Below are 57,671 nucleotides of genomic sequence, written 5' to 3' on the forward strand. Positions count from 1 at the left end.
ATATTTAGTTTTTATTAGTATAAGAAATAAGAAAAATTAGATATCAAATCATTCATTATACAAAGCTAACCAAACAAATAAAATCGAAATAAACTTTCTAACCTATTCCATAATTCTTGTATCTCTTCTTTTAATCCTTTTTCCTCCAATTCTTCTCCCTATATATTTTTTAAAGATCTAAGCAAAACCTCAATGGTTGCCTCAATCTTTCTGGCATAATCATCAGCAGCCCTACAGTCTTCCTCAGCTTTTTGTTTAACTTCTCCTGCTTTTTTCCAAGCGTCAATAGCAACATCCAATTTTTTTCAGCATCAAAAATTCTATTATCCTTATTATCTTCAACGGATACAGAATTCTTAATTTGAGCAAGTTCAGAAATAGCTTGATCCAAAGCCTTATCAGCTCTATTATACTCTTCAATAGATTTAGTCCAAATATCATAAAATTTACCAACCATATCTCCAGCCGCAAAGGACATTTTATAAAGATTTGACAGAGTCTTTTCATTATATCCACACCACCATTGCAATTTTTTAAATTCATTATCAAAATTTTCCAAAGAAGGTATATTAAAACCAATTTCATCTTTTTTCTCATTTTGAACTTCAAAAATTATATCCTCTTGACCTACATTAACATTTTCTTCCTTAATTTCATCAAGTTCAAAATCTTGCTCCAAAACCTTATTACCATCTCTATTGAAGGGAACGCTACCAATATTATCCTCAACAATACCATCATTACTAATCTTACTGATAATATTTCTTAAACTTTCACCATGATTACAACTTGTAATAAATAAAACTAAAAACACTATTGATAATAAACTTACCTTGCGTCCCATAATATACATTTCATTTAATTGATGTATAAGGATCATAATATGTCATTATATTGCAACTTTATAAAATAAAGCATAATTTCAACAAAAATTTAAGAATTACATATTCAATACGGTTACCTTATTACAAGGTAACCGTAAGTAAACATATTAAAACTATACTCAAATTTTATTTTACATTTTATAATCAATACTTCTTAGTAAAAGCAAGTTCAAACGACAAACCAGCATTTTCGTTGAAATTTACTTCAAATTGGGGCTTAAATCCTCCCAAAGATATACCCAATTTTTCTCGAAGTTTCCTATTATAACTAGACGCATATGTAAAGGGACTTATTATCTCAACAATTCGTGTTATAAATAAAGTAATTCCACCTAAAGACACCAAAGATAATGCAAACGTTGGTGTTTCAATACCTTTATATTGAGAAAGAGAATATATACCACCACTAATCAAACCTACACCCAACATATCAAATCCTAAAATCAGTAATCCACCAGTAAAATTTCCTTGCATGAATGAACCTGTACCAAAACCCACAAAAAAATTCAATAAAAAAGGCACTAAAGTATTTTGTTTATGAAGTTCATAAATCAACAACTTGTTATCCATATTACCTTCAGTAGCTACAGTATCAGAAGCAATCTCATCATAACTTTGGGCAAAACTAACAACAATACAAACAAAAAATAACATTAAAATTAATACTTGTTTCATAAACACCACCTTACCTTCCCAAAAAAATGCTCAACATTTTCATAATATCCATATTATAACATATAAAAACTTAATCATTCTCTTACCATGCTACCCATTTTGTTATAAATGTCTTATAACAAAAACTTTATTCATTAAATGATTTATTGCTTACTACTTCTATCCCATTCTTTCTATTTATTCTTCCTCTTTTTCATCATATTCTTTTCTTCTATTCTTTTCATTTCTTCTTCCTATTCTAGTTTTTCTCCTCTATAGAATATCTCTTGCAACAAATCACCAATCTCTTTTCCTCTTTTTTCAACCTCTATAACTGCATCATTACCATTTTTACTATTGATCAGTCTATTAAATACCTTGTAAAATCTTTCTGCTGTCATTTCTTCTTTCGACAAATTATAATTTGTCAGAACAAGAAGAATATGCGATACAGAACCTATCAAGATACTATATTCTCTTACTTTCTGCGTAAGATTTATAACTTCTTCCGTAGTCGAATATTTGTCAAAAATAAGGCGATTTCTCGGCTCCGCAAATTTACCACTTAAGGGAAATAAAGTAGAACATGACATTCTGCCTAACATATTCAATAAATCTCTAATAGCAGGCCGATATCGATTATATAGCCTCAACCTCTCTGATGCATCCATACTACGATAAGCGGACTCAGAAACACTACGAGGGGGATACATTGTATATATTGCAAATGCTACAGCATAAATAAGCGCAGGATGATACCTCATAGAAGCATAAATAATTTCTTCATTGAAACTATATCCCCATTCTCTTACGTCAAATATATTATCAAAGACCAAAAACGGAAAACCTTTTCCTGCATGATTAACAGGTTCATAACGTTTAATATCATGTCTAAATGTATAAAGCTCTTCTCTTGCTTCATAAAATTGTTTTAAAGCTTCCTCTTTCGTTGTTGCTTCTTGTTTTTCTAGATCCTCTAAAAATAAATCGAAATCTATCGGCTCAACAATTATATCATTTTGTTCACCTGAAGGAGGAGGAACATCAGGAGGAGGAGGAACATCAGGAGGAGGAGGAACATCAGGAGGAGGAGGAACATCAGGAGGAGGAGGAACATCAGGAGGAGGAGGAACATCAGGAGGAGTAACGACACCACTAGGAGGATGGACCATTTTATTTGACCTAGCTCCAAATAATTTTTGAGCTAAACTTCCTTCTTCTCTTATTTTTGCATTGTAACCACAACTTATCACAAACACAACAAAAAACATTATACTTACTCTTACCATTAAAATTCTCCTTTTTTATATTCATTATAACTTCTATATTAAATCTATTAGAACTTTTAACTATTATTATTCAGCATATCATCAACATTAAGTACCAATCTTTGTTTCTCTCTTATAACCAAACCTCTATTCATTAAATCCGATAGATAATTCCTTATTCTATAATACGATAAATTCGTATCTCTCTTAATGTCCCTCAAAGACTTTATGGTACGATTATCATATTCTAAATTAGATGCAATAAATTCAAGTGATTCATCAACACTTTTAGACGGTTTTTTATTCCCTCCTACACTCTGAATGCGACTACCTTGTACCTTTTTAACCTTACTTCTTGTAGATAATGGAACAGAGTGTAATAACTTTTGTTTGTAAAACTTATGATAAGCATTCTGTATTATACAAAATACCATTGCTAAAAATATATCTAGACATACAGACAATAATAGTAATGAATAAACAAAAATTATATTAAGATAATCATCACTAGCAATAACAACAGACGTCCCATTCAAAACATTAGCCGCTTTAATGCGATTATTATTTATAGCTGTTATTTCAATCAAATTACTAAGTTTAAAACGCAAATCCCTTAAAGATTGTAAATGCTCATCCCTTTGATTAAACAAAATCTTATTCTCTTTGGTTGCATTCTCAATTTCTCTCATGTAATAATTATAGGACTTGTAACAAAATCTGTAAGTTCATGGATGAGTTTTGAGAGTTTTTTTAGCTTGATGTTTGAAAATACTATTAGGTATACTTAGGTATACTGTTGTAAGTATTAAAAAAAGTCAAGGAGAAAAGGAAGAAGGGATTCGTAAGCTACTCTCTAGTAAAGAGAGAATAATTGAAGGTGAAATATCTAGTATTGATATTAAGATAAAGAATAATAATGATCGTATAGAATTTGCCAAGAATAAACATTTGAGCTTAGATTATACATATAAAACTATGAAGCAAGATTAATACAAATAATTGCTACTCTCTCTAAGAACGCAAACACTGAAGCCCTAGACACACCTTCAACCACACGCTTCCTTAGTAAACATAAGAAAAGCAATAAATAATGTCTATTGTAATAGAATATGTTACTATAATCATAGTACTACAAATAAAGACAAATATTAAATAAAATATACTAATGAACAGAAAAATATGCTAAAAGGGTATACATTAAATATGACAAATCTAAGAGATGCTATTAATGAAATGATACTTTCTCATTCAGGATTTAGAAAGATATTTGCAAAATCAAAAAATGAAAATTCAATAGAATATGAAATAAATGATGACGACAAAATATTGGTTGCTCTTATAACCTTTACAATATCAAATTATTTTAAAGATAAACCAAGAAAATACATCAATGTTGGATTAGATTCAAGAGCAACAGGAAATATAATCTCAGAGATAATAATTAAAACCTTAATTTTAAATAATAACAGTGTAAATTTTTTTGGAATACTCCCAATACCAGAAATCTTAGCCTATACAAAAGAAAATCAAAATTCAAAAGGATTTATATACATTTCTGCCAGTCATAATCCTACAGGATATAATGGCATTAAAATTGGATTAAATGATGGAGGAGTGCTAAATTCAAATGAAACAAATAAAATAATACGTCAGATCAGATCCAACATTGAAAATGAAACTTTAATAAACAATCTAATAACAGGCTTACAAAAGTTTAATACCAATGCTATGCAATTAAAAACATATGAAGCAATTATCACTTCACAGGCTAGACATAAAACACAATCTTATAACTCATATAAGTCATTAATGCAACAAATAATATATTCAGATACACATAATCAAAAAAACATTGACATACTAAAAAAGACTATAAAAAAAGAACCTATAGGAATCATAGGAGAGATGAATGGTAGTTCTCGCATTAATTCAATTGATAGGGAAATGATTGAATCTTTGGGAATAAAATTGGAATTTCATAACACAGAAATTGGTATCTTTAAACATGGAATGACTCCTGAAGGGACATCTTTAAACATGTGCAAACAAATATTAGAACAAAAATTTAAGAATGACAATTCTTTCAAATTAGGATATGTCCCTGATTGTGATGGAGACAGAGGCAATTTGGTCGCAATTTTAAAAAAAGAACAAGCGAGTATCATTACACCACAAAAAATATTTGCACTCTCAGTACTCTCAGAGCTTAGCTATCTTTACCATACGGGAATTAAAGACAATTTAGCTGTCGTAGTTAATGATGCAACCTCACTAAACATTGAAAAAATAGCCTCGTTATTTAACACAAAAGTTTATAGAGTGGAAGTTGGTGAAGCTAACTTAACAGAAATGGCTGACCTTTTACGAAATAAAGGATTAATAGTAAAAATTTTGGGAGAAGGATCAAATGGGGGAAATATTACATACCCTTCAAAAGTAAGAGACCCACTAACAACTCTCTTTAGCATCATAAAATTGCTTAAAATCAAAAATCTTTACAAAATATGGTGTTCAATATCTAATAATTCATATAATGAACACTATACTCTTGAGGACATATTAAAGACAATCAATTTTTATAGCAATGTAGAAGTATCATCAGAAAAAGCCATGCTTAAAATAAAAGCAAAAAATCAAGAAATACTAAAAACCAACTACGAAAAATTATTAGAAAAAGAATTCAACAATAATACCGTATTACAAAAACTACCAATACATAATTATGAAATTATAAATTATGAGGGTATTAAACAAACTCTATCTAGAACAGGTGACTCATCAGGAGGGCTTAAAGTTTTATTTAAAAATAATAAACATGAAATAATTGCTAGTTTATGGTTCCGTGGCTCAAAAACGGAACCAATATTTAGAGTATTAAGTGAGGTCATATCTGAACATAATGATTTACTATATCCTCTCTTAGATTTTCATACAGATTTAATACACTCGGCTAACTCTTTAACCTATATTAACATATTTAATAAATAATGAACTGTACAATATATAAGCTACTCTATTTCAATAGTTTGCAAAGCTTTGTCTCTTAACCACATAATAATTTGAACATTTACTTGGTTTATACACTTATTGCTATATACTTATTGCTCTATGGAGGTAACGATGCAATTAAAAAAACAATGTTTATTTGCACTTATATTGATAAGTTTTATTAGTTGTGATTTACTATTTGACAAAGATATGCAAGAAAAATCTGCTGGTCTACTTGATAAGATCCACTCTACCTTGGGTGTTAGAAATCAAGCTATCAGCAATACTTCTGATAAGCCAAATAAATTAATTAAAAGACCTTTTAAAAAAATTAAAACAAAACGTAAAAAAGGTATGAATAGAGGAAAAGTAAACACCCAAGCATCATCACAAGACAATAGACCCATTTCCGGTGTTTATGACCCTAGCGTCAATGATGTATTAGTTTCAGATCCTATGACCCAAGAAACACTTCCAAAAGAAGAAAGAGAAAATTTACCTATTGTTACTGTCAGCGATAGGGATTTAACTTCTCTTAACAGTCAAGAAGGAGAGTCAAAACCAGAGCTTACAATACCTACAGTTAGTTTAAGTGGTACTACAGGCACTCTTAGTGATTTAAGTAGTGGAGGATACTCAGGTGACTATGAGTACACTTATTACTCAATACCAACAACAATTTCGGGTTATGCTAGTCCTATTACAGAAGAAGTAGAAGATAGCCCTCAATATGAATATTATGATCAATTAGAGAAAGTTGAAAAAAAGATTGATTCTGAACTTGAGACGATCAACAAAATCAAAAAAGACAGAGATCAAGTCGAATTTCAAGCTACTATGAGTACAAGTGGTCATTCTACCTCAGACGAGAGAAAAAATGCTAAAGAAAAGTTGAACCAGTTTAGTAAAGAGAAGCTAGCACAAACACTGCAAACACTTTTCACAGAAGTTGATGATGTTCAAAAAACAATCGAAAATATATTAGAAGACTATTATGAAGTCGAATCACAACTTTCCAAAAATTATGTTATTGAGCTATGCCAAACATTAGCTTGGGCTAAAGGTGAACTACACTATCTTATAAAAACCATTGAGGGCTCAGCTAATACTTTCAAGGCATACAGCATAGGCATAGGACATGGATCTGACTTTTCACAAGTAGAGACGATCTTAAAGAAAGTAAAAGAGTTACTTGGAAAAGCTAAAAATGAGATAAATTTGACCTTTAAAAACTAACTTATATAATATTATTTTTAATTTACAACAAATATAGGCTACATTTATAGTCTATATTTGTTAATTAATATATTAATGTTTTCTAAAACAAATTGCGATACACTTATTTTAAAGGAGATAAAACCAATGAAAAAAAAATGTCTACTAACAATTATCTTATTAAGTCTTGTTAGCTGTGGTTTATCAAGTAAGAATAAAAATAAAAATTCAGAGACTAATTTATTAAATACCCTTGATGATAATCAAAAACAAGCACTTATTACCTTTAAAAATTTACTTCAAGATAAAAAACACCTAAGTATCCTAAAAAAAGAACAGAAAAGTTTTTTAAAAGCTCTAGAAGCAAACCAAAAAAATTCTAATCTGCAAGATAAGCTTAAAAAAATACTAAACTCTGAGTATGATAAAAATCAGTTAAATAAATTATTTGATGAACTTGGAAATATTAAAACTAAACAATTTCTTCAACAATTGTACATAATGTTACAGTCTATTAAAAATGGAACGCTTACAAGCTTTTCATCTAGCAATTTCAACAACTTAAATCAAACTTTGGAACAAAAAAAAGAACAAGCATTAACATATATAAAAGATCAGTTATATGTTGATTATTATCTTTACATCAATGGGATTCAAGATGCAAACTATTTCTTTGAGAGAACAATGTTCTATTTAAACACTTAAGTTCATTATAGAGAGTCTTGAATTACAATAAAGAATTTTTGCAGTTGTTGATAATGTGCAAGATAAAACCCAAAGAAGTAGGTTTTTACAAGTATTAATGAGGAAGATAGTACGTATAGAGTTGAGTTGAAAAGTGTATTTAGTGATTTTGCTCAATTATATGCTTAAGCTTATTGGTGTGGTATTTGCTAATTTTAATCTACTCTATAAGCATATTAGAGATAATTCAGATAGATTCAGAATTAATTAGAGAGAGCAGAAAAATAGGGGTATTGACTGATTCTGAGTTCGTTGTACGTGATGAAAATGGAGTGATGGTAAAAACGTATGATGATCATGATTTTTATAAGCTATTATCTACTATTTTTGGTATTCTTAAAACCAAAACGGTTGCTGGGAACATTGCAGCCTACTTTTAATGCAAAAGTAGGCTGCTGAAGTAGCTGTCGCAAAGGTACAAAAGGGAGTTGAAAAAAACGCATTAAATGAGCGATTTGTGAAAACTAATAATGATTATAGAGAGGCATTAAAATTGGTGTGTGATGATCTTAGGCAGGCATATACTAAGCTTACTAGTAGTCACTTTACTAAGTTAAATATGGATGCAAATATTAATTTTAAGGCAATTGAGTATGATTCGGCGTTGATTACCAAAATATTTGACAAATTTAATTTAACTGCTGAGGAGAAAAGAGCCGTTTATTACTTGAGAGATATAATAATTGATTCCAAGTTTATTGTATTTTATTATGTATGTCCTGAACATAAACACAGTTTAAGAACATATACCAGCAATGATTTTCATTATTTGATGTCTAAAATTATTTTTGGTACTAATAAGTTCAAAATGTTTATTAACAATGTTATAGAAACTCTTAAAGCGCAGGACAAAGCTTTAGTAGCTATAAACATGATAAGTGACATATTTGAGAAAGATAGATTAAGTGCTAATTATTTGAAAGTAGACAATGATTATAAAGAAGAGTTAAAACTTGCATTTTATGATCCTGATAAAGTGTGTGATGAGCTTATTTCAATGAATTATGCAAATAAATTTGAGAAAATTGAGATCGAAGCGCGTGTAAGAGATAAATCTTAAGTGTTAAAAGAAATTCAATATTTTATTTATTATAATATTGCTTAAAGATCCTTCAATTTTAGCAATACTAAAAAGAGGAGATTATTATATAACATAAAACCTCCTCTTCAGAGAATACTACTTCTACCCCATTACCTAAAACAATTGCCAAAAATAGTTAATACATCTTGAAAGTAATATATAGACTTTTTCTATTCAGGAATTAAATCCGCTTAAGTTCTATCAGAATCAATAAATACTCTCCTTTTTTTATGCACAATAAATCCCATTATTTCAGTTTTAAAACCCACTGTTTACACTAACTTTTTGCTTTTTGCTTCTTGCTTTTTGCTTCTTGTTTAATTCTAGCAAACTCTTTTGCAACACTATCATTCAAACGATCAAATACATCACTAGTAAGCTTATTAAATAATTTATCAGGATCCTTTAATACGGGTTTTAACTCCTGATCATATAAATTTTTCTGACTATTAAACTGCTCTTGCAATTTATTTTTCTCAAAATCATTTTCCACCTTAGCAATAGATGCATCAGCTGCATGTAAATCTTTAATAGTACCTTTCATTTTTGCTACAATATTTTTAAGGTTAGCAGCACCAAAAGGAGGAGACACTAATAACTCATAAAGTTCATATTCAGTATACGGATTTACACTGATTCCAGACTCATCATAATATTCACCGGGAACAAATGATAAAGCTAAAAGATATCGAACAACTCTCTTCTCATAAAGATCCAAACCAAAAGTATCATATATTTTAGAGGCAACCTCTGCACTTATCTTAATTTTTTCAAATACGTCTGCTACACTTAGACTGCGTTCAATAAGCTCAGCATATGAAAACGAAGGATCATCGCATGTAACTTTTAATACCTTTTTATACCAATTCTGCTTTAACTCAAGCTCCTTAAAGATCTCTCGTTCAAGGACATCTCCTATCTTACTGACAGCATCCTTAACTGCATCTTGTGCATTTAAAACTGCAATAATGCTTCTAGCAACTGCTTTAGTACCCTGTTTATCAAATCTAGATAATAAACTATAAAACTCATCACTGGTATACGTTTTATAATATTTTTTATACACACCAGGTAGAAAATGCTCAAAATTCATTAATGTATCTTTAAAATAATCTATAGCTCTCTCTTCTTCAGCCGTTAAATCAAAATCTTTTTCCCCAATATATTTAAAATAACCAAATCTACCGTCTTTCTGAAACAAACCACAACTAATTAACAACAACAATAATAATGATAATAATTTAATCTTATATACGTTCATAGCTAACTCCTTTTTTACTTACTTATACATAATCCTTTTATTTTAGACTAAAATAATACCCCGAAAATATTATTCTGGTTTTATACTTTTAGCTTCATTGAAACTAATTGAGCTATTTACTTTTACTTAATTTGAACATAATTGTCTACAAAATCAAGACTCAGATTATCAAATTCATTATCAGTAAGCTTAATACACATCTTCTACAGGATCTGCAAATGCACGTTTTAACTCTGTGCCACAAAACTAAGCATAATCCTTAAGCTTACAACTCAATGTATCTCTCTTATTAAAATCTTAAATCCCATAAATAGCTACCTAATCACATACCTCCACAACTTCTACAATTTCACTTATAACACTTTTAAATAGCTAGGCAACATCAAAATGAAGAAATGTTAATATAACATAAACTTTCTTATCAAAATGATCTAATTCTTTTTCATTAACAGTGAAAAAATTACCATCAAATATTTGATAAGCTAATACTATTATTAGTTCTCTTAACTCTTTATATCTCTTAGACCCTATCTTATAACATATCAACAGATGTTATAACTTTTTCAAATTCCCTAAAAACTTTCATTATAAATTAAAACCTTCAAGTAATTTAGTTAGACAACTTTTTACTAAATCACCAGTTAGAGATGTAGTTGATTCTTCTTTTTTAAAATCGCAACTAATTTAATAACATTAATAAATACTAAAACTAGTTTAATTCTACTTTATTTCATAAATATCCTCCTTGTTTACTTCAAACTAGTATATTTATTATTATATAATAATAAATGTTAAGATCCAACATTCATTCATTACTATAAAGTAATGGGGGTTAAAAATTATTTATAAAAAAGAAATTCCAAAAAAATTTAAAACTTTTTTAAAAAAAACTTGCAAACAGATAATTTTTGAATTAATAATTAATTTACCAAATACTTTAATTTTTCAAAAGGAAGATTGTTTACTCACAATGTTTTATACATTCTTTTAAATATCCCCTTTATCAAGGGGCTTTTTTATATTTATTTCTTAAATAACTGTATTATTATCTTCTTAATTGGACAATTTAATTCAAATGTTAAATCACTCCTCATTTCTGCAAAATAAGCAAATCAAAAAGTTAATGTGTAATTTAGGTAAAACACATTTTAACAAATGTTTACCAAGTACTATCAAATTTATGAAGTATATTTAATTGTAAAAGGAGATATTATATGAGGTATGTAAAAGTAATAAGTACTGTAATACTACTACTTACAATCAATTGTAAAATAGATAATAAAAGACTAAAGGCAGAAAGTGAGACTAAAATAGCACACGAAAACGCAAAATCTGTAGCAAAATCTATTACAGGGCACGTAAGCAAGCTTACAGGATTAACAATAACTGAGATTAAAGCTTTAAGTGAAGAAGAGCTCAACAAGATTGCTGATGAAGCAAAAGCAAAGTCTGAAGATTCTAAGGAAGAAATTAATAATTTTAGAAAAATCAAAAATAAAGCAAAATTAGAAGTAAATGATACCCCAAATTTCGTTAAAGCAATTAAAAATGCTGCTGAAAATATTGAAACGGCATTTAAGGCATTACTAAACGCGGGATACAACGGTCCTGTGGCAAATATAATCAAAAGTAACATAGATAGTGGGGTAAAAATGATATCATTACTGGACAAGTTATTAGAAATAGCTACTAAAGGAATTAATAATACCAGAGAACTCGAAATTAAAAAGGTAATAGAGGAATTTAATACACAAAATTCAGCACTACGGATTTATATTAACAAATCTGGGGTAAACGCTATCATGAGATCATGCATAAAGACTATTATGACAAATATAAGTAGATATTTTTTTAATGGAGTCCATAATGAATTAAGCGATAATTTAGATCAAGCTCCAGGCAAGCTTAAAAAAGCTTTAACATCTCTAAAAGAAGCTGCCAGCTCCATAAGCACTACAGCAGGAATAATTGAACTATGCTTTAATAGTGATTATTAACCAATTTAAATATTATTAATGATATACTGAAAGGGTATCTCTACGGGATTATTTCGGTATATCTATCTACCTTAAGAAGCTTATAAATTCTTGTATAAGAGACTTGAGTATTTTTGGTAATAAATGAATATATAACTGTCAGACTCACTTGAAAATAAAGCCCGCTACTATAGAGAAACAACAAAAGTAAAACCAAATATCCATATAAAAAGTTTTTTTGTCTCCTTTATATTTTCATTTAATGCTTTCCTAGATACATATATTTTATCATCTAGATAAAACCAAATTTAATATTAAAATTCTTCTCCAACTTTTCTTAAGTCTTTATACGTAAGCTCATTACGATGATAAGTTAATTATTTAATCAGATTATTATAATTTATTACACTTTCCCTTTCATCCTTTTGATATTTAAATCAAATAATATATAATTATCAAATGATACGTATTATAATTTAATAACAAAATATTAATTAATATTTTGTTAAATCTTACAAGCAAGGAGATTATTTTGAAAAATAAAGTTTTTATAATGCTTCCTATAATAATTTTTACTCTAACCGCTTGCAAATCAGACCTTAATGAACAAAGAACAAAAGAATTTAATTATAAGACCCAAAAAGACTCTACACAGTCAACACATAAAGATGATACATCATCAATACAACAGATACAACAAAATTGCAAAAAAGAAGTTAACACAAAAGAAAAACATATCTTAATAGACTTTTTAAGAAAACAGGTTCAAAATGTCACTGCTTTAATAGAAAAAGACAAAAAAAATATTCAAAATAACGAGCCTGAGGATCAATTTGGAATGAAAAATGGTATATTTAAAATTGTCATAGGCAATCCAAGCCAGAAAGCCTACAATGATCCTGAAAGTCAAAGTAATAGAAGACAATTTTATTCATCTCTAAATTACGATAAAATAAAAATTAGAAAGCTTGGGATTATCCTTAATCAAATAACATCTGATGACATCAACAGGGGACAATTACACATAGACATCACAAATGCAGGAAGAGCTTACTCTCAATTTTTATTTGAACGGGTAATCGATAAAATAAAAGATATTCAAGATAAACTCTATTCCTTGGGGTTTAAAGATTTAAAAACAATTAAAATCAAATTTGATGAAATTGAAAAACTAAAGTTATTGTGGAAAAACACTGCAGATAATATCATCAATGACTATGATGACAATGCAAATGGAATTAAAACTGATAGCCAAAAATTAATTGAATATATAAGAGAAAAATATGGCAATATATTACAAAAGAAAATTCCTAAAATTGGCATACTAGTTGGTGATATTAACAAAATTTTAAAAACGATAAATTAGTAATTTATATTAAATATTATAATTAATTATAATAAATTAGTTTATAAGCTAAAAATAAGATATTTTTTCTTCTTTTATGGCTTATTTTGACCTCTTTACTTATATGCTATAATATTATTTAATAAATATGAATAATTATAATTAAAATATATTAAAATTTTAAAAATAGGGGCAATATTTTGAAGCATAAAATTTTTATAACATCTCTTATAACAATTTTTACTCTAACTACTTGCAATTCAGATCTTGGGTTATTTCCAAAAACAGGAATAGTAGGTTTACGCGGTTTTCTTGCTAGCTTAGAACCAGAAGCAATAAAAAAAGCCCAAAATAATTTAATAAACGAACTAAGAACAAAAGCTCACAATATTAAACCCATATTAGATTTACACAAAAATGATACCTGGATCGAAGATAGTACTCAATTTGGACTTAAAGGAAATGGTAAGGCGTTTGATAAAATTGACAATAAAATGAATAAACAAAAAATAAGTGACAATATAAACAAGCATATTAGAAGAAATTTTTATTTATCTTTGGAATATAATGAAAGACTAATTAGAGATTTCGGAGCAGTTCTTAATCACATAGCATCAACTACGACTCATAGAAATAATGCTACCCTTATAATGATCATAAATGCAACAATAACATATTCTTTCAATTATTTTGAAATTGCATTCACACTACTCATTCATAAAGAAAAGCAACTTGAATCTTTAAATTTTAATGCTCTACATTTTCTTAAAGATGAATTTGACAAACTTGAAAGGATAAAACAGAATTGGCAAAAAACCGTCAAAAATATTACAAATGATTACATTAATAATAAAAATAACATTAAAACTGACAGAACGAAGATAGTAGCCCACATAATTCGTAACTATAAATTTAACTTTACAACCGCAATTAATAAAATTAAGACAATAAGTAATAATATTGTAAAAATCTTAAGCGAAATTAAATAAAATCAATAAAAAGAAACACCTAAAAAGTATGTGTCAATACACATCACATGCTCTAAATAACAACTTAATTTTCTAACTTTTCTCATTGATATTAAAATTAAATCAATATATAATACTTAGTATTAGTTAATAATAGTTATTAATTAATACTTTTGTAAATTTGTTTAATCTTATTAACAATAAGGAGAATGTTTTGAAACATAAATTTTTTATTATTTTTTTAACAAACTTGATTTTATTCATTGCTTGTGACCCAAAAGGTAAAGAATATCCGCCAACAGACACAAACATAAAAGTAGACCCAACAGCTCCAGTAGACCCAGCAGCTCCAGTAGTAGACCCAGCAGCTCCAGTAGTAGACCCAGCAGCTCCAGTAGTAGACCCAGCAGCTCCAGTAGTAGACCCAGGAGGCGCAGGAGGCACAGACATAGAAGGAGGCACAGGAGGCAAAGCAGAGGCTCAAAAACAGCAAATAGTTGGTGACATACAACAATCACTACAAACAGTAACGCCAATACTAAGAGCACATAATGATAATACTTGGGACGAGGATGCACAAGGATATAACCTCTCTGGTAAAAATCAAATATTTTATGCAATTGACCATGTTGTTACTATTCCCAACGGTTCAGTGATTGTTAAAGGATATGACGACAATGATGCTGATAGCAAAACAGCCAGAAGAGAAGTATACCTAGCACTTGAGTATAATAAAGAATACCTTAACGCTTTTGCTACAATTACTAACAAAGTAGCAAGACACGCTAAAGCAGATCCTACTCTAAGAGAGAAGGTAAGTAAGCCCGTGTTAAGTATGAGAGAGTATGCCAAAGCTTACTACTTACAAGCATTCGATACTATAAACAACAAAAAAGATGAACTTGAAAAGTTATCTCTCGAGAATCTAAACACACTGCACAATAAAATTAATGCAATTAAAGAAGCAAAAACAAATATTATAAACATAGCACATAAAATTAAAGAAGATTACGATGCAAAGATAAAAGTTGGTAGCGGTACACTTCAAAGTGAAGTTAAAAATTATGCTCAGGCTTCTGCAATATACGACTACATAGCAAACAAACTCAAAGAAGGTGAATTTGAAAAAAACCTTAACACAATCAAACAAGAAGCTAATGAAATTATAAATATTTTAAATTTACTTTAATTCACATTAATTAATGTGATATAAAACACATAAATATCATTACAAAATTTACTGTAATATAAGAGAAGAACGTTTGTTCTTCTCTTACTTATGTGTAAATCAAATACATATTGCATCCCAATATCCCAATAGAGATTGTCATTTTGTCCGACTTATTATATCGATATTTTCTTGATATTTAAATCAAATTTATATATAATGCAAGTTAATAACGATTATTAACTTGCACTTTTATAAATTTGTTTAATCTTATTAACAATAAGGAGAATGTTTTGAAATATAAAGTTTTTATTATTTTTTTATCAAGCTTGATTTTATTCTTTGCTTGTAACCAAAATAAAACTGGCAGGACAAAGCCGCCTACGACAAAACCAACAAACCCGCCGAAACCGATGACAGAAGAAGAGCAAAAACAGCAAATAGTTGACGACATAAAAAATTTACTACAAATAGTAACGCCAATACTAAGAGCACATAATGATAATACTTGGGACGAGGATGCACAAGGATATAATCTCTCTGGTCCCGATCAACTATTTGATGTAATTGAACATAATAATTACCAAGGTCAAGCTGCTAAACGATATAACACAAATGATGATGATAGCAAAGTAGTCAGAAGAGAAGTATACCTAGCATTTGAGTATAATAAAGAATACATTAACGCTTTTGCTACACTTTTTAACAAAATAGCAAAAGAGATGAGAAAAACTTTTTATGTAAGGTATGTAAAGAATACCCTAGAGAACATCATGAAGGATATAAGAGAATATGCTCAAGCTTACTACTTACAAGCATTCGATATGATAAACAAAAAAAAAGATGAACTTGAAAAGTTATCTCTTGACAATCTAAACATACTGCATAATGAAATTCAAGAAGCCAAAACAAATATTGTAAATGTAGTACATAAAATCAAAGAAGATTACGATAAAGACATAGAAGTTGGTAACAATATACCTCGCAATAAACTTAGAACTACTGCTAACAGTGTTGAAATACAAATGTACCTAGAAAGCAAAAGCAAACAAGGTGAATTTGAAAAAAACCTTAACACAATCAAAAACACAGCTAGTAAAATTATGAAAATTTTAATTTCACCTTAATTTTAATCGCAAGCGATTAAAATTATAATTAAGCTCCAAAATAAATACCTAATTATCAGGTAATAGGTATCATAAACAATTTCAAAAAGCGGCTATTAAAATCAACTATATATATGAAGACATCAAATCAATCTTAAATAAAAGATAAACATTATTTAGACATAATTACATGTACAAAAATAATAAAGAAACAAAAACATTGATTCTTACCGCATGATAAAAGATTAACTTTTAATAATTTATAGATCTGCATTATATAGGACCTTAACACAGGACACAATTGGGCTTTTTATATTTTTATATATTGATTATTTTATTTGTACAATTTAAAATAAAACTATATCATTTTTTATATCCCTTTTTAAATAAAGCTTAATATCAAAAAATCTAACTATAACAATTACTTACACACAAAATAATTATATATAAACTTACATCTTTAAAAATAATAATATAAATTGTTAAAATTAAGACTATCATAATAAAAAAAATTATTACTTTTAACTATTACCATCTTGATATTTAAATCAAATCCACATATAATATCCACATACAATACAAGTTAATAACAATTATTAACTAATACTTTTATAGATGTGTTTGATCAGATTTTTTAACGTTATTAAAAATAAGGATAATATTTTGCAATATAAAGTTTTTATTATTTTTTTAAAAATATTGATTTTATTTATTGCTTGTAACCAAAAAGGTAAGGAATATCCGATGACAGTTGAAAACCCAAAAAATCCTCCGAGACTGCTGACAAAAGAGGAGCAAAAACAACAAATAGTTGACGACATAAAAAAATTACTAAAAACAGTAACACAAATACTAAAAGTACATAATGATAATAATTGGGACGAGACTGCACAAGGATATAACCTCTCTGGTAAAGATCAACTATTTGATGTAATTTACCATGAATTTGCTGCTAATAAATTTGCTGAATATAACAAAAATGATGATGAGAGCAGAGCAGCCAGAAGAGAAGTATACCTAGCATTTGAGTATAATAAAGACTACATTAACGCTTTTGGTACACTTGTTAACAGACTGGCAGAAAGCGTTAGAGATGGTTCTCCTTATAGTTATTATATAAGTCATGGCCTAGAGGGCATCGTAAATGGTATAAGAGAGTATGCTAAAGCTTACTACTTACAAGCATTCAATAAGATAAACAACAAAAAAGACGAACTTAAAAAGTTATCTCTTAACAAACTAAAAATACTGCTCAATAAAATTAATACAATTAAAGACGCAAAAACAAATATTGTAAATGCAGCACATAAAATCAAAGAAGATTATGATAAAGACATACCAACTGGTCGTATAGGTAGACTTAGAACTTATACTTTCGATCGTAACCTACAAAGATACCTAAACAGAAAACTAGATAAAGTTGCAAAGGACCTTAAAATAATCAAAAAAACAGCTAATACAATCATGAATATTTTAATTTCAACTTAATTTTAATAGCTTGTGATTCAAGTTATAATTGAGACCCCAAATAAGTTATTAATGATAAAAAAATAAAAAGATTAAGATCTTAATAAATAATTTAAATAATTTAACAAGTAAAAATGACAATATTAAGCATATATTTAACTTATTTGATGTGACTACTTACAGATGATAACATAAAATATAAGAATAACAAACTTGCCAGAAGAGAAGTTTACTCAGATTTTGATTTTTATATATTGATTATTTTATTTGTACAATTTAAAATAAAACTATATCATATATTTATATCTTTTTTAAATAAAGTTTAACATCAAAAAATCTAACTATAATAATTACTTACACACAAAATAATTATACATATTTTATATCTTCAAAAATAATAAAAATAATAATATAAATTGTTGATTAATTAAGATTATTATAATAAAAAATTATTATTTTTAACTATTGCCATCTTGATATTTAAATCAAATCAATATACAATATTGATCAATAACAATTATTAACTAATAATTTTATAAGTATAGTTGATAAATTTGTTTAATATTAACAATAAGGAGAATATTTATGAAACATAAAGTTTTTATTATTTTTTTAACAATATTGATTTTATTCATTGCTTGTGGCCCAAATAAACCTGATGATAGGGTAATGCCGAGAAATGAAGACACAGCAAAGACTCAAAAACAGCAAATAATTGACGACATACAAAATTTACTACAAACAGTAACGTCAATACTAAAAGTACATAATGATAATGCTTGGAATGAGACTGCACAAGGATATAACCTCTCTGCTGCTAATCAACTATTTTCTGTAATTCAACATACTCCCCAAGGTCAAGCTGCTAAACTATATAACACAAATGATGCTGATAGCAAAACAGCCAGAAGAGAAATGTACCTAGCATTTGAGTATAATAAAGACTACATTAAAGCTTTTGGTACACTTGCTAACAAAATGGCAGCAAATGCTACAGCAACTCCTGCTATGAAGACTACCCTAGAGGGCATCGTGAATGGTATGAGAGAATATGTTAAAGCTTACTACTTACAAGCATTCGATACGATAAACAACAAAAAAGATGAACTTAAAAAGTTATCTCTTGATAATCTAAACACACTGCATGATAAAATTAATGCAATTCAAGAAGCAAAAACAAATATTGTAAATGCAGCAGATAAAATCAAAGAAGATTACGATAAAGACATAGAAGTTGGCAAAGCTACACCTAAAAATAAACTTAGAACTACTGCTACCGCTACTGAAATAAAAGATTATCTAGAAAGCAAAAGAGGTGAATTTGAAAAGGAAATTAACACAATCAAACAAACAGCTAATGAAATTATAAATATTTTAACTTCACCTTAATTCACATTAGTTAATGTGATATAAAACATATAAATATCATTACAAAATTTACTGTAATATAAGAGAAGAACGTTTGTTCTTCTCTTGCTTATATGTAAATCAAAGAATATTGCATCCCAATAGAGATTATTATAGAGATTGTCATTTTGTCCGACTTATTATCTCGTCATTTCCTTGATATTCAAATCAAATCTATATATAATACAAGTTATTAATCATTACTAACTAAATCTTTTTATAAAGTAGTTTAATCTTATTAAAAATGAGGAGAATATTTTGAAATATAAAGTTTTTATTATCTTTTTAACAATATTGATTTTATTCTTTGCTTGTAACCAAAATAAAACTGGCAGGACAAAGCCGCCTACGACAAAACCAACAAACCCGCCGAAACCGCTAACAGAAGAGGCTCAAAAACAGCAAGAGGCTCAAAAACAGCAAGAGGCTCAAAAACAGCAAGAGGCTCAAAAACAGCAAATAGTTGACGACATAAAAAATTTACTACAAACAGTAACGCCAATACTAAAAACACATAATGATAATACTTGGAACGAGACTGCACAAGGATATAACCTCGCTGGTCAAGATCAAATATTTTCTGCAATTCACCATACTCACCAAAAATACGAATTTAATAAACGATATAACGCAAATAATGATGAGAGTAAAGCAGCCAGAAGAGAAGTATACCTAGCACTTGAGTATAATAAAGAATACATTAACGCTTTTGCTACATCTATTAACAAAACAACAGAACGTGCTAGACAAAGTATTAATGTACATGAGAGCATAGAGGCCATCTTAAATTATATGAGAGAGTATGCCAAAGCTTACTACTTACAAGCATTCAATACTCTAAACAACAAAAAAGATGAACTTGAAAAGTTATCTCTTGCCAATCTAAAAACACTGCTCAATAAAATTAATGCAATTCAAGAAGCAAAAACAAATATTGTAAATATAGCACTTAAACTCAAAGAAAATTTCGATACAAACATAAAAGTTGGTGACGTTAACGTTGACATACAAATCAAAGAAAACGAACAAGATGAATTTGAAAAGGAAATTAACACAATCAAACAAGCAGCTAATGACATTACGAAGATTTTAACTTTACCTTAATTCACATTAATTAATGTGATATAAAACACATAAATATCATTACAAAATTTACTGTAATATAAGAGAAGAACATTTATTCTTCTCTTACTTATATGTACTCTTACTCATGTGTAAATCAAATAATATTGCATCCCAATATCCCAATAGAGATTGTCATAAATATTATCATTTTGAGCCATTTATTATCTCGTCATTTACTTGATATTTAAATCAAATCCACATATAATACTCAATACTAGTTAATAACGAGTATTAACTAAAACTTTTATAAATTTGTTTAATCTTATTAAAAATAAGGAGAATATTTTGAAACATAAATTTTTTATTATTTTTTTATCAATATTGATTTTATTCTTTGCTTGTAACCAAAATAAAACTGGCAGGACAAACCCGCCGAAACCGATGACAGAAGAAGAGGCTCAAAAACAACAAATAGTTGACGACATAAAAAATTTACTACAAACAGTAACGCCAATACTAAGAGTACATAATGATAATAATTGGGACGAGGATCCACAAGGATATAACCTCTTTGGTTCTGATAGATTTCAACTATTTGATGTAATTGACCATACTCCCAAAAAATACGAACCATATAACGCAAATAATGATGTGAGTAAAGCAGCCAGAAGAGAAGTATACCTAGCATTTGAGTATAATAAAGACTACCTTAACGCTTTTGCTACAATTGCTAACAAATTAGAACAATACGCTAGAGGCGATTATCCTACAAATGAGCACGTAAGGAAGCGCGTGTTAAATATAAGAGAGTATGCCAAAGCTTACTACTTACAAGCATTCGATACTATAAACAACAAAAAAGATGAACTTGAAAAGTTATCTCTCGAGAATCTAAACACACTGCACAATAAAATTAATGCAATTCAAGAAGCAAAAACAAATATTGTAAATATAGCACATAAAATTAAAGAAGATTACGATGCAAAGATACAAGTTGGTAGCGGTACACTTCAAAGTGAAGTTAAAACTCAAGAGCACTCTTCTGAAATATACGCATACATAGCAAGCAAAATCAAAGAAGGTGAATTTGAAAAAAACCTTAACACAATCAAACAAGAAGCTAATGAAATTATAAATATTTTAACTTTACCTTAATTCACATTAATTAATGTGATATAAAACACATAAATATCATTACAAAATTTACTGTAATATAAGAGAAGAACATTTATTCTTCTCTTACTCATGTGTAAATCAAATAATATTGCATCCCAATAGAGATTATCATAAATATTATCATTTTATCCGACTTATTATCTCGACATTTCCTTGATATTCAAATCAAATCTATATATAATACTCAATACTAGTTAATAACGATTATTAACTAAAACTTTTTATAAATATAGTTGATAAGTTTGTTTAATATTAACAATAAGGAGAATGTTTTGAAACATAAATTTTTTATTATTTTTTTATCAATATTGATTTTATTCTTTGCTTGTAACCAAAATAAAACTTGTGATGAAACACTGCTGAAACCGCCGACAGGACAAAACACAGAAGAAGAAACAATAAACACAGAAAACAAAGAAGAGGCTCAAAAACAACAAATAGTTGACGACATAAAAAATTTACTACAAACAGTAACGCCAATACTAAGAGTACATAATGATAATGCTTGGGACGAGGATGCACAAGGATATAACCTCTCTGGTCAAGGTCAAATATTTTCTGTAATTAACCATAATACTACTCTTGACAAAGGTATAATGTTTTTTAGAGTATATAACAACAATGATGATGGTAGTAAAATAGCCAGAAGAGAAGTATACCTAGCATTTGAGTATAATAAAGACTACATTAACGCTTTTGCTACACTTGCTAACAAATTAGTAGAACGTACTACAAAATATGATGTAAGTAAGGCCGTAGAGGATATTATGAAAGATATCAGAGAGTATGCTAAAGCTTACTACTTACAAGCATTCGATATGATAAACAAAAAAAAAGATGAACTTAAAAAGTTATCTCTTGATAATCTAAACACACTGCATGACAAAATTAATGAAATTCAAGAAGCAAAAACAAATATTGTAAATATAGTACATAAAATTAAAGAAGATTACGATACAAAGATAAAAGTTGGTAGCGCTACACTTCAAACTATTTCTACTGCTACCGATACTGAAATAATAGATTACCTAAACAGCAAACGAGTTGAATTTGCAAATGACATTAACACAATCAAACAAGAAGCTAATGAAATTACGAATATTTTAACTTCACCTTAATTCACATTAGTTCACATTAGTTAATGTGATATAAAACACATAAATATCATTACAAAATTTACTGTAATATAAGAGAAGAACGTTTGTTCTTCTCTTACTTATGTGTACTCTTACTCATGTGTAAATCAAATAATATTGCATCCCAATAGAGATTATCATAAATATTATCATTTTGAGCCATTTATTATTTCGTCATTTACTTGATATTTAAATCAAATCCACATATAATACTCAATACTAGTTAATAACGAGTATTAACTAAAATTTTTATAAATTTGTTTAATCTTATTAAAAATAAGGAGAATATTTTGAAACATAAATTTTTTATTATTTTTTTATCAATATTGATTTTATTCTTTGCTTGTAACCAAAATAAAACTGGCAGGACAAACCCGCCGAAACCGATGACAGAAGAAGAGGCTCAAAAACAACAAATAGTTGACGACATAAAAAATTTACTACAAACAGTAACGCCAATACTAAGAGTACATAATGATAATAATTGGGAAGAGGATCCACAAGGATATAACCTCTTTGGTTCTGATAGATTTCAACTATTTGATGTAATTGACCATACTCCCAAAAAATACGAACCATATAACGCAAATAATGATGTGAGTAAAGCAGCCAGAAGAGAAGTATACCTAGCATTTGAGTATAATAAAGACTACCTTAACGCTTTTGCTACAATTGCTAACAAATTAGAACAATACGCTAGAGGCGATTATCCTACAAATGAGCACGTAAGGAAGCGCGTGTTAAGTATAAGAGAGTATGCCAAAGCTTACTACTTACAAGCATTCGATACTATAAACAACAAAAAAGATGAACTTGAAAAGTTATCTCTCGAGAATCTAAACACACTGCACAATAAAATTAATGCAATTAAAGAAGCAAAAACAAATATTGTAAATATAGCACATAAAATTAAAGAAGATTACGATGCAAAGATACAAGTTGGTAGCGGTACACTTCAAAGTGAAGTTAAAACTCAAGAGCACTCTTCTGAAATATACGCATACATAGCAAGCAAAATCAAAGAAGGTGAATTTGAAAAAAACCTTAACACAATCAAACAAGAAGCTAATGAAATTATAAATATTTTAACTTTACCTTAATTCACATTAGTTAATGTGATATAAAACACATAAATATCATTACAAAATTTACTGTAATATAAGAGAAGAACATTTGTTCTTCTCTTACTTATGTGTACTCTTACTCATGTGTAAATCAAATAATATTGCATCCCAATATCCCAATAGAGATTATTATAAAGACTGTCATTTTGTCCGACTTATTATCTCGTCATTTCCTTGATATTCAAATCAAATCCACATATAATACAAGTTATTAACTGTTATTCGCTTATACTTAATTATAAATCACGTTAATAACTTAGTTTAATTTTATTAAAAATAAGGAGAATGTTTTGAAATATGTAATTTCTGTTGTTATTTTCACCATTACTTTAATAACCCTTAACTGTAAAATGGATCCTAGTAAGACTGCAAAATTAGAAAAAGTACTACAAGAAGCAGAAGATGCAAAACAAATAGCATTAGAAATGCAAACAACAAGAGCAGATGTAGAATTAGACGCAAAAATAAAAGCAATAGAAGCAGAAGCAGAAATGGAAGCACAAAGAATCACAGAATCTGAAGCAACACTAGTAGAATCAATAAAGGAAATAAAACAAAAAATCGCAATATCATCAAAAACAGAAAGCGAAATTGCAAAACAAGAATTGCAACAAGCACAAAACGAAAAACTAGAAGCAAAAAAACAAATAATAAGAATAACAAATGAAATGAATCAATATTCAAAACAGTTAATAATTGCTAAATTAAAACTTAAAATTGAAAATATCGAAACAATATTAAACATACACACAGACCCCAATTGGCCTGAACCTATTGATCAATTTGGCATATCACATTCATTACAAACATGGAAAGACCTGAAAAGATTTAGCTCAATGGACATAAAAAAACATGATCCACAAAAAACATACTTCTTAAATAACGAAAGATCTGCCAATGAGAGAAGAAACTTTTACTTAGCTTTTAAATACAATAAAACCAAAATCCAAAAATACGGCGAAATTTTTCATAGATTAATATTGGCTCAACTATATTATGAAACCACAGAGATTACCAATTTAATAATTAATTATGCTATGATTTACTTTCAAACCGCGTTAATGACACTGCATAACAAACAAGATAAGCTTAATTTTTTAAGTCTAGAGGATCTAATCAATCTTAAAGAAAAATTCGATGAAATTGAACAAAAAAGTAAGATTTTTGAAAATCACCTTACAACACTATACGATGACTACCACAATAATCAGCATAATATTAAAGACGGTCATTATACAAAAATAATAAATTACATGAATAATCAAAACTACAGACAAAAACTTCAAGAACCAATGGACATCATAACAAACATAAGTTCACAGATCACACATATACTTAAAATAATATAAAAGCTTTTATCTAATATCAATTTCCATTAACTTAAACCATCTACTTCAATATCCATATAGCACCTACATTCAAATTTATTAAATTCAATATCAAAACAACCATCAGGATAGCTATATTTCTTAAGATAAATATCTTAAGAAACCTTAATCCAGCAATCTTGATATTAAAATCCAATAAATGTATAATCACCTTTAAACAAACATTATAAATAAAATAATAGCCGTTAATTAATTTATTTTTAAAAAAGAGGAGAATATTTTGAAGCACAAATTGCCTGTTATGCTTATTTTAATTACTATTATTACATGCAAAGCAGTAGATCTTGGCAAGGCTGAAAAATTAGAAAGAGCACTAAAAGAACAAGAAATAAAAATAATAAAAGAAACAAAAAAATCAAAAACAAAAGTAATAATAGCAGAAGCTAAATTAAAAACAGCAAAAGAAGCAACTGAAGAAGCATTAAAAACAATAATATTATCAGCAACAGAAATAAAAGAAGCACAAGAAACATCAGAAAAGTCAAACAAGGAAAAAGAAGACGCAAAAAATGAAAAAGCGCAAATAGAGAGAGAAAAACTAGAAATAAAAAACAATACAAAACAATTAGAAGTACAATTGAAAGAAAAATGGAATCAACAGCAAACACAATTTGAATTTGATAAAGCCAAGCTTGAACTAAAACGCAAAACTAAAGATATCGAAAAACTACTAATTATATACGATAATGATTATGGAATTGAACCGTCTGATCAATTTGGAATGCATGATAAGAATTCCAACAATAAGGCATTTGATATACTCTATCAAGGCCTAAATCCATATCATCATGCCGACAATAAGAAGTCTAGAGAAAAAATTTACTTGGTTTTTGAGTACAAAGATATTTATATTCAATCTCTTGGAGAAATTCTTAACAAAATTGCAAAGGATTCTTACCTGCCACCTGATCAGGCAAAACAAAAAACTCTTAAGCAAGAGCAGGCTAACACCTTACTAAACGAGATCATAGAAAATATTCATGAATATTTTACTCACTACTTTGAAGGTGCATTCAAAATACTTAGTGATCAACAAAATAGAATTGATATGTTAAATCTTAGTGATTTAAAAACACTTTTAAACAAACTTGATGAACTTCAAAAAATAAAAGATACCTGCAAAATGTACGCAGAAACAATTTACAATGATTTTAAGAATGACAAAGATCAAATTAGAACTGAGGGTTTTAAAGAATTAGAAGAATATATAACTAATCATGAATACAGAAAAATTTTTAAAGATACAATTGAACAAATAAAAACATTAAACACTCAAATTAGCAATATCATATACAAATAACCATATCAAATAGATATTTTGATAGCTATTCTTAACAAACTTGATATAAAAACCCAATAAATATATATTGTTATTTAATAAACATTAACAAATAATAGGTTAATTGGCCTATTTTAAAAATAAGGGAGATATTTTGAAGCACAAATTAGCTATAACGTTTACTATAATCACTTTAATTATCACTACCACCTGCAAATCGAATTTTGGAGAGAACTCAGAATTAGAAAAAGCACTAAAGAAAGCAAAATATGCAAAGCAAGAAGCCTTAAAAATCTTAAAAACGCAAACAACAAGCACAGATAATGAACTTAACAGACAAAAAAAACTTATAATAGCCATATTAAAAAACAAAACTACAAGGGCCAAATATACATTAAAGATACACAAAAATGATATTTGGAGAGAGAATAACGATCCATACGGAATGAATGAGCAAGGCCAAGCATTTCATGTAGCTAAGAATAGCGATAATGATGAAATTTATTCAAGTGATCGCAATAAAACTGCTAGAAAACTAATTTATTTAGCCTTTGAGCACCGCCTACCAGCCATTACAAATTTTGGAAAAATCCTAAATAAATTAGCAGAGAGTGCTGATACTAACACTAATCATGCACCAAATGAATATGACATCAAAACAGAATACAATATTTTCATAGAAAACATCCTATCAGAAGCAAAAAAATATGCACATAATTACTTTGAATTTGCATTAATACCACTGTATGAAAAACAAGATAAACTGAGTTCGCTAAGTTTAGAGACCCTAAACAACCTTAAAGACAAATTTGATGAACTTCAAAAGATAAGAGATACTTGCAAAATGTACGCAGAAACAATTTACAATGATTTTAAGAATGACAAAGATCAAATTAAAAGTAATGCTGCCAAACTAAAGAATTATATAAGTCAAAACTATAAACAAAAATTCCTAAACTCCTTTGCAAAAACAGAAACATTAGCTAATGAGATTAAAGAAATTTTAGATACAATATAAACACTATACGCTCAAAAAAAACTTTAATAACTCTACTAAGAGTAAAGAAACACATTTCTGCTCCTTTTTTGCACACATATTTTATACGCATAATCCCTAAACACATAAAACAATAATATCATTACTATTACTATTACTATTACTATTACTATTCATCACTACATCTGCATAAATTATCTCAAACTTAAATCAATATAAAACAACGTTGATTTAACAATTAATAAAATATATAATTTTGATCAATAATTATCGACATTTTTAATGATGCTTCTTAAAAAAAAGGAAAATATTGTGAAATATATTTTTGAAATCCTTACTATAACATTTATTTCACCAATCTTAATGCTCTTTGCCTGTGGTTCAAACCCCAAGCCAACCAACCAATTAAACACTTCTCCAAAAAAAGACATATTCACAATGAGCCCAAAAACAAAAAACAATTTCAACATAAAAACAAATTTAACAAACCAAATAAAGAATAAAGTCGACACTGCCCTAATTTTAATAGAGAAACACTCATCAGATATTATCAAGGAACCTGTAAAACAACTTGGAATACAATGTACAATCTTTGATGAAATTCACTACCATAAGACAATGCATTCATTAGACAAAATATATCCCATCAACAAAGAAAAAATAAAGTTATTTCACGCATCTCTAAACTATAATACAATAAGATTAAAATGGCTGGGAGAAATTCTTATTCAAATGCAAGCTAACAATACTAAAAAAGGTAATGAACTTTATAAGTCGATCTTAGACACAGGAAGAGAATATTCGCAAAAATCATTTGAAGCGCTCATAAATCAAATCAATATAGAAAGAGACAAGCTAATTCTTTTAAATGTTGATCAACTAAAAGACATTATAAACAATCTTGACACAATTAAAAATTTAAGAACAAGTTGGATATCATTTATCGATGATATTATTAATGATTATAGAACCGACACAAACATTAAAAATAACAGCATAAAATTAATAGAACATATAACCACTAAATACAAAAAAATAGAAGATAAAATTAATGGCATCAAAGATATAGCTCACAAAACTAAAAAAATTTTAAAAAAAATAAAGCACCAATATTATATTAATAAACAAATTCATCAAAATAAGATAAGATAAGATAAGATAAGATATTTTGCAAAAATATTCTTATCATTTAATAAATTTACAAACTATTATTTAAAATTAAACAACTTCAAGTAACTCAAAATACAGGTTCTGAAATTCAAACAATACTAGACACAATAGAATAATATCATCATTACATTTAAATATAATTATCAATAATTATTAAAATCACAAGAAGAGAAGACCATCGAGAAGATGGTTTTCTCTTCTTTTTTTAGTTAACAAACTAACAACCAATATTTTATTTCAGATAAACACAACAAGAAAATTAACATTTTAATATTTTTCTATAATTATATTGGTTTTTAAATTATATGATATATAATATCATATAAGAATCATTATTAATTAATGATAATTTTAATATAATATTAAGGAAGAAGAATTTATATGAGAAACAATATTTTAAATAACACTTTTATTACATTTGTTTTAATAGCATTTATACTAGTCGGATGTAACTCAGATAGAACACTTGCAAAAACACAATATCACACAAACTCTCAAGCAAATACAAATCAAAGCGATGACAAACCATCTGAACTTAAAATAAATAAAGAACATGCTCAAGACAATCTAAAAGAAATTAAAGATGTAAAGTCAAAAGAAGATAACAAAAAAGCAGCATTAATAGCTGAAATAATACAAAAAGTTCAAACCAGTATAGCTTTAATAAATGGATATAAAAATAATATTGAAGATGATGATCAATATGGAATGAAATGGGGAATATTTAGATTTTTAAAAGACAGTGAAAATGGCAAAACAATAAATTCTGCTGAAAATAAACATATAAGAAAGCAATTTTATTTATCCTTAGAATGGAAAAAAGATACACTTACAAAGTTTGCAACAATCATAAAAGATAACACTGATAATTTAGCAAAAATAATATTAGTAACAGGAATAAATTATTCTCAAGAATATTTTGAATGGATAATTAATATAATACACAATAAAAAAGATAATCTTCAAACTTTGACACTGCAAGAATTAAAAGACATCAAAAACAAACTTGCGCAAATTGAAAACTTAAGAAAAAAATGGATAGATACTATTAATAATATTATTACTGAATATGAAGCTAATAATGACATGCAAAATAACAATCAAAAATTCATACAACACGTAAATTCTAAGTATAGCTCAATATTTAAAACTGAAATTCCTAACATTCAAGTATTATCTCACGATATTGAAAAGATTCTAAAATAAGACTTCAAAAATAACTCAAGCTTTAGGGAGGAATTTTTTCCTCTCTTTCCTATTTTAGATAAACTACCAGATTAAGAAATAAAAATCATTAAACTTATTACAAGTTAAATATCTTCTCTCAAATCTAATTGATAAACTGATTTATTTTTAAGTCTATAAGAAACAATTATCATAAGCAACATCTAAAACAACATACTAAATACTAAAATTCTTCATAAAAATTGCTATTTTTTTAAGCTTTTTTACTATACAAATAATAATTAATCTTATATAATACATATTACATTATAATACTTATTACACATTTCATTAAATATTATTTAAAGGTGGCAAAATTTTTGTTTCGTCCATTCATAACAAACAATATTTAAATATCAGCTTGAATTTTCAAGCTGATAGGTGGCTTAGCCTTCTTAGCCAAATCTCTATTACATCTTTTCGGTACTTAGTATTGATAAAATTACTTACCAAAAATATAATAACAAAAACACATTCTTTTTTAGATACTGTTTAAAACCGCTCTTTAAAAAAGGAGGCCTGATACAGGCCTAACTGAAATAAACCCTTTAATTTTCATATTTATATCATATAATAACCCATGCTACTCACATTCTAGAAAGTTTAAATCCTTTTTAACCACCTCTAAATTCACCCAATTTATCAAGACCTAATTAAAAGTTTAATATCTATTATCAGTCTAAATAACTGTCTAATTGCCGACCTTATCTGACCATTGTCATCAATCATTTCCTTCAATGTATTTAACATTTTCTCTTTGTTACCTTCTTTGTCAACTCTATATGAATGTGCAAGATACAATTCTCTCTCAATCATAGAAATCAAGCCTTCCCTTATAGCTATAATCTCCCTTAATTTAAGGTCAATAGTTGAAATTTTATCTGCAGAATTACAATTCTTAATTAAATTTAATCTTTCTTCATTAAAATTCAGATTTAAGTTATAAGAAGCATGCTCTGAAACATTATACAATAGGTATAATACATCTACCATAACATTCGTTTCACTACCATCGTATTTAAGATCACTACGCTCAATTGACAAATCTAAACTTTTAAATATACTTCGTAAAACCAGAACACTTCTAACATCATTTCCCAATGCTAGATAAATCTTATTTTTTATATCCGACTGATTAAAATACTCTACCTTCTTAGAAACTTTTTGGTCACCAAATAAAGAGGTTGATGGATCAAATCCTGCTTTTATAAACACACGTTCATCTACTCTAGAATCAAGAGTCTCCCTATGTTTATCTAGTCTTAGAGTTAACATTTCATAAGCAATATCTATGGCTGATCTTCTCTGTTCATCTCCTTCTTGTTCATCTGCTACCTGAGCACCTACTCCTTGTTCACCTGCTACCTGAGCACCTACTCCTTGTTCACCTGCTACCTGAGCACCTACTCCTTGTTCACCTGCTACCTGAGCACCTACTCCTTGTTCATCTGCTACCTGAGCACCTACTCCTTGTTCATCTGCTACCTGAGCACCTACTCCTTGTTCATCTGCTACCTGAGCACCTACTCCTTGTTCATCTGCTACCTGAGCACCTACTCCTTGTTCACCTGCTACCTGAGCACCTACTCCTTGTTCACCTGCCACCTGGGCACCTGCTCCTTGTTCACCTGCTACCTGAGCACCTGCAACTTGTTCACCTGCTACCTGAGCACCTGCAACTTGTTCACCTGCCACCTGGGCACCTGCAACTTGTTCACCTGCCACCTGGGCACCTGTAACTTGTTCACCTGCCACCTGGGCACCTGCTCCTTTGTTTCGCTTATTAATACCACTCTCAACACTGTCTACTCTCAGTGCCCTTGAAATATCTCTAGTTACATGTTTCTTCCTTTGGGTCAATGAGCCTCCTTGGCCACATCCCACCATTATACTTATAATACTAATTAAAAAAATTAATAAATTAATTTTTTTCACTACACTTCTCCTTATAATATTAAAATAATTTATAAATCAATCTTTGATTAATATAATTTATAAATCAATCTTCAATTAAATCAACTTATAAATTAATTTATTATTAAAATAATTGATAAAATCATTTATTTTAACTTAAAATCATACCATTTTGAAGATATACACAAATTGGTAAAACGTTTAAAATTAATAAACACACATTTGGTGATTCATAAATTAACATTTTTAACTTCATTGCTACTTTTTTTATTTACAAATTACTACTTTTCAAATAAGAAAGTATAACTTAAAGAGAATCTTATGCTAGGTTAAAATCCAAAGTGTCGTGGTAGAGTGTTCTTTTAAGTTGTTATAAGATGCTTAAGTTATAAGTTTAATTAATGAAATGCAATGTAATTTAAAGGTGTGTACATATGGTATGAAACTGTGTTATATATATTAGGTAATCTTGAATTATTGACTTGAATGATTAATAAAAGATTAAAAAAGGAGAATTATCATATGAAAAAAGTCGAAGTTAACATTTATATAATTGCAGTTGCAACTCTTTCTTGCAAACAGGGGGTGTCTCGTGATGTAATTAGTCAAGATGGAATAAGAGTAGTGTCATCAAAAACATATATTCCCACACATTCTGAAGTTCCTGAAGAGAATACCAAAACTTCTAGATCAAAGCCAAAAATTTTGATTCCTGTAATTCATGAGATTGGAAAATCTCCTATGTCAGATGCAAATCGAGATAAGGCTTACGTTGAATTTAAGCAAATCATAGATGAATATAAAAAACAATTGGAAATTGAACTCAACAAAGTTACAGTGAATAAATCAGTTGATGACCTTATAAAATCATTATCAGAATATAATACTCAACCTAAGTGGAACTATATTTACACTAGTCTGGAGCATGATGAGAGTGTTATTGAGAATTTAAGAGTAATACTTGACAAATTATCTAATATTCCCGTTGAAGAAGAGCCCGTTGAAGAAAAGCCCGTTGAAGAAAATAAGAGTTTTTTTGCAAAAACATTTGGCTTTGTCTCTTCTACAATTAATTTTTTAGTTCCTGATAATACAGTTCCCATATCATCAGTTGATAAAAACTTGGAGTATGAACTCATTGCTGATGATTTATTGAGTATTTTATTTAATCTTACAGATTTTATTCATAAAATCTTGCATAAGTGGTCAGATGAGAAAAACTTAGTTAAAATTCAGTCTTCAAAAGAATTTGCTGAAAAATCTGCTAAATTAAAGACAATAATGCAAACACAAAACACTGCTGTTTCTAAGATCAAAACTCAAATAGTACTAGCTGCAGAAAATATAGATAATGAAGAGAAGTTGATAGAGGAACTTGAAAAGATTACTGAATATGGAGAAGCTCATTCTGCATTTAAACATATTAAAAGCTCTGCTACAAGAGATTGGGGAGTTACGTGTGATTAAGGGATTAATCCCTTAATCATATATAGAAACGTATTTTCTTAATGACATAAGTATTGTTAATTACAGTTGATATTTTTACTATAAAATTTACTATAAACCTAAATTTTTTCGCTTGCATTAATGTTTTAAATATATTTATAATGCCCGATGCATTTTGACTGACACATTTAAAACACATACTGTTAATTTTTTTATAAAGGCTATTAACTTACAGATCTCTCGATTTTTTTTGTCTTTATACTTGAGAACTCACCTTGATAGTAGACGCATCATCCTTCAATAAACCGCCTACTGATGAACACATCTTAACATTGATAATAGTCCAAAAAAATATAAAAACACATAGCATACATACTTATTATCATAAAATTGCCCCTTACATTCTTTGGTTTTTTATTTTTTAAGTGAAAGTAAATTTTGAACTTAAAAAGTTGAGCCACCACCTGATTCAGATTACTTATTTAAGAAATTTAAACCGGTATTTTTTAGTAACTTTTATCTTTAAACTATATAAGATTAATTACATATATTATATAAAAATAATTATTAATAATCACAACTAACATCATTTTAATGGTGATTTTTAATTGAAATTTAACTTTTGGACTTTATAATCATTTAAACTAAAGGTTTTAAATTTTAATTATGCAGTCCTACTGTTCTTCCAGTATCTTGAAGATGAATTTATAATGTCAAATCTCTTATTAATTAAATTGCTAAAGCCCAATAAGCTCTCATCGTTATCTAAGTCATTTTTCTTGGTAGAATAAATTTTATGATAAATAGATCCGCTTTTACGAGAAACAATCTTCTCAAGTTCACTTCGAATTGCTTCATTATTACCCAATTTTTCTACTGCTGATGCTAACATTTGTTTAACATCTCCTATCACCTCAATTCTTCTTGCAATCAATCCATCTAAACAATTTTTAAGGTATTTAATGGTTCGTAAATCACTCTTTTGCCACAATATATATAAATTAAAGTCACTTAAATCACCCTCATTTTCATCCACAACCGTTAAGACAAACTGAGTAATATCTCTTAAAGAGTCCAATAAATAATCAGCGCTCATTATATCTTGATTGCTGGCATTCGATCCTGTTAATGCATTTACTATTGTTTGTAAATTACGAATAGCATTAACATCATATCCTAGCGCAGCATAAATATTGTCCTTATCTTTACTAAAATCATTCGCAAATTGACCATGTACAAATGTAATTCGTGAATTAAAATAATCAGAATTATTAACCCCTTGCTCAAAGGTATCATAATTATCTTTAAATGATTTATTAAAAGCTACTAAAGTTCTCTTCAAAATTCCAACAGCCTCCCTTAATGTCTTTGGGATTGATACTGATTGGTCAACTGCAAAATCCAAGTGTAATCGATTACATACTTTTTTTAAAAACATACATTTATGTTCATCCTTACATTCATCTTTACGTTCATCTTTATCTGCTTTTAAGCCTTTATTTACTACTAAAGTTGACTTTAGAGAACTAGCTCTTGTAGCTGGGCTATCATTAAATGTACACTGGATCATCATTAATCCTAAGATACTTAGCATACATACATACATAGATGTTATTGTCATTAATATTCTCCTTATCATTATTTTTATGTCGTACTTTTATCTACACTTCTACACATATACATAACCAAAATATAAATCCATTAATCGAATATAACAATAAAAAATAGATGTATTTATTAATAAATACATCTATAATTAAAAATTTTATTTATTACCGAATATTTTATTTTATATTTTAAATCCATGTTGCAATTGGAAATATAAGAATAATTAAAGTGATATCATAATACGTGAATACAATAAAAAGCCAGTCTACGTCTTTAAAGTAAACTTTAAAATACGTAAACTGAATCAGGTGGTGGCTCAACCTGTAATATTTATTATACTTAAACAATATATAATTTGCAACCTAATCGGAATTAATATTAAATTAAAACTTAAAATTAAATTTAAACGACAACAAGCCTGCATAATAAATACACAATAAATACACAGCTTATCTAAGTTCAGCTACGGTATAAAATTACTAACTTTATTTTTAATCCTTTCTTTTAAGTTTTTAAAACTTCTATCAATAATACAAACTTGACTACTACATGTTTTAAATATCAAACCAATAATAGAGCCCAATGCATATTAAATGTAATTTATATCATTAACATAGAATCATGCTGATTGCTTTATTATGTCTTTATATTCATTGTAAAATAGGTACCTTACCCCTCCAACTTTACCTCTCTTAATTTCTCTTAATTTTTTCGCTTTAAACAACATAATAAAAAATAAAGTCCATTCTATATACTGAAATACACAAAGCAAACTTAATATTTGTAAAAACTATAAAATGAACATAAGTTCTAAGCAACAGTAAACTGCTTAACAAGTACACAATATGATCACGCTTAATAGACCTATTTCTTTAACTCTTTTTTTAACTCTTACTTCTTTAACTTTTCTCTTCAAGTCTCTCTTTAATTTTGAAATTAATACGATCCCTTCGCTTCTGTTGCTCTATTAAATCATCAATTTTATTTTTAATTGTATCTTTCAAACCTAGCAAGCTATCATTACCAACTTCAATTACCTTCAAAATTTCTCCGTTCTTACCAATAATGAGATCCACCGCCTTTTTTATTGATTCGACCTTCTCTAAACCTAATATATCTCTGATTTTATTTTCAAATAGTTCTATCACACGATTTCTTTGTACAAGCAAGTTATCCAACGCAAACTTAATACCACTAATAATCTTTACATCCTTGATCTGCTGCAACATACACAAATTGGCATCATTTAAAATTTGACCATCCTCTTTCACAACTTCACTAACATAGATCCCACTATCTCTTAACGATATCAATAAATCAAGAGCAGTATCCTTATAATCAACAATACCATTATTCCTTAATGCTCTTACAATTTGTCTTATTTTCTCAATATATACGACGTCATGCTTTAAGGCAGCATAAAAACAATTTTTTAAGTAATAATCATCATTCTTAAAGTACAAAGCAAAATCATTAAACATGCTATCAAACACATTTTGATCAAATCCTTCAGAATTAAAATTTAATGACTCTCTAAGCAATCTCACACTTTCAAGTAATGTAGCATAAGGCGTTTGTGGTAAGTCCTCAAGCAGGCTTGGATTAACTAAGTCAAATTTACTACCCAAATGGTTTGTGTGGACGGCTTCATTTGTGCGGAGCTTGGTAGGAACATTCAATGAGATTTTTCTACCTGCTGCACAACTTAGAATAACTGATCCCAAAACACTAATTATAAATATTACCATACCTATTCTCATTATATACTCCCCTTATCTGCATTATAATCCTCATTATCATAAATACATAATTATAAATACATAGCAATAAACTATAAATCTATGCAAAAATCTATGTTCACAAAATACTTATCCACGTATACAATAACATTGTTAATAATATTGTTAATACATTCCTTATTGTCTCACCAACTGCTTAACATATCATTACTATAAAACCTAATGTCCTAACTTATCAACTCGTATTCTCATTAAATCTCTCAATCCTCGCAACCCTAAAACTGGCTTAGAAGTAGAAAAAATACTCTTATAAAGGAATCCATCTTCCTCAATAATCTTATCAAGATGAAAGATTAATGCCTGAATATTAGCTTGTGCTAATACTTTCATAGTGGCTAACCCTGCTGCTCCCCGTAGCATTATTTTAATTCTTTCTATCAAATTATTACGTATTGATAACATTATCTCTAAAATATTCTTAATGTCCTGCATATCTACTATATTATTACTGGCTCTAAGTGCTAATAAATTGTCTCTACTTAAAATTGAACCATTATCATTTATAACTTCACTTATATATTCCGCACTACTCTTTAAATTATCCAATAATTTCATAGCAATAGTAAATTCTACAACTTGCTTACCTGCACTTGCCAAGTTATCTACTACTATTTGCAAGTTACTGAGAGTTTCAACGTCTCGATTTAAACTAGCATAAACTTTATCCTCATCATCTCTCTCTTTTTTAAAACCTTGAGAATCAAACCAAACTTGAAATATATTATCAAACTGAGATCTATTAAATCCTTCGGGCTGATAATTCAATGAAGCTTTAAGTTTATTCAAATTTTCAAGTAATGCACCATAAGCTTGCTCTTCTGGTGTATTACTCACTTTAGCAACTCTCTCTTCACTACTCACTTTAGCAACTCTCTCTTCACCCATCTTTAATAAGGTTAATAAATTATTATCGTTTCTAATACCTGAATGACTCCCCCTCTCCTCTCTTAAAAAATTACTACCTGCTGGACAAGCTAGCATTAGACTCAACAAACCCAACATACAAATCATCATATATACTCTTTGCATTAAACAACTCCTTTTTTTTACACATACAACATATTTTAACTCAGTTTAACAATTAAACAATTATTTAATTAAATAAATTAATATTTTACTGATTTATAAAATATATTATTTTCTCTATTTTTTTGTTACACTTAATATTATTTAATATAATAATTAGTTTATAATTAGTGACATGATTAAATTTTTACATTTAACTTACAACTAGCATGACAGTAATCTATACCACCACACACAACAATGAAGGAAGTTTGACATATATACTTGACATATAAATAACACATTAATAATATATTACACGTATATAAACATTACAAATATAACATGAATTTAAGCAATGCTTATCTAAATGAGCATATATTAAAAAAATATGCTACCATTGTCCCCTTAAAACTTGCAACCTTAAATTATTAACTGTAATTTCAATTTTTGTTCGTAAATCTCTCAAACTTAGTTTTGTACCAGAATTAATGATCTCTTTAAGCTTACCTTGGGCACTAGTAATCGGATCAAGTTCAAGTTGAATGTTTGCATTACCTAACACTTTAACTGCCATCTCCAACATACCTTTAGCCATATCTACTACAATATTTCTCAATCTTAACATTTCATCTAAATAAGAATTAAGTAAATTGAGTCCACTTAAATTATTGCTATGTTGCAACACATTTAAATTGGCTTGATTTAAAATACCCTCATTTTCATCCATAATCTCCCTAATGTACATCGCACTAGCCCTTAAACGGTATAATAAACTCAAAGCACAATCCCTACTAGACTGATCGGTATAAGATGTTAAAGTTTTTATCACTGTTTTTAAGTTTGTAATATCTGCAACCTCATACCTTAGGCTCGCATAAACATCATCCCTTCCATCATCATTAAAATTCACCTCAAACTCATTAAATATACTACTTTCAAATAGAGCCTTCATTGGCAAAAAGGTATCACGATTATCATTATAAGAAGCTTTAAGAGCAGACAATCTTATGTTTAATGCATCATAAGATGTAACTACTTGTGGATATCTTGATCTAGATGGGGGTGGTGTAGATGGTGCTAATGATCCAATATATCCTGTATATCCTGAGAGTCTGTGCATACCAGACGAATTCATGCCAACTGAAGCTTTTTCAGTTACTGCACATCTTAATACTAAAACCCCAAATATGCAGACTAACATGCATACTTTTTGCATTAATATCCTCCTTACTCCTGCCTATACAAAAAAACTTAAAATAAGTCTTAACATAATTATTTTATGCTATAAAATATCTAAATTTAGAAAATATATACACTAAGACACACAAGGTGTATAACCCTTTGTGTCTATTGTGCTTTTGTCTTCATATATTTACTGAACCTGTCTCTCAATCTCAGCTTTTAAACCTTCTAAGCTACTTCCAGTCTGCCCATAAACTCTTACATTAATACTTGAGCCTAAACTAATAATTGGCGATAAAGCATCTTTAATTCTTTCAACATCTTGCAAATCTTTTACTGAAGTTAATATTGAGTGAATATCCTTTATTAAGCTAAACCTCAAAAGAAACATTGTATCTAGCAAAAAAATAAGATCAAGAAGAAAATATTGCCTTTTGGTTGCAATAACTCTACCTAGAGTATGGCTACTCAAAATTACATTTGCTCTATTCCGATCTACAACATCACCAACATAAGCTCCAATATCCCTTATAACATTCAGAAGCCTTTTAGCAGCTCCAATCATATCAGGCTTAGAAGGAGAAAGTAATAATTTATCTATTACAGATTTTAAGGCTGTAGCATAACCTTGATTATAATCCATACCAGCATAAAGATTATCCTGTACAACAGGATCGTCAAAACCAACAAATGTACTCTCAGTACCAATCATATGATTAAATGGAATATTAACTAAGTTAGAATCAAATTGATCTTTATTAGCAGAATATAAATTGCTAAAATTCATGCATTTTGTCCTTATCAATTCAGAACTACTAGCTCCGTCCAGACCTGGCAGACCTGGCAGACCTGGCACACCCACACGGCCCTCTAATCCTCTTGGCCCTTGTGGACCTTGAACCCCATCCTTACCATTTTTGCCTGCAACTCCTTGTGGACCTTGTGGACCCTGTGGGCCCACTGAACCAGTACATCCCATGATCATAAATAGTAAAACAATCAAAACATACATACCACACATATCCTTAAACTTTTTTCTCATTAAATATCTCCTTTTATAGTCGATTTTATATAATAAAAAAATAAAATTAATATTATTTTAATATCAAACTAAATATTGTTAATGATAATACTTGGTTTTATATTAATCAACATTATTTAACTGGACACTGACTTAATTAACAATAATTATTGAGAACATGTAAATTCAGTCATAAAAAATAGCAATATTTTACATTTATAATCTTTAAATATATCTAAAACTAAAAGTTATGCTTCACTATGGTAATAATATTCGATTAATGTTATTCACTTTCTTCTCAATTGCATCTCTTAAATTTTTCAAGCTTTCATCACCCACATAAATTTTTTTATAAATTTTGCCATTCAAGAGAACAATTGGGTCTAATTTAGATCGAGCACTTGTGACATGATGTAAAATAGACAAGTCTTAACATAATTATTTTATGCTATAAAATATCTAAATTTAGAAAATATATACACAATAGACACACAAGGTGTATAACCCTTTGTGTCTATTGTGCTTTTGTCTTCATATATTTACTGAACCTTTCTCTCAATCTCAGCTTTTAAACCTTCTAAGCTACTTATAGTCTTCCCATAAACTCTTACATTAATACTTGAGCCGAAACCAATAATTGGCGATAAAGCATCTTTAATTCTTTCAACATCTTGCAAATCTTTTACTGAAGTTAATATTGAGTGAATATCCTTTATTAAGCTAAACCTCAAAAGCAACATTGTATCTAGCAAAAAAACAAGATCAAGAAGAAAATCTTGCCCTTTGATTGCAATAACTCTACCTAGAGTATGGCTACTCAAAATTACATTTGCTCTATTCCGATCTACAACATCACCAACATAAGCTCCAATATCCCTTATAACATTCAGAAGCCTTTTAGCAGCTCCAATCATATCAGGCTTAGAAGGAGAAAGTAATAATTTATCTATTACAGATTTTAAGGCTGTAGCATAACCTTGATTATAATCCATACCAGCATAAAGATTATCCTGTACAACAGGATCTTCAAAACCAACAAATGTACTCTCAGTACCAATCATATGATTAAATGGAATATTAACTAAGCCAGAATTAAATTGATCTTTATTAGCAGAATATAAATTGCTAAAATTCATGCATTTTGCCCTTATCAATTCAGAACTATTAGCTCCGTCCAGACCTGGCAGACCTGGCAGACCTGGCAGACCTGGCACACCCGCATGGCCCTCTAATCCTCTTGGCCCTTGTGGACCTTGAACCCCATCCTTACCATTTTTGCCTGCAACTCCTTGTGGACCCTGTGGGCCCACTGAACCAGTACATCCCATGATCATAAATAGTAAAACAATCAAAACATACATACCACACATATCCTTAAACTTTTTTCTCATTAAATATCTCCTTTTATAGTCGATTTTATATAATAAAAAAAATAAAATTAATATTATTTTAATATCAAACTAAATATTGTTAATGATAATACTTGGTTTTATATTAATCAACATTATTTAACTGGACACTGACTTAATTAACAATAATTATTGAGAACATGTAAATTCAGTCATAAAAAATAGCAATATTTTACATTTATAATCTTTAAATATATCTAAAACTAAAAGCTATGCTTCATCATGGTAATAATATTTGATTAATGTTAATCACTTTTTTCTCAATTGCATCTCTTAAATTTTTCAAGCTTTCATCACCCACATAAATTTTTTTATAAATTTTGCCATTCAAGAGAACAATCGGGTCTAATTTAGATCGAACACTTGTGATATGATGTAAAATAGACAAGTTGACTAAAAACAATTTTGTTGAATCTAGCATATTTTTAATATCATCTAGAACATCTCCCCTTCTGTACAACATCTCAATTAACATAGCATTAAGTTCACTAATATCTTCTTCATTAGTTTCTCTCTTCAGTTTAGCTAAATCGAAATCATTCCCTGCATCCATAATTTCTATGACTTCATGGACATACTGAGCACTATCTCTTAAAGCTAATAGCAAATCATTAACATATCGTTTATTAGCATCACTAACAATATCCATTAATCCAGTTACGATTTGTTTTACTATCTCAATATCTGAAACTTCATACCCTAAACCAGCATAAACGTAGTTTCTTTGTTTCTCCGTGACAAATTTATTATTAAATTCAGCACTGCTAAATGGAATAATCTTATCAAAATCAGCCTTTTTTGACTTAAATGTTTCATAGTTAGCATTATAAACTCTTACAAGATTTAAGTAATTTACCTTTAGTAAATTAACATCACTTCGTCCATCATGCCCTTTAAGCCCCTTTTGACCAGTATGTCCTTTAGGCCCACTAAGCCCACGTGGCCCCATTGGACCAACACATCCTATAAATCCTAAGGTACTTAAAACGAACATTACCATACATATTCTTTTCATTAAAAACCCCTATATATTTTTTACCTTCTTTAATACCTCGAATACACTAATAATCATTTTAATTCATCAATTTTATTTTTAACTGAATCTCTCAAACCCTTCAAGCTTCTATTCCCAATATAAATTTTTTCATAAATTTTGCCCTGAATATTAATAATTGGATTTAGGCTACTTCGAAGTTTTGCAATATCCACTACTCCATCCTTAAATAAAAACCTTATGTCAATTAATATTGATTGAATATCGTCTAAAACACTTTCCCTCTCTCTAAACATATCCATAGCCATAACACAAAGTTCAGAAATATAGGGCTCATCATACTTACGAAAGTTAGCTAAACCAACACCGGATAAAAAGAAATCCATAAACTCATATACATACTTTGCACTGTCCCTCAAAGCCAATAACAAATGCTTAGCAGCATCATTATCAAAACTATTAGCAACATTACCTGTTAATTGCGCTACAATCTCTTCTACCAAACTAACATTGCTCTCATCATGCCTTAATCCAGCGTAAACGTAATCCTTTGGCTGATCTGTATTAAATTCATTCTGAAATACACTATGTTCAAATGCAATACTATTATTAAAATTTTCTCTCTTTAAATCGAATAACTGATAGTTATAATAATAAGAAGACTTAAGAATCAATATACTTGCCTCTAGTAATTCAAAATCACCGCGCAAACCTTGGCCAATTGCACCAAGTTTTCCATCAAGGCCTCTAAACCCCATAAACCCCTGTGGTCCCATTGGACCAGTACATCTTATAAACATCAAGGTACTTAAGATGAATATTATCGCACATATCCTTTTCATTAAAAAACTCCTCTTTTTTTTTAACTTCCTTTATACACCTTTATACACTACTATGATTCAATGCCTGCTTTAATTGATTAACTTTTCCTGTAATTGCAATTAGTAAGCTTTGTAAACTCCTATTAGTACTACCCACCCCTCCATAAACTTTTCTACGCAATCTTTCCCCCGGTCTAACAATTGAACCTAATGCATCTAGAATTAGTACAGTATCAACAAAACTTGGTTTGAAAGACCGTTTTGTGTTTCTTAGTATATCGCGAACATTATCTAGCACATACTCCCTTTGTCTAAACATCATTATTAACATAGCATTAAGTTCACTCATACCTTCTAAATCATTACTCTGCTTAAACATAGCTAACTCATTCTCTAACAAAGAGATAACCTTCCTAACAAAACGGACACTGTCTCTTAAAAAGATCAAAAAATACGTAGCATACTCCTTAGCCTTCAAATCAGAAGAATTCGTTAATGACTCTACGATCATTTTTACTGTTTGAATATCTTCAACATTATGCTTTAAACTCGCATAAACATCATTCTTTGCATCATCATCATTAAAAGCCACCCCAAACTCACTAAATACACTACTTTCAAATAGAGCCTCAATACCAATATCGTTTTTTTGTAAATTAAATTCATTAATGTTCGAATAATATGAATGCTTAAGGCTCAACAAGCTTGTCATTAACATTGCAATATCACCTCGTCCGGCTTTCTCTCCAGCATCTCCTCTAAGCCCTGCATCTCCTGATAACCCCGCTATACCTCTAAACCCCCTTTGCCCTACTATCCCAATTGACTCTGCTATCCCCATTGGGACAGTACATTCCACTATCAAAAACCCTAAAAAAATCATCACAAATATAACCACACATACTTTTGTCATCAAAAAAACTCCTATTTGTTTACCTTTTTTTTGCACGACATAAAATAAATAATATAAAAAGTATCCCTACACAACCACCTATATTATCTATGATAAGATTTATACCAATATAGTAAACAGTATTTATTTGTATTCATTATATCATACTTTATAAAATATAATTAATTAAAATTTTACATAAAAGTATCATATAAATGATTTATTTAAAGATTACAAAAAAATAGGGCTTACAATTGAACCTAACTGAACTTTTATTAAATTATCTAAATTCTCTCTTGATAACTTCTATTTGCCTGCAATTTCTCTCATTTTGCTCAACAATCTTCCGAATTTTAAAGCTAATGATATCATAGCTTGACTCTCAATCTGAAATCCTGCTCCATACCCCTCCATTAAACTGATCTATCAAAAATTAAAGATCATTACTTACCACTGCTAACATTATTAGATTTTTCAATCTACCTATTAATCGCTCTCTTGTTTCAATGAATTTTATTATATCAGAATATATCTTAAGAAGATCATCCATACCTTTCTTTTTAAGTTTATTGAAACTGTTTCTATTCAAGATCTAACTAAATAATTTTTCTAATCAATTATGTGATTTCAAGCAACTCTTAAAACAAATTTTTAATAACAATACTATATACAGTTTCACAAACAAAAATTAAATCTAATATATCTGAATTAATTATTAATTAAATATAAACTAAAAAACACTAAAATAAAAAATAAAAGGGGAGGGGACCAAAAGGCCCCCTTTAGATCAAAAATTACTTCACTAAATATGCTATTCGAGCTACAACTCCTATAATAGAATAAGATGCATGCTGAATCTCTCTAGCAGAACCGCTGCTACTTAACCCAATGGTTTTCTTAAGCCCATCTAACATCTCTCTCTTATTTTTTGATGCCAATGATATTATTTGGTATTGAATCGTCTTTACTGCTCTCTCTCTCTCTCTTATAAATTCTTCTAAAAGAGCATCAATTGTAATAATATCTTCCACACTCTTACCCATCCTAATTTTCTCAAGATTAGTACTACTTAAATGAATATTGATAAGCTTCCTGGTCTGTTCTGAAATATTTAATAAAAGATTAAATAAATGAGCGGCTACTTTTGTATCACCATAAGTATACCAAGCAGGCTCATTTAAATTTAAGTTACTAAATATTCTCTCTAAGTTCATAATAACTGACACGTCACTCCCCATAGCAGCATAAATATCTGCCTGATACTCTGCAGAAGTAAAAATTGGTGATACCTTTTTAAAGGGAATATTGAATGAATAGTATCTTGGATCAAGTCTTTTGCGCTCATTTACAAGCTTCGACCTATACTTTATTACTCTAGCTTCAAATTCAGCATAAACTTCTTTTGCTGTCTTTCTTGGAACTGATCGTTGTTCTTCTAGCTTAACTTTTGACTTTGATTCACCCTGTTTACTTTCAACCCTATTACCTTCAACCTTTTTGTTTTTAATATCTTTATCTATATTTGGTGATTTTGCTAAATCTCCACTCACTGACTTACTCTTTGACTGACGTAAAACTGAAGTTTTTTTATTAGAAGATAAATTCGAATTTGATTGACTCAAATCTGAGTAATCCTTTAAACTATCTTCTGCTTGATACCCAAACAGAACCTCTGTAACAACTCCACTTGCTAATTCACCCTGTTTACAAGATAGCATAACGAAGACATATAAAAACACTATACTCAAATCTTGCATAAACTTCTCCTTTTTTAAAGCTTTTACATTAATCAATACTTATTAGTAAATATAATGCAACAGAATGACATTTACATAGTAAATTGGATAAAATACAATAAAAAATCCTGACTTTCAAATTTTGAAGTTTTTATACTTTTGATTTTGTATAAAATTTAAAAAAATAAAAATATAAAGATAAACACAAATTCAATATAAATTATTATGAAAAAAAAAATGGGAGTTTAAATTAACTCCCAAATCTAATTAACAAACTAATTAGTCTTCAATTAATCAATAATTGTATATTACCTTCCAGTTCTACAATCAAGTAAGATACCTTCTGAATTTCTTTACCAGCATTATCGCTTAAACCAACAGTGTTCTTTATTGCATCTAAGAGATCTGACTTATCATTTTTTGAGACTAATAATTTTATTTGGTCTTGAATTGTTTTTACTGCATCAGATCTCACTTTTATAAAATCTTCCAAAAAAGCAGTAATTTTAGCAAGTTTCTCTACATTCTTGCTAGCCTTAATTTTATTTAAGTTACCATTACTTAAATGAATATCAATAATTTTTCTAGTGAAACAGCCAACCTGCCATATGAGCATTAACAAGTTGTCAGCAAGTTTATTCTCAGATATTGTACTATTTTCCTGTGACAAAGGAAGTCCTTTTTGTAAATTTAACCTATTTAACACCCTCTCCAAATCCCGCACAGTCTCAACATCATGTGCTAAAGCAGCATAAATATCTGCCTGTTGATCTAGAGCAGCAAATCTTGCGTTTACCTCATTGAAAGGAACTTGCAACGAATGATGATTCGGATTAAATTGACCACGTGCATTGTTAAGTTGTGATCTATAACTAGTTACACTTCTCTCAAGTTTAGTGTACACTTCCTCTAAATCGTTCTCTGGTGCATTACCTTGAACTTCTTCTGGTGCTTTTGCTAAATCCTCTCTCTGATCATCTCCTGAAACTTCTACTGGAACTACTAAGGAATTTTCTACACCACTCCCCCCTGGCACACCACCTTGCAAACTTTCAGCACCTTCCTCTGTTTTGCCTGTTTTGTCTAAGTTCAAGTAGGTCTTTACAAGATTATCTAAACCCTCTTTAATTGAACCTTGATCTAAGGATATTTTACCTTGTTCACAAGACATCACACCCAAGCAACACAACGAATAAAAAATTATACTAATTTTCTTCATATACTTCTCCTTTTTTAAAATTCACATCACATAATATTATATAATATATATTATACTAATTATAATATTAAAATTAGTATAACATTAAATTCACAAAAAATAAAACCTATAAGCCAATCTACTGTCAAACTATAATAACAATCTTAAATAATTTGCCTAATATAAATATATATTCTAAATTTATTGAATTTAAATTATCCTTCAAACTAGGTTTTTTAATTCTTTGCAAATATTTCGTCCAATATCTCCAAACCAGTTCATTACCCAGTCTTGGGTTATACCACACCATATTTTACACTCTATTTCAAAATAACACCACTCTTATTCCATTCACCTTACCTCAAACTCAAAAACATGCACTGAAATACTCACGCTCAACTTAATCTACACTTAACAAAGACTCCAAATTGTAACGGCAATTGTACTCATTAAACTAACTGCTCGTCCAATATCTCCCTCATAATCAACAAGTTCCTTTATTCCCGATAATACGGCTTCTCTAGTCATTCTTGATTCTAAAAATGTTATTTGTAATTTAATTTTAGACATACAATCTTTGCTTATATTAATAAATTCTTCTAAACTGGTATAAATTTCACTAAGCCTTGATTCACTCTTGGTAGCTCTAATTTGAGCTAAGTGTCCATCACTTAAATAGTAATTTACAACGATTCTGATATAATTCGTAATATTATTTAAAATTACCAATAAACTATGAGCAACACTTGCATCAGTATTGATGAAATAAGGACCGTTGAAATCCAATTTACTAAGTACTCTTCCTAATTGTTTAATAACCTCAACATCATACCCAAGCCCAGCATAAACTTTATCTTGTTTATCTGAAGCAAAAAAATCTGGTGAGATTTTTTTGAAAGGAATATTCAATAAAAGCTTACCTAGATCAAAATGATTGTACGCATCTTTAAGCTCCTCTTTGTAAGAATCTACTCTTGTCTTTAATGCATAGTAAGCCCTATCTTTGGCACTTATATTAAACGATTGTTGTGAACATTCATTATCTCTTGAGTGGCCCCTTACACTCAATGACTGTTCAACTGGTTTGTCCTTTGCAAGTCCTTCTAAGTTGTAAGAAATTATACCCATAACTAAACTAGATACTTTCATACAATCCTCCTTATTATAGCCTGTTTACTACATAATAATATATATTTTATAGTAATTAATACATACTTATGCTAAGTATAAATATATCAATAATTTAATGAAAAATTATAATTTTAATTGCAACATAAACTGAATAAACCTTCCCTAAAGCCTTTTTATTACGCATAAATAATTCAATATCTATCTATACTAAAACATTTTAATACCTAATATTATATAATATAATTACATTTATACAAGTTAGATCTTATGCTAATGGGATAATTAAAGATTACTTAAAAAGTTAAAGTGCCACAAAGCAAATTGAAGACTCAAAAAAAATTACAGTATTTAGTTCCCAATAAAACACAAAATTATATCTACTATTCTTTTCATAATGACATAAAGTAAATTAATAGTATCTCTATTAATCGAAGCACTTAATTCAACAAGATCTCCATGCCTAAGACCATCGACTTGTCCAACAATATCATTAGTAAGTCTCTCCAAAACAAAATCCCTATCAGCATTCTTAACAGCTATTTTGATTAACGCCTTTGAAAGTTGTTTTATAAACTGCATCCTATAATCCATAGCCGCACCTAAATAAAAATTAATTTTAGTAAGCTCTTCAGCTGTTTTATTAACCTTAAGACGCTCTAAGGTTGCCTCATCTAAGTTATCATTTAAAAGCGTCTTGAGCAATCTTGCACTATCTGATATATACTCTAATAATCGGGAAGCCTGAAATAAATCTTGATTAAAAATATTAACGTCCAAGTTCAATGTATACAATATTAACTTAAGACTATTAATAGCAGTGGGATTATAATTTAAACCTTCATAAATGAAATCTGCATTACTATAGACTGGAAATATTTGTGATATAGGAAATTCAAATACAAGCTTATAATCTAAACCTTTAAATGTTCTACTACTGAGAAACTCTTTATACTCATTTACCATTTTGTAAAGTTTATAAAAAGCTACATGTCTGGAATCAACCTCTATCTGTTCTACCAGTCTTAAACCCATTCTTTGATCACATGGACCTAAATTTTTTTTCAAATTGCTGTCTACTTCGTCAAATCTTGAACCGTCCGGGTCTCCTTGCTCACAAGCCAGTATAACTAATATATACAATACCATACCAACTTTTCTCATAATATTTCTCCTCTTAAATACATAAATTATTCATCTATGAATAGAATAATAATAAAACTAAGGCATAACTTTTGTAATCTGAGTAACTAATTTTTGAATATCTCTTACCAAATCACCAATATCACCAATTTTGCTCTTAATTTTGCCATCATTAACAATCTTTTTAAGCTCAGCTTCCATTAATTGTCTATTATCTCTGACTACGGCTGCCCCACTTATAACCTTTCTAAAATCTCTAATTAGCTCGTCTCTTGATTGCATAAACGAAAATAGCCAAGAAGTAATCTGCGAAATATTCTCTATTGTCGCTGCACTGCTAATCCTAACTTCATTTAATTTGTTATCACTCAAACTATTCTCTAAAAGGAAATTATAATATGAAACCTGTTCTAAATTAAATAACAACATAGAAGCAATGGTTATATCTCTATTTTCCTTATGGGAACCTGGTCTTAAGTCTAATTTAGCAAGTATGTTCTTTAATGCTTGCATAAGTGTAAGATCACACCCTAAAGCTATATAAATGCTGTAACTCTTACTATTCTTAACTATACCATCATTTGTAATACCATAGCCTGACAATTGCTGAACAATAGAATTTTTAGAAGCATCAATTACAAAAGGTACATTAAATGAATTACCTAAATATTCATATGCAATCTGATTTCTAAAATACTCTACTAACGACTTCAAATCATTATAAGCTTCACTTAGTGTATCTTGTAAAAACGGTACCAGCATAGACATTGAGAAAGGTTCTCCAGTTCTTCTACCTTCCATGAATACTGTGTCACTCCCACCACCAGCAACACATCCCAACACTAAACCCACCATGCACAATATCATACTAAACCTTTTCATACTCATACAAATTCTCCTCTTAATTATCTCACATATGTATAACATACAGCATATAATACTTATTATATACACCCTAAATTCTCTTAAATAAAAGATTTTCTCTTATAAACCAATTAATCATTCTTCTTTATTTGAAAAATATAAACCTTTAACCTCAAAATCCTTACTTGCACTTATAAAAACTAAAGTAAAAATCATCCTCTATTAAGCAATAATCATATCACGCTCAAACAATGCTATAATATTAAACAATAAGATCATGAATATTATGGAACAGACTATTTAAGTATTACGTACTAGTTAGCAAAAATACCCCCATTTGACACCTTTACAACATTTTCCTGAAACTCATCATAAAAGATCAACTAACTCTATGATATCAAATAAAAGATAATGAATATTGCGCATCCCCTTATTAAGCCTTGCATCCGAATTAGAGATAACTCTATTTAACTCATTTAATATATCATCTTCATTAGTTTTTGATGCAGCCGATAATATAACGGACTTAAGTTGAGGTACTAAATCTTTTACCATCTCTATAAACTGAACTAAATACTGAGTAATTATATTAAGGTCCTTTATATCTCTAGACTTAAGCATTTCTAATTTTATCTTATTTAAAACATCCTCAAAAAGAGTCTGAATTGAATGCGCAATATGCATTAACCCGTTTAATAAATTAGTAACAACTCTTGTATCTCTATCACCTAAATGTTTAAAGTTCAACTTATCAAACACTTTACCTAAGCTACAAATAACCTCAACATCATACCCTAATGCCTCATAAACTTCACCCATATCTGATGGATAATAAACCTCATTTAATGCTCCCTTGAAATAAACATTCAACTCTTTGGGATAAAATGCAACTCGTTTATCTTCAAGTTCTTCTTTAAATCTTATCAGTACATTAGTAAGGCTCTCAAAAACTGTATCTACTTCATTCATACATTTCTCCTTTTTCCTACACATACCATCTACTATTTTGTCGCGTTCACACATTTATTAACATATTTATTATTTATATTATTTATAATTAAATATATAATATATTACATAATTAATATTAACCCTTATGAAAATTCTCTCTCACTTAAAAAACTAAAAAAATAGCAATTTCCTGCAATTTATTATAAAAGATCAATTAACTCCATGATATCAAATAAAAGATAATGAATACTACGCATTCCCCTATTAAGCTTTGCATCTGAACTAGAGACAATTTTATTTAACTCATTTAATATATCATCTTCATTGGTCTTTGATGCAGCTGATAATATAATATCCTTAACCTGAGACATCAAATCTTTTACCATCTCTATAAACTGAACTAGATACTGAATAATTTTCTCAAAGTCACATACATCTCTAGACTTAAGCATCTCTAATTTTGTTTGGTTTAAAACATCCTTAAAGAGTGTCTGAATTGAATATGCAACACGCATTAAACCGTTTAAAAAATTAGTAACAACCCTTGTATCTCTATCGCTTACATGTCTGAAGTTTAATTTATCAAAAATTGTACCTAATTTACCCATGATTTCAAAATCATATCTCAACATCGTATAAATTTTGTCCCGATCTGACTGATAATAAACGATATTTTCTAATGTTCCCTTGAAATCAATACTTAATTGAGCCTCTTTGGAAATAAATGCAGCCCGTTCACTCTCAAGTTCTTCTCTGAACTCGATTAATATCCTTCGAAGATCATTAAAAACTTGATCTTTTCCAGCCATATATTTCTCCTTTTTTTTTACACACACACCATTTACAACTAGTCTACTACTAGAATATATATTATATAATATAATTAAAATTTATTACTTTAATCTTAAAAAGATAATTTCCCTCTCAGAATTAGCATAAATTTAAATTACTAAATAACCAAAATTCATTAAAAAATGAAAATATCCAAAATAAAGTAGACAAAAAATAGACTTTTGTCTATTTTAAATAATCACAAATAACTCTAAATACTATTTAACTATCCCACTTAAATGTATCTTTAAGTTTAAATTCAATTTTAAACACATTGTCTACAAGCCTAACTAAAATCTCTTTTGAGAGATCGCCTTGCTCGTCACTAAGCGTCTTTAAATAATTTATCATGGCTGATTTATCACCTCGCTTTGCTGCTGCTGTTTTTATTACTCTTCTAATTTTAGACATCACATCGACCCTTCCTTGAACAAACTGATCTAGATAATAAGTAATCTTATCAAGCAAATCAACAAGACCTAACTCAAGAAGAAAACTGTTCCTAATTCTAGCTAATCTTCTCTTACTTAAATGCTTATGGAACAATTTAATTGCTAAGTCTGTAATACTAGTTAAATGATTCAAAATACTAACAGCAATAGCAATATCATTAGAATTGCTTTTGTCTTTCAAATCTAATGTATCAAATACCTCTCTCAATCGCTCAATAACTTTAGAATTATTCCCTAGTGTAGTAGCAATGCTACGCTTGGTAGCCTTTTCTTCAGCTAGTAATAATACAGAAGGATAAGTTTGATCTTTAAATAATAAAATACTATCCAGATGAACTGACTCAAGCTCAGCTATAAGTTTTCTCCTGTAATTATCGACTTTACTTTTGAATTTACTGTAAGCCCGATGCGCTTTTGGGCTTAAGAATGATTCACAGTCTGATGTACACGACAAACACATCATTAAAAACAAACTCAAAACACTAATTACCCATACCACACTAAGTATCTTCATATACATACTCTCCTTTTTTCACCTATACAGCATTTGTATATCTTTTTTATAAATCCACTGCTGCGACTAATGTAATTTTATATTCAATTATAGACTAAAGCTAATATCAACTTCAAATTTACTATTTAAGCACAACTTTTAACTAACTCCTTAACTGAAACAACAGTGATACGCTAATAGCATTACTATCTATATTGGTAATCTGACAAGCTGAAATTGCAATATTATGTAAAGAAAATAACATATCATAACTTAAACCTAAAAACTTTTTCATGATTCCCTTAATAAAGAGTTGTATACACACATAGGTGCCAGTTACTCTGTAACTCACTTAATATTTTATATATCTTATATAAATTTAATCAAATTAAGAGCAGCAGAAATTGTAACACCCTCTCCAAGCACCAAAAACCTGTCGACCTATGATGTATAACCGAAATTGCAAGAGAATATAAATAATACCAACATAAAAAAGTAAATTTTAACATTTTTACAAAATTTTCATGCAAAAAACTAAAAAAATACCTAAAAGATACAAATTTAATCATACTTTTAGGCATATACAAACTAAAGGAGAATAACAAAGTAAAGGACAAAGTACTTTAAACCACATTGTACGCGTTTAAAAGGACAAAATAAAACACAAAAAGTCCAAACACTTTTTGCTACTTAAATATTATTTAACTATCTTTGAAATCCTCCCTAGACATTTCTCTTACAAAAGGAACACTTGATTTAATCATCCCATCATCAATAATATTCTTTAACTTTTGCAAAATATTTTGGTTGGCAATAGCTAGATCTATTGTCAATTTCCGCCCCATCACTTGCGAAACTGCCTCTTCTCCCATAGCCATTGCCCTTTTCAAATTAAAAGTGATTATAGAAATAATACCTGCATTTCTGATGATACTATTTCCAGTCAAATTTGCATCACTCGAATGCTCATTAAGGATTTCATCAATTGGTTCTGTAAATTCCTTGAAAAGACATAATAAATCATAAACTATCTCTGTATCTCCAGCCGTGTAATCATAGGATAAGTCTAATCTCTTAGAGATTTTAGCCAATTTTTTGCTGACTGTAACATAATATCCAAACACATTATAAACATTAATCTTAGACTCTAAACGTTGAAACAATGGTATAAATTTATAAAAAGGAATATTAAAATTATAATTGTTTTGTTGAAAATTAATGATTGCATTGTTAAATTCATCTTTAAATGTTTTTACTGCTCCATTAAGTAAACTGCAAGCATTATCTCTCACTTCAATGTCTCTTTGGGATAGATTTGAGAAGTTATAAAGAAAATTATAAAACAGTATAGTCACAATAAATGATATAAAAAAAATACCAAGTATAACACATATTTTCTTCACAAAGCATTCCCCTTCTCAAAATCATATAATATACTAACATCAATAACTATATAATATATCTTGATATTTATCATTATATAATAAAATTACATTTATAAAACAGTTTAATTTAAAAAAATTATTAAAAAATTATACAAATTATTACATTTTCTTAACCACTCTAACAAACAAGCAAATACAATGAACTAAAACCCACTAGAAGAGGATTTTTAATTCAAATTAAATACAAACCAAATTCGAAAATTCATATAAAACTTTAAAAAAAGAGACAAAAAAACATAAAAAAAGTTAAAAACTTCAAACCAAAAGTTAAAATTAAAAAAGTTAAAATCAAAATAGGAAATAAAATTCATGCAAAATCATCATCCTGCAATGGCTCAATTTTCATGGGCTTTATGTAACCATTACCTTTAGTAGAGAAAAAATCATGAGTTTTAGTATCAGTTCTAAGACCATTTAAAACCAAAGGATTAACATCAATATCTTGAATGTTAAATGTAGGTTCAAAACCTAAATTCATCAAAGCCTTGTCAGCATTATACCTAACAAAAACATCAACAGCGGATTCAAGACCAATAGATGAATATAAGTCTTTAGTATATGCCTTTTCTAGATCATAAAGCCTATCTAAGATTAACATAGACTCTTTGTAAGCAAGTACTTGTTCTCTAGAAGTCATTTTATCAAACTCTTCTTGTGCCAAGAGACCAACGAATACTCCATGAACAGATTCATCACGCAATATCAAATTAATAATTTCACCACTATTAACCATCTTACCTTGACCTGAGAGATAGAGTGGATAAAAAAATCCAGAATAAAATAAAAACGTTTCAAGAAACACAGAAGTACACAAAGCTTTATATAAACTCATTCTATCGTGTATACTGTTATACTTACCCAAGATCAGATCTAATTTATCTTGAAAATTTTTATAAGTTTTTACCCAATCAAATATATAATCTATTCGCTCTATGTTTGATAAACTTGAGAATATACTACTATAACTCTTAGCATGCATATGCTCCATAGCACCCATAAACCCAAGAACAGGCTTATAATCCAAATTATCTATTGCCAAAGCTATACGAGGCATACCAACAGAACCTTGTTCTGTATCTAATAATGTAAGTCCACCTAAAACCTTCTCATAAACATCCCGCTCCTCGATATCTAAGGAATTCCAAACCAACTTATCATCAGAGATAGGAATCTCTTCATCTACCCAAAATTGTCTTATATTTTGGTCCCAAAACATCTTGGTATAACCATTATTTAATCTATTCCAATTTATAGCTTCTCTATTCATATTCATTTAACAATTCTCCTAAATAGTATATTACATGTATATGTAATATAATTGCATTTATATTGCACAAAGAATACATTCATCTACTGAAAGATTTTTATTACGCGTATAATATAAGCTCTTAAGTCCCTTATTTTTAGCATAAATGTAAAGTTTTACAAGTTCCCTGGTACTAGTCTCATTTGTAACATAAAGCAAGGTACTAATTCCCTGATCAACATGCCGCTGAGCCTCACTTATTAGATCAATCAATTTTTTCATATCCATGTAATATGCTGATTTAAAAAACAAAGCATTTTCCCTACTAAGATATGGCATTGGATAATACGTTGTAGAATTACCATAAACCCTAGCTTCAACAGGTTCAACAATAGGCATAAGAGATGTTGTTGCATTTTGAACATAAGATATACTCTGAGTTGGTGCAACGGCTAACCTATAAGAATGATAAAGCCCATGCCTCTGGACATCACTCTTAAGGCTCTCCCAATCACTCTTTAGAGGAATCTTAAGTCCACTAAATATCTCTTTTATAACTTCTGTTTTGGGAGTGAAATCTTCACTCAAATACATATCAAAATAATTGCCATTATAATATTCACTCTTATTGAAATCTTTAAAAGCACAACCTCTCTCTCTTGCAATATTCATACTACTCTTAAGGGAATAAAAATTTAATAACATAAAAAAGATGCGAACAAAATCCAAAGCCTCAGCACTCTCATAAGAGATTCTATTTTTAATCAAAAACCCATGTAAATTCATAACTCCAAGACCAACGGCATGATAATCATTATTTGCCTTCCTTATGCTTGGGGCATTTTTAATATCAGCCTTATCAACAACTGATGTCAATGCCCTCATGGCAATATCAACGGTATGCTCAAAATCACTATTAATTACATTAACTATATTAAGTGAACCTAAGATACAACTGATATCATATCCAATCAAATCCTCTTCACCATAATCACCAATAACTGATGGGGTTTGAATCTGAAAAATCTCTGTACAAAGATTAGACATCTTAATTTTTCCAAGACCTTTTAGCGGATTATTTAAATTACATGCTGTTTGGTACACTATATAAGGATATCCAGATTCAAATTGCAGCCTAGCAATACGAATCAAAATGTCTCTAGCAGAAATTTCTTTTTTCAAAATACGAGGATTACTTGCAAACAAGTCATATTCTAAATCAAAATCAATCTCATTCATAAAACGCCCAGTTGCTTTATAAAGCGAATATGGTGCGAAAGCATAATAATTTTTACCTTGTTTTGCAATCTCAAAAAATTTATCTGGAATTACTACTCCTAATGATAATGTTTGAACACGACTCTTCTCATCAGCATTGATCTTCTTAGTATCTAAGAAATCTTCTATATCATAATGAAAGATATTTAAGTATACAGCACCAGCACCTTTTCGCTGTCCCATCTGATCTGCATAATTAAATCCATCTTCTAAAAGCTTCATAACGGGAATAATCCCTTTTGCAATATTAGGAATACCCCGTATCTCCTCACCCCTAGCCCTAATATTTGAAAGATTTAAAGCCACTCCTCCACCAATTTTTGAAAGCTGCATGGCAGAAGAGATATTAAAAGTAATACTATTAAGAGAGTCTCCCACTTCCAACAAGAAACATGATACAAGCTCACCTCTCACCTTCTTACCAGCATTTAAAAATGTAGGTGTTGCAGGCTGATAGCGTTGTTTGATCATCTCTAAAGCAAGTTTTAAAGCAAAATCAAAACATCCATCTGCTAAAAAGAGACTAACTGCAATTATTCTATCCTCATAAGATTCAAGATAAGTAGCACCACCATTCATCTTAAGTGCATAATCTTTATAAAACTTCGAAGCGCTCATATAAGACTTAAACTGAAAATTCTCAAGACTTACAAGATTATATATTTCAAGTATCTGCTCTTCAGAATAGTTTTTATAAAAATCTTCATATAAATCATTATCA

Annotated in this window: 50 protein-coding genes (1 of these 50 running past the window's edge); 23 read left to right on the plus strand and 27 right to left on the minus strand. The window is 28.8% G+C overall.

The features are described 5' to 3' along the window. Positions 1–169: 169 nt before the first annotated feature. The 4 genes from bpuSUM_RS07330 to bpuSUM_RS07345 form a co-directional block, all read right to left on the minus strand. Positions 170–880: a hypothetical protein gene (locus bpuSUM_RS07330; protein ID WP_247067382.1), complete on the minus strand. Its 711-nt coding sequence runs from the start codon at positions 878–880 to the stop codon at positions 170–172. A 148-nt stretch (positions 881–1,028) separates the two neighbouring features. Beyond that, positions 1,029–1,559, minus strand: coding sequence for a P13 family porin (locus tag bpuSUM_RS07335; protein WP_247065078.1), 531 nt, complete (start codon positions 1,557–1,559; stop codon positions 1,029–1,031). A 233-nt stretch (positions 1,560–1,792) separates the two neighbouring features. Further along, complete coding sequence (locus bpuSUM_RS07340) at positions 1,793–2,827, minus strand: hypothetical protein (protein ID WP_247067385.1); 1,035 nt, start codon at positions 2,825–2,827, stop codon at positions 1,793–1,795. Between the two features lie 56 nt (positions 2,828–2,883). Further along, positions 2,884–3,495, minus strand: coding sequence for a hypothetical protein (locus bpuSUM_RS07345; protein WP_247065082.1), 612 nt, complete (start codon positions 3,493–3,495; stop codon positions 2,884–2,886). Between the two features lie 73 nt (positions 3,496–3,568). On the opposite strand from bpuSUM_RS07345, the gene bpuSUM_RS07350 reads away from it, so the two are divergent. From bpuSUM_RS07350 to bpuSUM_RS07375, 6 genes are all read left to right on the plus strand, one after another. Then, complete coding sequence (locus bpuSUM_RS07350) at positions 3,569–3,796, plus strand: hypothetical protein (protein ID WP_247065084.1); 228 nt, start codon at positions 3,569–3,571, stop codon at positions 3,794–3,796. A 189-nt stretch (positions 3,797–3,985) separates the two neighbouring features. Continuing rightward, positions 3,986–5,794: a phosphoglucomutase gene (locus bpuSUM_RS07355; RefSeq protein WP_247067387.1), complete on the plus strand. Its 1,809-nt coding sequence runs from the start codon at positions 3,986–3,988 to the stop codon at positions 5,792–5,794. Positions 5,795–5,926: 132 nt separating this feature from the next. Next, complete coding sequence (locus tag bpuSUM_RS07360; protein ID WP_247067389.1) at positions 5,927–7,030, plus strand: BBK32 immunogenic protein P35; 1,104 nt, start codon at positions 5,927–5,929, stop codon at positions 7,028–7,030. Between the two features lie 126 nt (positions 7,031–7,156). Further along, entirely contained in the window at positions 7,157–7,714 is a 558-nt protein-coding gene (locus bpuSUM_RS07365; protein ID WP_247067391.1) for a hypothetical protein, read from the plus strand. Positions 7,715–7,986: 272 nt separating this feature from the next. Next, positions 7,987–8,133, plus strand: coding sequence for a hypothetical protein (locus bpuSUM_RS07370; protein WP_247067393.1), 147 nt, complete (start codon positions 7,987–7,989; stop codon positions 8,131–8,133). A gap of 77 nt (positions 8,134–8,210) precedes the next feature. Further along, positions 8,211–8,813 carry a BTA121 domain-containing protein surface lipoprotein gene (locus bpuSUM_RS07375; RefSeq protein ID WP_247067395.1) on the plus strand — a complete coding sequence of 201 codons (603 nt, stop codon included), beginning with the start codon at positions 8,211–8,213 and terminating at the stop codon, positions 8,811–8,813. A 298-nt stretch (positions 8,814–9,111) separates the two neighbouring features. On the opposite strand, the gene bpuSUM_RS07380 is transcribed toward bpuSUM_RS07375, so the two are convergent. Beyond that, complete coding sequence (locus bpuSUM_RS07380; protein ID WP_247067397.1) at positions 9,112–10,095, minus strand: BTA121 domain-containing protein surface lipoprotein; 984 nt, start codon at positions 10,093–10,095, stop codon at positions 9,112–9,114. Positions 10,096–11,309: 1,214 nt separating this feature from the next. On the opposite strand from bpuSUM_RS07380, the gene bpuSUM_RS07385 reads away from it, so the two are divergent. The 16 genes from bpuSUM_RS07385 to bpuSUM_RS07460 all read left to right on the plus strand — a co-directional run bounded on the left by bpuSUM_RS07385 (position 11,310) and on the right by bpuSUM_RS07460 (position 30,073). Beyond that, positions 11,310–12,092: a hypothetical protein gene (locus bpuSUM_RS07385; protein WP_247067399.1), complete on the plus strand. Its 783-nt coding sequence runs from the start codon at positions 11,310–11,312 to the stop codon at positions 12,090–12,092. Between the two features lie 511 nt (positions 12,093–12,603). Beyond that, positions 12,604–13,437, plus strand: coding sequence for a complement regulator-acquiring protein (locus bpuSUM_RS07390; protein WP_247067406.1), 834 nt, complete (start codon positions 12,604–12,606; stop codon positions 13,435–13,437). Positions 13,438–13,616: 179 nt separating this feature from the next. After that, positions 13,617–14,405 (plus strand): complement regulator-acquiring protein, encoded by a 789-nt coding sequence (locus bpuSUM_RS07395; protein WP_247067408.1) that lies wholly within the window; start codon positions 13,617–13,619, stop codon positions 14,403–14,405. Positions 14,406–14,598: 193 nt separating this feature from the next. Next, entirely contained in the window at positions 14,599–15,573 is a 975-nt protein-coding gene (locus bpuSUM_RS07400; protein ID WP_247067410.1) for a virulence associated lipoprotein, read from the plus strand. A 392-nt stretch (positions 15,574–15,965) separates the two neighbouring features. Next, positions 15,966–16,679: a virulence associated lipoprotein gene (locus tag bpuSUM_RS07405; protein ID WP_247067412.1), complete on the plus strand. Its 714-nt coding sequence runs from the start codon at positions 15,966–15,968 to the stop codon at positions 16,677–16,679. A 723-nt stretch (positions 16,680–17,402) separates the two neighbouring features. Further along, positions 17,403–18,146: a CRASP family complement regulator-acquiring lipoprotein gene (locus tag bpuSUM_RS07410; RefSeq protein WP_247067414.1), complete on the plus strand. Its 744-nt coding sequence runs from the start codon at positions 17,403–17,405 to the stop codon at positions 18,144–18,146. A gap of 564 nt (positions 18,147–18,710) precedes the next feature. Then, a complete protein-coding gene (locus tag bpuSUM_RS07415) occupies positions 18,711–19,514 on the plus strand; it encodes a virulence associated lipoprotein (protein ID WP_247067417.1) in 804 nt (267 codons plus the stop codon). A 276-nt stretch (positions 19,515–19,790) separates the two neighbouring features. Next, entirely contained in the window at positions 19,791–20,636 is an 846-nt protein-coding gene (locus bpuSUM_RS07420) for a virulence associated lipoprotein (protein ID WP_247067419.1), read from the plus strand. 402 nt (positions 20,637–21,038) lie between these two features. Further along, positions 21,039–21,752: a virulence associated lipoprotein gene (locus bpuSUM_RS07425; protein WP_247067421.1), complete on the plus strand. Its 714-nt coding sequence runs from the start codon at positions 21,039–21,041 to the stop codon at positions 21,750–21,752. 293 nt (positions 21,753–22,045) lie between these two features. After that, the gene (locus bpuSUM_RS07430) at positions 22,046–22,891 is read left to right on the plus strand and encodes a virulence associated lipoprotein (protein ID WP_247067430.1); all 846 of its coding nucleotides are present in this window, start codon (positions 22,046–22,048) and stop codon (positions 22,889–22,891) included. Between the two features lie 404 nt (positions 22,892–23,295). Next, on the plus strand, positions 23,296–24,009 hold the full coding sequence (locus bpuSUM_RS07435; protein ID WP_247067432.1) for a virulence associated lipoprotein: 714 nt from the start codon (positions 23,296–23,298) through the stop codon (positions 24,007–24,009). Between the two features lie 314 nt (positions 24,010–24,323). After that, complete coding sequence (locus tag bpuSUM_RS07440; RefSeq protein ID WP_247067434.1) at positions 24,324–25,382, plus strand: virulence associated lipoprotein; 1,059 nt, start codon at positions 24,324–24,326, stop codon at positions 25,380–25,382. 259 nt (positions 25,383–25,641) lie between these two features. Beyond that, on the plus strand, positions 25,642–26,721 hold the full coding sequence (locus bpuSUM_RS07445; protein WP_247067442.1) for a virulence associated lipoprotein: 1,080 nt from the start codon (positions 25,642–25,644) through the stop codon (positions 26,719–26,721). Between the two features lie 133 nt (positions 26,722–26,854). Continuing rightward, complete coding sequence (locus tag bpuSUM_RS07450; protein WP_247067444.1) at positions 26,855–27,718, plus strand: virulence associated lipoprotein; 864 nt, start codon at positions 26,855–26,857, stop codon at positions 27,716–27,718. Positions 27,719–28,135: 417 nt separating this feature from the next. After that, positions 28,136–28,849 carry a complement regulator-acquiring protein gene (locus bpuSUM_RS07455; protein ID WP_247067446.1) on the plus strand — a complete coding sequence of 238 codons (714 nt, stop codon included), beginning with the start codon at positions 28,136–28,138 and terminating at the stop codon, positions 28,847–28,849. Between the two features lie 399 nt (positions 28,850–29,248). After that, positions 29,249–30,073 (plus strand): complement regulator-acquiring protein, encoded by an 825-nt coding sequence (locus bpuSUM_RS07460; RefSeq protein WP_247067448.1) that lies wholly within the window; start codon positions 29,249–29,251, stop codon positions 30,071–30,073. A gap of 660 nt (positions 30,074–30,733) precedes the next feature. On the opposite strand, the gene bpuSUM_RS07465 is transcribed toward bpuSUM_RS07460, so the two are convergent. Next, complete coding sequence (locus bpuSUM_RS07465; RefSeq protein WP_247067450.1) at positions 30,734–32,026, minus strand: hypothetical protein; 1,293 nt, start codon at positions 32,024–32,026, stop codon at positions 30,734–30,736. Between the two features lie 501 nt (positions 32,027–32,527). Between bpuSUM_RS07465 and bpuSUM_RS07470 the strand changes: the two genes are divergently transcribed. Then, positions 32,528–33,472, plus strand: coding sequence for a hypothetical protein (locus tag bpuSUM_RS07470; protein WP_247067452.1), 945 nt, complete (start codon positions 32,528–32,530; stop codon positions 33,470–33,472). 643 nt (positions 33,473–34,115) lie between these two features. On the opposite strand, the gene bpuSUM_RS07475 is transcribed toward bpuSUM_RS07470, so the two are convergent. From bpuSUM_RS07475 to nrdE, 21 genes are all read right to left on the minus strand, one after another. After that, positions 34,116–35,021 carry a hypothetical protein gene (locus bpuSUM_RS07475; protein WP_247067455.1) on the minus strand — a complete coding sequence of 302 codons (906 nt, stop codon included), beginning with the start codon at positions 35,019–35,021 and terminating at the stop codon, positions 34,116–34,118. Positions 35,022–35,958: 937 nt separating this feature from the next. Next, entirely contained in the window at positions 35,959–36,807 is an 849-nt protein-coding gene (locus bpuSUM_RS07480; RefSeq protein WP_247067458.1) for a hypothetical protein, read from the minus strand. A gap of 210 nt (positions 36,808–37,017) precedes the next feature. Continuing rightward, complete coding sequence (locus tag bpuSUM_RS07485) at positions 37,018–37,887, minus strand: virulence associated lipoprotein (RefSeq protein WP_247067465.1); 870 nt, start codon at positions 37,885–37,887, stop codon at positions 37,018–37,020. A gap of 370 nt (positions 37,888–38,257) precedes the next feature. Then, a complete protein-coding gene (locus bpuSUM_RS07490; protein ID WP_247067467.1) occupies positions 38,258–39,082 on the minus strand; it encodes a CRASP family complement regulator-acquiring lipoprotein in 825 nt (274 codons plus the stop codon). Positions 39,083–39,238: 156 nt separating this feature from the next. After that, positions 39,239–40,069, minus strand: a complete 831-nt coding sequence (locus bpuSUM_RS07495) for a collagen-like triple helix repeat-containing protein (protein WP_247067469.1) — start codon at positions 40,067–40,069, stop codon at positions 39,239–39,241. Positions 40,070–40,608: 539 nt separating this feature from the next. Then, positions 40,609–41,379, minus strand: a complete 771-nt coding sequence (locus bpuSUM_RS07500) for a collagen-like protein (RefSeq protein ID WP_247067471.1) — start codon at positions 41,377–41,379, stop codon at positions 40,609–40,611. A gap of 319 nt (positions 41,380–41,698) precedes the next feature. After that, the gene (locus tag bpuSUM_RS07505; protein WP_247067473.1) at positions 41,699–42,427 is read right to left on the minus strand and encodes a hypothetical protein; all 729 of its coding nucleotides are present in this window, start codon (positions 42,425–42,427) and stop codon (positions 41,699–41,701) included. 119 nt (positions 42,428–42,546) lie between these two features. Then, the gene (locus bpuSUM_RS07510) at positions 42,547–43,248 is read right to left on the minus strand and encodes a hypothetical protein (protein WP_247067475.1); all 702 of its coding nucleotides are present in this window, start codon (positions 43,246–43,248) and stop codon (positions 42,547–42,549) included. Between the two features lie 106 nt (positions 43,249–43,354). Continuing rightward, positions 43,355–44,206, minus strand: a complete 852-nt coding sequence (locus bpuSUM_RS07515; protein ID WP_247067477.1) for a hypothetical protein — start codon at positions 44,204–44,206, stop codon at positions 43,355–43,357. Between the two features lie 412 nt (positions 44,207–44,618). Beyond that, entirely contained in the window at positions 44,619–44,774 is a 156-nt protein-coding gene (locus tag bpuSUM_RS07520) for a hypothetical protein (protein ID WP_247067479.1), read from the minus strand. A gap of 205 nt (positions 44,775–44,979) precedes the next feature. Continuing rightward, positions 44,980–45,942 carry a hypothetical protein gene (locus bpuSUM_RS07525; protein ID WP_247067481.1) on the minus strand — a complete coding sequence of 321 codons (963 nt, stop codon included), beginning with the start codon at positions 45,940–45,942 and terminating at the stop codon, positions 44,980–44,982. A 265-nt stretch (positions 45,943–46,207) separates the two neighbouring features. Then, positions 46,208–47,140, minus strand: coding sequence for a hypothetical protein (locus bpuSUM_RS07530; protein ID WP_247067483.1), 933 nt, complete (start codon positions 47,138–47,140; stop codon positions 46,208–46,210). A gap of 390 nt (positions 47,141–47,530) precedes the next feature. After that, complete coding sequence (locus bpuSUM_RS07535; RefSeq protein ID WP_247067484.1) at positions 47,531–48,268, minus strand: hypothetical protein; 738 nt, start codon at positions 48,266–48,268, stop codon at positions 47,531–47,533. Positions 48,269–48,598: 330 nt separating this feature from the next. Further along, positions 48,599–49,411 carry a hypothetical protein gene (locus bpuSUM_RS07540; protein ID WP_247067486.1) on the minus strand — a complete coding sequence of 271 codons (813 nt, stop codon included), beginning with the start codon at positions 49,409–49,411 and terminating at the stop codon, positions 48,599–48,601. 57 nt (positions 49,412–49,468) lie between these two features. Continuing rightward, positions 49,469–50,278 carry a hypothetical protein gene (locus bpuSUM_RS07545; protein WP_247067488.1) on the minus strand — a complete coding sequence of 270 codons (810 nt, stop codon included), beginning with the start codon at positions 50,276–50,278 and terminating at the stop codon, positions 49,469–49,471. Between the two features lie 345 nt (positions 50,279–50,623). Beyond that, positions 50,624–51,223: a hypothetical protein gene (locus bpuSUM_RS07550; RefSeq protein WP_247067490.1), complete on the minus strand. Its 600-nt coding sequence runs from the start codon at positions 51,221–51,223 to the stop codon at positions 50,624–50,626. Between the two features lie 182 nt (positions 51,224–51,405). Further along, a complete protein-coding gene (locus bpuSUM_RS07555; RefSeq protein WP_247067492.1) occupies positions 51,406–52,014 on the minus strand; it encodes a hypothetical protein in 609 nt (202 codons plus the stop codon). Positions 52,015–52,258: 244 nt separating this feature from the next. Beyond that, entirely contained in the window at positions 52,259–53,002 is a 744-nt protein-coding gene (locus tag bpuSUM_RS07560) for a hypothetical protein (protein WP_247067499.1), read from the minus strand. A 680-nt stretch (positions 53,003–53,682) separates the two neighbouring features. After that, positions 53,683–54,384 (minus strand): hypothetical protein, encoded by a 702-nt coding sequence (locus bpuSUM_RS07565; RefSeq protein ID WP_247067501.1) that lies wholly within the window; start codon positions 54,382–54,384, stop codon positions 53,683–53,685. Between the two features lie 349 nt (positions 54,385–54,733). Next, positions 54,734–55,699 carry a class 1b ribonucleoside-diphosphate reductase subunit beta gene (gene nrdF, locus bpuSUM_RS07570; RefSeq protein ID WP_247067510.1) on the minus strand — a complete coding sequence of 322 codons (966 nt, stop codon included), beginning with the start codon at positions 55,697–55,699 and terminating at the stop codon, positions 54,734–54,736. Between the two features lie 51 nt (positions 55,700–55,750). Further along, positions 55,751–57,671 carry the 3' portion of a class 1b ribonucleoside-diphosphate reductase subunit alpha gene (gene nrdE, locus bpuSUM_RS07575; protein WP_247067518.1) on the minus strand. It continues 155 nt past the right edge of the window, so the window shows 1,921 of its 2,076 coding nt (coding positions 156–2,076); its start codon lies off the right edge, out of view; it ends in the stop codon at positions 55,751–55,753.

This window comes from Borrelia puertoricensis (genome assembly GCF_023035875.1).
Taxonomy (GTDB): Bacteria; Spirochaetota; Spirochaetia; order Borreliales; family Borreliaceae; genus Borrelia; species Borrelia puertoricensis.

What these genes read in the sequence shown, in the direction of transcription:
- bpuSUM_RS07330 (WP_247067382.1), bottom strand. Translation starts at nt 880, where the DNA reads ATGATCCTTATACATCAATTAAATGAAATGTATATTATGGGACGCAAG.
- bpuSUM_RS07335 (WP_247065078.1), bottom strand. Translation starts at nt 1,559, where the DNA reads ATGAAACAAGTATTAATTTTAATGTTATTTTTTGTTTGTATTGTTGTT.
- bpuSUM_RS07340 (WP_247067385.1), bottom strand. Translation starts at nt 2,827, where the DNA reads ATGGTAAGAGTAAGTATAATGTTTTTTGTTGTGTTTGTGATAAGTTGT.
- bpuSUM_RS07345 (WP_247065082.1), bottom strand. Translation starts at nt 3,495, where the DNA reads ATGAGAGAAATTGAGAATGCAACCAAAGAGAATAAGATTTTGTTTAAT.
- bpuSUM_RS07355 (WP_247067387.1), top strand. Translation starts at nt 3,986, where the DNA reads ATGCTAAAAGGGTATACATTAAATATGACAAATCTAAGAGATGCTATT.
- bpuSUM_RS07360 (WP_247067389.1), top strand. Translation starts at nt 5,927, where the DNA reads ATGCAATTAAAAAAACAATGTTTATTTGCACTTATATTGATAAGTTTT.
- bpuSUM_RS07365 (WP_247067391.1), top strand. Translation starts at nt 7,157, where the DNA reads ATGAAAAAAAAATGTCTACTAACAATTATCTTATTAAGTCTTGTTAGC.
- bpuSUM_RS07380 (WP_247067397.1), bottom strand. Translation starts at nt 10,095, where the DNA reads ATGAACGTATATAAGATTAAATTATTATCATTATTATTGTTGTTGTTA.
- bpuSUM_RS07385 (WP_247067399.1), top strand. Translation starts at nt 11,310, where the DNA reads ATGAGGTATGTAAAAGTAATAAGTACTGTAATACTACTACTTACAATC.
- bpuSUM_RS07405 (WP_247067412.1), top strand. Translation starts at nt 15,966, where the DNA reads ATGACAGAAGAAGAGCAAAAACAGCAAATAGTTGACGACATAAAAAAT.
- bpuSUM_RS07410 (WP_247067414.1), top strand. Translation starts at nt 17,403, where the DNA reads ATGACAGTTGAAAACCCAAAAAATCCTCCGAGACTGCTGACAAAAGAG.
- bpuSUM_RS07415 (WP_247067417.1), top strand. Translation starts at nt 18,711, where the DNA reads ATGAAACATAAAGTTTTTATTATTTTTTTAACAATATTGATTTTATTC.
- bpuSUM_RS07425 (WP_247067421.1), top strand. Translation starts at nt 21,039, where the DNA reads ATGACAGAAGAAGAGGCTCAAAAACAACAAATAGTTGACGACATAAAA.
- bpuSUM_RS07435 (WP_247067432.1), top strand. Translation starts at nt 23,296, where the DNA reads ATGACAGAAGAAGAGGCTCAAAAACAACAAATAGTTGACGACATAAAA.
- bpuSUM_RS07455 (WP_247067446.1), top strand. Translation starts at nt 28,136, where the DNA reads ATGAGCCCAAAAACAAAAAACAATTTCAACATAAAAACAAATTTAACA.
- bpuSUM_RS07460 (WP_247067448.1), top strand. Translation starts at nt 29,249, where the DNA reads ATGAGAAACAATATTTTAAATAACACTTTTATTACATTTGTTTTAATA.
- bpuSUM_RS07470 (WP_247067452.1), top strand. Translation starts at nt 32,528, where the DNA reads ATGAAAAAAGTCGAAGTTAACATTTATATAATTGCAGTTGCAACTCTT.
- bpuSUM_RS07475 (WP_247067455.1), bottom strand. Translation starts at nt 35,021, where the DNA reads ATGATCCAGTGTACATTTAATGATAGCCCAGCTACAAGAGCTAGTTCT.
- bpuSUM_RS07480 (WP_247067458.1), bottom strand. Translation starts at nt 36,807, where the DNA reads ATGGTAATATTTATAATTAGTGTTTTGGGATCAGTTATTCTAAGTTGT.
- bpuSUM_RS07485 (WP_247067465.1), bottom strand. Translation starts at nt 37,887, where the DNA reads ATGCAAAGAGTATATATGATGATTTGTATGTTGGGTTTGTTGAGTCTA.
- bpuSUM_RS07490 (WP_247067467.1), bottom strand. Translation starts at nt 39,082, where the DNA reads ATGCAAAAAGTATGCATGTTAGTCTGCATATTTGGGGTTTTAGTATTA.
- bpuSUM_RS07495 (WP_247067469.1), bottom strand. Translation starts at nt 40,069, where the DNA reads ATGTGTGGTATGTATGTTTTGATTGTTTTACTATTTATGATCATGGGA.
- bpuSUM_RS07505 (WP_247067473.1), bottom strand. Translation starts at nt 42,427, where the DNA reads ATGGGGCCACGTGGGCTTAGTGGGCCTAAAGGACATACTGGTCAAAAG.
- bpuSUM_RS07510 (WP_247067475.1), bottom strand. Translation starts at nt 43,248, where the DNA reads ATGGGACCACAGGGGTTTATGGGGTTTAGAGGCCTTGATGGAAAACTT.
- bpuSUM_RS07515 (WP_247067477.1), bottom strand. Translation starts at nt 44,206, where the DNA reads ATGACAAAAGTATGTGTGGTTATATTTGTGATGATTTTTTTAGGGTTT.
- bpuSUM_RS07525 (WP_247067481.1), bottom strand. Translation starts at nt 45,942, where the DNA reads ATGCAAGATTTGAGTATAGTGTTTTTATATGTCTTCGTTATGCTATCT.
- bpuSUM_RS07530 (WP_247067483.1), bottom strand. Translation starts at nt 47,140, where the DNA reads ATGAAGAAAATTAGTATAATTTTTTATTCGTTGTGTTGCTTGGGTGTG.
- bpuSUM_RS07535 (WP_247067484.1), bottom strand. Translation starts at nt 48,268, where the DNA reads ATGAAAGTATCTAGTTTAGTTATGGGTATAATTTCTTACAACTTAGAA.
- bpuSUM_RS07540 (WP_247067486.1), bottom strand. Translation starts at nt 49,411, where the DNA reads ATGAGAAAAGTTGGTATGGTATTGTATATATTAGTTATACTGGCTTGT.
- bpuSUM_RS07545 (WP_247067488.1), bottom strand. Translation starts at nt 50,278, where the DNA reads ATGAGTATGAAAAGGTTTAGTATGATATTGTGCATGGTGGGTTTAGTG.
- bpuSUM_RS07550 (WP_247067490.1), bottom strand. Translation starts at nt 51,223, where the DNA reads ATGAATGAAGTAGATACAGTTTTTGAGAGCCTTACTAATGTACTGATA.
- bpuSUM_RS07555 (WP_247067492.1), bottom strand. Translation starts at nt 52,014, where the DNA reads ATGGCTGGAAAAGATCAAGTTTTTAATGATCTTCGAAGGATATTAATC.
- bpuSUM_RS07560 (WP_247067499.1), bottom strand. Translation starts at nt 53,002, where the DNA reads ATGAAGATACTTAGTGTGGTATGGGTAATTAGTGTTTTGAGTTTGTTT.
- nrdF (WP_247067510.1), bottom strand. Translation starts at nt 55,699, where the DNA reads ATGAATATGAATAGAGAAGCTATAAATTGGAATAGATTAAATAATGGT.